The organism is Streptomyces sp. NPDC028928, from assembly GCF_055564915.1.
This window is the reverse complement of sequence record NZ_JBVHVI010000024.1, coordinates 1-57,207: the sequence shown is the minus strand read 5'-3', so window position 1 is coordinate 57,207 and position 57,207 is coordinate 1. Positions and strand designations below refer to the sequence as shown.

Genomic DNA, 57,207 nt, shown 5'->3' with positions numbered 1-57,207 from the left:
CTGCTCCTCATGGCTGCGCTGCACGATCTGCTGTTGCTGTGAGCCGTACACGTCCGTCCCGGCGCCACCCGCCGGGACCGACGTCGCACCGGACGTGCGGGCCCCGTACGACTCAGCCCGCCGCCTCCCTGCGCCGGGCCCGGTAGGCGGCGACATGCAGCCGGTTTCCGCAGGTGCGGCTGTCGCAGTAGCGGCGCGAGCGGTTGCGGGACAGATCCACGAAGGCGCGCCGGCAGTCCGGTGCCTCACAGCGCCGCAGCCGTTCCCGCTCGCCGGCCACCACGAAGAAGGCGAGCGCCATCCCGCAGTCGGCGGCGAGGTGGTCGGCCACCGAGGCGCCGGGGGCGAAGTAGTGCACATGCCAGTCGTAGCCGTCGTGGTCCGTCAGGCGGGGCGTGGTGCCCGCCGCCGCGACCAGCTCGTTGATCATCATGGCGGCGGACCGGGAGTCCGGCGCGGCGAAGATCGCCGCGAACCGCCCCCGGACCCTGCGTACGGCCGAGAGGTCGAACTCCGACAGCACGCCGACGTCGCTCATCTTGTGGTTCCGCACGAAATCCGCGAGTGCCGGGACATCGGGCAGTCCGTCCGCCGCCGCGTCGTCCTCCGGCGCGGTGTTCACCAGATCCACCACGGTGTCGAGGGCACACCGGGTGTCGTGGGTGATCAGCACGTTTCGCTCCCTGGCCTGAGGGTCGGGCGGGCGCCCGCCGATGCTGGCCGATGGTAGCGACAACCGCGCCCACCGCACCCGTCCATGACCGACCTGGCTTGCCCGCCCCGGCTTGCCGGGAGAACGCCGCGGAGCCCTCCGGGGTTCCCGGCCCCGCGGTCCGCACCGACCGCAGCCGGCCGCACACGGTCCGCAGCGGCCGGGCGCAAGCCGACGCCGTCACCGTGAGCACTCACGGTGACGGCGTCGGCCTGTGCCGTATGCGGTTGTCTTGGCCCGAGCCGTCTCCCCGAGTGGACGGCGCCGGGCTGCTTCCAGGGCGGCGACCTAGCTCTCCGCCAGGATGTGCGAGAGCTCCTGATCCAGGTCGAAGTGCCGGTGTTCCGTGCCCGGCGGCACGGCGGCGTCGGTTCGCTTCAGGAAGGACTCCAGGGCCCGCGCCGGGGCCTCGAGCAGTGCCTCCCCCTCCGGGGAGCTGAGGGCGATGCACACGACGCCCTGACCATGACTGCGGGATGGCCAGACGCGGACGTCGCCGGTGCCGGTGGGCCGGTGGAGCCCCTCGGCGAGGAGGTCGCGGGCGAACACCCACTCGACGGTCTCCTCGGCTCCGGTGTGGAAGGTGGCGTGCACGGCGTAGGGGTCGGCCGTGTCGTACCGCAGGCCTGCGGGGACAGGCAGGGAGGACTCGCTCGACACAACGAGGCGCAGGTGCAGCTCGCAGCTGACCGTGGTGTTCATAAGCGCCAGGGCCTTTCGCTCAGTGTGCGCTCGGGGATTCGCACGTCGGCGAAATCGACATGCCACCTACGGTGCCGTTGTAAACCCCTCTGAGGGTTTTGCGTGCCTTTACGTAACTCTTCCGGCCGAGAACTCGTACCAGTCCTGCCGCCATTCCGGTGACCGGATTCACTCCGGTAGGGTTTGTCTGTATGAATACGGGGAGTGACGAGCCAGCCGAGGTCGCCGTGGCAGCAGACAAGGCGAGAGCGGACCGGCCCGAGGCCGGGCAGGAGACCGGGCAGGACGACGAGCGCGGCCTCGGCTCACGGGCGCCGGAATTCATCAAGGCCCGCCGGCTCCTGCACCTGAGCTGGCAGGTCGGCGTCTTCGTGGTCGGCCTCGCGGTGGTCGGCGCGGGCATCGTGATGCTGCCGCTGCCCGGTCCCGGCTGGGTGGTGATCTTCGGCGGCATGGCGATCTGGGCGACCGAGTTCGTCTGGGCCCAGCTCGTGCTCCGCTGGACCAAACGCAAGGTCACCGAGGCGGCCCAGCGGGCCCTCGACCCCAAGGTGCGCCGCCGCAACATCACCCTGACCGTGATCGGGCTGGTGATCATCGGCGTGCTCGTCGGGATCTACCTGTGGAAGTTCGGCCTCGTCATGCCCTGGAAGATCAAGGACCAGTGACGCGGCTTGGGGGCCGGCGGCGTCCGCCGCCCGGCCCCTGGTCGGAAGCACCCCCTGACATGGGGTAATGTTCTTCCTGCGCCCGGGCGATTAGCTCAGTGGGAGAGCGCTTCGTTCACACCGAAGAGGTCACTGGTTCGAACCCAGTATCGCCCACCCGGACCGACGGCCCACCTGCGACAAGCAGGTGGGCCGTCGGCGTATCCGCGTCCAGGACGCCCTCTCCGGCGGCCCCGTCGGCCGCTCGCCGGGCAGCTCCTGCGACGGTCCCGACGGCCACTTCCCGGGCAGCCGCCACGGCGGTCCCCGGCCAAGGCCCGCCACCGCCGTCTTTTGCCGAACCGGCAACTTCCCTCGTGCCCGCCGGCCTGCTCACCCGATCATCGTTTCTGCGGAGCCCCACCCCGACCCCCGGCCACCGCGTGCACGCCCAGGACCACATCTCCTCACCCGCCCCGGCAGTGCGCGCCCATCGGGTCCGTGCGTCGCGCCGGGCCCCAGCCCAGCGGCCATCCAGCAGCCCCCGTCCAGCAGCCCACCCCACCGGAGACCAGCCACCCAGGAGGCCCCATGTCGCCCACCGCCCCGGACCACACCCCAGCCCCCAGCCACCACCTCCTCCCCACCCCCGCCGGCCGCACCCACCTCGTGCGGCAGGGCCCCCACGACGGCCCCCTCGTGCTGCTTCTGCACGGCTTCCCGGAGTCCTGGTACGCCTGGCGGCACCAGTTGCCGGCGCTCGCGGCCGCCGGTTACCGGGCGGTGGCGATCGACGTCAGGGGCTACGGCCGCTCGTCGAAACCGGAGTCCGTGGACGCGTACCGGATGCTCGACCTGGTCGCGGACAACGTTGCCGTGGTGGAGGCGCTGGACGAGCGCTCCGCGGTGGTCGTCGGGCACGACTGGGGCGCGACGATCGCCGCCGTATCCGCCCTGACCAGGCCGGATGTGTTCCGGGCGGTGGGGCTGCTGGGCGTGCCGTACAACCCGCCCGGCGGTCCGCGGCCCAGCGAGGTCTTCGCGGGGATGGCCGGGGCGGGGACGGGGGAGGAGTTCTACGTCTCGTACTTCCAGCGGCCGGGCCGGGCGGAGGCCGAGATCGAGCCCGACGTGCGCGGCTGGCTCGCCGGCTTCTACGCGGCCCTGTCCGCCGACACCATGCCCGCGCCGGGCGCCCCCGACCCGCACTTCGTCGGCGCCGGCGGCACCCTGCGTGAACGTTTCCCCGCCGGTGTGCTGCCGTCCTGGCTGGGGGAGCGGGACCTCGACGTCCTCGCCGGGGAGTTCGAGCGGACCGGGCTGACCGGGGCTCTGAACCGGTACCGGAACATGGACCGGGACTGGGCGGACCTGGCCGGTTACGCGGGTGCCCCCCTCACGCAGCCCTCGCTGTTCGTCGGGGGTGCGCGGGACGCCTCCCTCGCCTGGCTGGACGGCGCCCTCAAGGCGTACCCGGAGACCCTGCCCGGGCTCCGTGGCTCGCACATCCTGGACGGATGCGGGCACTTCGTCCAGCAGGAACGCCCGGAGGACACGAACCGGATCCTGCTCGACTGGCTGGCGTCCCTGCCTGGCTGAGTCTGTCCGACCGTCTGTTCGGCCTGTCGGCCACGCCCTCTCCCACCAGGGCGAACGGCCGTCAGGCCGGCCGACCCGCCCGTGCCGCGGGCGGTCGCCCGCAAGAAAATCCTGTCCGAATCATTGACGCACCCCGGACCCCTCCGTACCTTGTGCCAGCAAGCGCTTACTTGAAACGATTCATGCGGCGCGGCGACGATGCTGCGGGGAGGGGCCCGACTGTGGGAACCAGGAATCTTGACAGGCGTACGATCCTGAAGGCGGCCGGGGCCTCGGCGGCCACGCTGGGGCTCGCCGCGACGACCGGCTGCGGGGGCGAAAGCGGTTCCGGGAACGGGACGGTGACGATCCGTTACTCCTGGTGGGGTGCCGAGGAACGGGCCAAGAAGATCAACCAGTCCATTGCGCTCTTCGAGGAGAAGTACCCGAAGATCAAGGTAAGAACGGACTTCCAGACGTACCAATCGTTCTGGGAGAAGTTCCAGACGCAGGCCGCCGGCGGTAATCCCCCGGACGTTTTCCAAAACGCCGTCACTTTCCTTCGGAAGTACGACAAGCGAGGAATTCTCCTCGACCTGAAGTCGCAGGTGCAGGCCGGAAATCTGAGCCTGGATCACTTCCGTGAGGGCGTCACGAAGGTCGGCGAGGTCGACGGCAAGCAGCTCGGCATTCCCGTCGGCTCCAACACGATGGCACTCGTCGTCGACAAGAAGGTCTTCCGGAAGGCGGGCGTCGAGCCGCAGCCGGGCTGGACCTGGGACGAGTACTTCAAGGCCCTGAAGACCATCCACGACAAGACGAAGGTCCCCGGGGACACCGGCTACTTCACCATCATGTACCTGTACGACCTCTACCTCCGGCAGAACGGCAAGGCGTTCTTCACCGACGACGGACTCGGCTTCGACCAGGCCGATCTGACGGAGTGGTGGACCGACGGATACAACCGCGTCAAGGCCGGGCACGTCACCGACCCGAAGGTCGTCTCCCAGGACCAGCCCAAGTCCTCCATGTCCGCCGGTCACGGCGCCTCGGAGTTCACCTGGGACAACTTCACCGTCCGCTACTCCGCCGAGGGCGACAGCGAGTACGGCCTCGCGCCGATCCCCACCACGGACGGCAAGCACACCGGCCAGTACCTCGCCTCCCTGATGCTCAGCGCCTCCGCCCGCACCTCGCACCCCAAGGAAGTCGCGCAGTTCATCAACTTCATGGTCCACGACCCCCGGGTCGGCAAGATCATGGGCTACGACCGGGGCATCCTCGCGAGCACCGAGCAGTACGAGGCCTACCAGCCGACCGACGCGATCAACAAGGAGATCGCGCGGTACGAGGAGGACACCGCCAAGTCCGGAGTCCTCGGCACGATCACCCCGCACCCCTCCGGTGCCGACACCATCGAGGCCGCCTTCCTGCGCATCGGCGGCGACCTCGGACAGGGCAAGGCGAAGGTCTCGGACGCGGTGAAGCAGTTCTTCACCGAGGCCGAGGCCGCCTTCCAGGCCTGATGGGAACAGCCGTGACGCTCGTCAAGGACTCCGTGCCCGCGACCCGCGCAGCACGCTCGGCCGCCACCGCGAGGACGGGGCGGCCGGGCCGGCGGCGGGAGAACCTCGCCGGCTACCTCTTCATGTCCCCGTGGATCGCCGGCTTCCTGCTGCTGACCGCGGGCCCGATGGTCGCCTCGCTGTACTTCGCGTTCACCGACTACAACCTCTTCAACACCCCGAAGTGGATCGGGTTCGACAACTTCACCAAGATGTTCGACGACCCGCGCTGGCAGAAGTCGGTGGAGGTGACGGCCAAGTACGTCGTCATCGGCACCCCGCTGAAGCTGCTGCTCGCGCTGGGCGTCGCCCTGCTCCTCGCGCAGAGCCGCCGCGGCCAGGCCTTCTACCGGGCCGCCTTCTACGCCCCCTCGCTCATCGGCGCGAGCGTCTCGGTCGGCTTCGTCTGGCGGTCGCTGTTCTCCGACGACGCCGTCGTGGACCGTACGCAGAGCTTCCTCGGCTTCCACGTCGGCGGCTGGGTCGGCAACGCCGACTGGGTGCTGTACTGCCTGGTCGCGCTGACCGTCTGGCAGTTCGGCGCCCCCATGGTCATCTTCCTCGCCGGGCTCAAGCAGGTGCCGAAGGAGCTGTACGAGGCGGCCGAGATGGACGGCGCAGGCCCCTTCCGGAAGTTCTGGAACATCACCCTGCCGATGATTTCCCCCGTTCTCTTCTTCAACGTCCTGCTGGAGACCATCCACTCCTTCCAGATCTTCGGCTCGGCCTACGTCGTCTCCAACACCTACTGCGGACCGGCCGACGCCACCCTCGTCTACACCTGCTACCTCTACCAGCAGGGCTTCAAGAACTCCCAGATGGGATTCGCCTCCGCGATGGCCTGGATGCTGCTGCTCGCCGTGGCCCTGGTGACGGCCGTCCTCTTCTGGTCGCAGAAGAAGTGGGTGCACTACGAGGAGGGCGCCCGATGAGTTCCAGCTCCACGAGTTCCCCGAGTTCCCTCACCGGCCCCGGCCGCAAGCGCACCGGTTCCCTCGTCTGGCATCTCGGCGCCCTGCTGATCCTGGCCGTCATCCTCTACCCGGTCGTCTGGGTGCTCGGCGCCTCCTTCAAGCCGAGCAAGGACATCATCAACAGCCTCACGCTGTTCCCGTCCCACCCGATCCTGTCCAACTTCAAGGGCCTCGCCGACGGCATAGCGGATATCAGCATCTGGACGTTCTTCCAGAACTCCCTCGTCTACGCGGCCGGCGCGGTCGCCGGCGTCCTGATCTCCTGCTCGCTCACCGCGTACGCCTTCGCCCGCATCCGGTTCGCGGGGCGCAACCTGCTGTTCTCCCTCATGATCGGCACGCTCCTGCTGCCGTACCACGTGCTGCTGATCCCGCAGTACGTGATGTTCCAGAAGCTGGAGCTGGTCAACACCTACGTCCCGCTGCTGATCGGCAAGTACCTCGCCACCGAGGCCTTCTTCGTCTTCCTCATGGTGCAGTTCATGCGGAACCTGCCCCGGGAACTGGACGAGGCCGCCCGCCTCGACGGCTGCGGACACCTGCGGATCTACTGGTCGATCGTGCTGCCGCTGTGCCGGCCCGCGCTCATCACCAGCGCCATCTTCACCTTCATCAACGCCTGGAACGACTTCATGGGCCCGCTGATCTATCTGAACGAGCCCGGCAAGTACACCGTCTCGCTGGGCCTGATGATGTTCCGCGACTCCGACGGAGTGGCCGCGAACTACGGCGGCATGATCGCGATGTCGCTCGTCGCGCTGCTGCCCGTGCTGCTGTTCTTCCTCGCCTTCCAGCGCTATCTCATCGACGGCATGGCGACCTCCGGACTGAAGGGCTGAAGCCATGGCCGAAGCACGGGTGAGGCCGCGCAGGGAGTCCCCGTTCGCGGAGAGGTTCGGGATCTTCGCCGAGTGTCTGCTGACCGGGGTGTGGATCGCGGTCGCCTCCCTCGGAGTCGTCACCTGCCCGGCCGCGTTCGCCGCCGGTGCCCGGCACCTGCGCCGGCGCGCGGCCCACCAGGGCGGCGGGTGGCGGGAGTTCACCGCCGACTTCCGCTCCGCGCTGCGCGGGGGCTGGGCGGTCGGTGTCGCCGGGTGGGTCGTCGCGTGGCTCGCCTGGGTGGACGTCCAGGCCGTGCGGGCCGGGCTGCCCGGCGGGCCGCTGGTCGGGGCCGTAGGACTGTTCGCGCTGATCGGGCTCGCCGTGGCCGGGCTGCGGGCGGCGGCGGTCTGGGAGCCGGGGGAGCGTTGGCGGGTGCTGCTCGCCGGTGCGGGCCGCCGTACCGTCCGGGACCCCGCCGGATCCTTCCTGCTCGTCGGCGGAGCCGTGCTGACCTGCTGTTCCGCCCTGCTCATCGCCCCGCTGGCGGTCCCCGTGTCGGGGGCCGTCGCCGCGGCGGCCGTCGCCGTCGAGGAGCGGTACCGGCGCCGCTGAGCCGTGGTGCCCGTCCCTCAGGCCGGCGCCCCGAGCGCCGCGCCTCTTCCTGTCATGCCCCTGATCAGCCCCGCACCCGTACGCAAGGAAGGCCGCACTCCCATGTCTCCCATCCCCCGCAGGTCCCTCCTCAAGGCCGCCGCCGTCGCCGGAGCCGCCGCCCAGTTCAGCTGGGCCCTGGGCGCCAAGGGAGCCGAGGCGGCACCCGGAGCCGCCGCCGACGGCGCCGACCCGGTGACCCTGGACTGGCTGGAGGACGGCGGCCTCGGCGCCGCCCCCGGCGCCACCGTCGGCGTGCCCTGGCCGATGGGCGCCCACCAGGAGGACCAGACCTTCGCCGTCACGGACGCCGACGGCACAAACGTCCCCGTCCAGACCTGGCCGCTCGCCTACTGGCCCGACGGCTCCCTCAAGTGGACCGCCCACGCGGTCAGTTCCGGAACCGGCAAGCTCACCCTCACGGCGGGCACCCCCGCCGAGCCCGCGAAGAAGGTGACCGTCGACGAGAACGGCGGCACCGTCGACGTCTCCACCGGCGTCATCACCGCGAAGATCGGCAAGAACGGCTCCACGATCGTCAAGTCCGTCACCCGCGGCTCCACCGAGATCGCCAGGAACGGCCGGCTCGTCCTCATCCGGCAGCCCGAGATCGAGGACGGGGACCAGGGCACCGTCAAGACCGAGCGGTTCGACGGCCAGATCTCCGAGGTCACCGTGGAACAGGACGGCCCCGTCCGGGCCGTCGTCCGCATCGACGGCAAGCACCGCAAGGGCGACCGCGGCTGGCTGCCGTTCTCCCTCCGCCTCTATTTCTACGCCGGCTCCGACTCCTTCCGCATGGTGCACACGATCACCTACGACGGCACCCAGGAGCCCGGCAAGTCCTCCGGCGACTTCATCCGCGGCCTCGGCGTCCGCTTCACGGTGCCCATGCGCGACGCGGCCTACGACCGGCACATCCGCCTCGGCGGCGAGGGCACCGGCCTGCTCCGCGAGGCCGTCCAGGGCATCACCGGCCTGCGCCGCGACCCCGGCGCCGCCGTGCAGGCCGCCCAGTACGAGGGGAAGAAGCTGCCCGACCCGGCCACCTGGGACCAGCGGGTGACGACACGGCTGCAGTACATCCCGCACTGGGGCGACTACACCCTCTCCCAGCTCTCCGCCGACGGCTTCACCGTCCGCAAGCGCACCAAGAAGGGCCACGGCTGGATCACCGCCGGCGGCGGCCGGCGGGCCTCCGGCTTCGGCTACGTCGGCGGCGCGAGCGGCGGCCTCTCCTTCGGCCTGCGGGACTTCTGGGAGAAGTTCCCCGCCCAGCTCGACGTCCGCGACGCCCAGACCGACGAGGCCACCGTCACCCTCTGGCTCTGGTCACCCGAGGCCCAGCCCATGGACCTGCGCTTCTACCACGACGGCATGGGCCAGGACACCTACGCCGAACAGCTCGAAGGCCTCAACATCACCTACGAGGACTACGAGCCCGGCTTCGGCACCCCCTACGGCATCGCCCGCACCTCCGAACTCCTCTTCTGGGCCAACGACTCCACCCCCGCCGCCGAGACCCTCGCCCGGCAGGCCGAAGCCGTACGGGTCCTGCCCCAGCTGGCCGCCCCACCGAAGCAACTCATCAAGGCCAAGGTCTTCGGCCCCGGCCTGTACTCCGAGCCCGACCGCTCCACCCCGGCCAAGGCGAAGATCGAGGACCACCTCGACTTCCTCTTCACCTACTACAGGGACCAGGTGGAGATGCGCCGCTGGTACGGCTTCTGGGACTACGGCGACATCATGCACACCTACGACTCCGCCCGGCACGTGTGGCGGTACGACATCGGCGGCTACGCCTGGGACAACTCCGAGCTGTCGCCCGACCTGTGGCTCTGGTACGCGTACCTGCGTTCCGGCCGGTCCGACATCTTCCGCTTCGCCGAGGCGATGACCCGGCACACCGGCGAGGTCGACGTCTACCACCTCGGCAAGTGGGCCGGCCTCGGCACCCGGCACGGCGTCCAGCACTACGCCGACAGCGCCAAACAGCAGCGCATCGCCAACACCACGTACCGGCGCTTCTACTACTTCCTCACCGCGGACGAACGCGTCGGCGACCTCATGCACGCCAACGTCGACTCCGACGAGACCTTCCTCGTCCTCGACCCGCAGCGCAAGGTCCGCACCGACCCCTACACCCCCGACCGGCACGCCCTGTCGATCGGCTTCGGCACCGACTGGAGCGGTCTGGTGTCGGCCTGGCTGACGGAGTGGGAACGCAAGGGCCCCAAGTGGGAGAAGGCCAAGGCGCGCGTGCTGTCCACGATGGAGGGCATCGCCGCCCAGCCCAACGGCTTCGTCCAGGGCAGCGGCCTGTACGACCTCGACACCGGGAAGTTCGCCGTCGCCGACAAACCGGTCGTCTCCGTCTCCCACCTCTCGGCCGTCTTCGGGCTGAACGAGCTGTGCGCCGAACTGATCCACCTCGTCGACATGCCGAGGTTCAAGGAGGCCTACCTGGACTACTGCCGCTACTTCAACGCCACCAAGGCCGAACAGGCCGCACGCTACGGCTCCAACTTCGGCACCCTGCTGCTCTTCCAGGGCCACTCCCGACTCGACGCCTACGCCGCCGTACAGACCGGGGACGCCGCCCTCGCCAAGCGCGCCTGGGCCAAGTTCTACAGCTCCGACGGCTACACCGAGTCCTCCCCCTGGAAGACCGAGAAGCTCACCGGACCGGCCACCCTGGTCGCCGGCAGCGAGGCGACGTGGGTGTCCACCAACGACACCGCCCTCTACGGCCTCGCCGCCATCGAGAACCTGGCCCTGCTCGGCGACAGGATGCCGGCCTGACCGGGACTGGGGAGCGCCGCTGCACGGGCGGCGGCGCTCGCGCCCCCAGTGTGACGTGTGCCACGGACCGGCGCATGAGTACGCGTACTCAGATTTATGCACCGGTTCGCGCCACACTCGTCCCATGAACCGGAACCGCTACCGCTTCCGCAGCCTGTGGCCCCTGCCCGCCCCGCCGGCCGCCGTGTACGCGGCACTGGAGCGCGCCGAGGACTACCCCCGCTGGTGGCCACAGGTGCGCGCGGCGACCCGCCTGCGCGGCGGCACCGGCACGATCACCATCCGGTCCGTGCTGCCGTACAGCCTCACCTGCACCGTGCGGGAGACCCGCCGGGACCCGGCCGCCGGCGTCCTGGAGGCCACCCTGTCCGGAGACATCGACGGCTGGGTCCGCTGGACGGTCACCCCCGGCGGCCCCGGCACGCTCGCCCGCTACGACCAGGAGGTCCACGTCCGCAAGCCCCTGCTCAGGCGGCTCGCCCTCCCCGCACGGCCGCTCCTGCGCCTCAACCACCGCCTGATGATGCGGGCCGGACGACGCGGACTGCTGCGACGGCTCCGAGCGGTTTGAAGGAACCGCGCCCGGACCTGTATTGTTCAGTGCGTTCCCGGGCGATTAGCTCAGTGGGAGAGCGCTTCGTTCACACCGAAGAGGTCACTGGTTCGAACCCAGTATCGCCCACCGGGAAAGGCCGGTCCGCCACAGCGGACCGGCCTTCTTGCTGTCGCCGCTCACGCCGCGGCCGGCAGCTCCGGACGCAGCGGCCACTCCGTGCTGACGATCTCCTCCGACCCGCTGCGCGCGAACCACGCCTGCAGCCCCCGCGCCTGCGCCGCGTACCAGTTCGCCTGCAACGTGTGCAGCTCGGCGGGGGACAGCCGCTCCAGCCGGGCCGCGAAACGGCGGCCCACGGCCCGTACGACATCCAGCGCGGCCAGCGCGTCCGCCGCCGCGTCGTGCGCGTCCTGAAGCGTCACGCCGTAGTGCGCGCACAGGTCGGTCAGCGTCCGGCGGCCCTTGCGGTACCGGTCCAGATGCTTGTCCAGCACCCGCGGATCCAGCACCCGCAGCGGCACCGACTGGAACCAGCGGTCCAGCGCCGACGCCCGGTGCCGGCGCAACTCCCGGTCCAGCAGCGTCAGATCGAACGGCGCGTTCATCACCACCAGCGGACGCCCCAGCGCCGCGTGCTCGGCCAGCTGCTCCGCTATCTCGTACATCACCGGAGCCGGCCAGCGCCCGTTGTGCTGCAGGTGCTCCTCCGTCAGCCCGTGCACCGCCGTCGCCGCCTCCGGCACCGGCACACCCGGGTTCACCAGCCAACGGCTGACCCGGGGCCGGGTCCCCGGCGCGTCCTGGACGACGACGGCGGCCGACACGATCCGGTCGGTCTCGACGTCCACGCCCGTCGTCTCCGTGTCGAAGGCGGCCAGCGGCCCCTCGTACCAGGTCGTCATCCCAACCCAACTCCTCGCTCACCCACGGCAGGTGACGTTCCGTCTTCTGCCCGTTTGGTGATACCCGGGCCGTTTGCGCCGTACGCCGGGAGGAGACAACAGGAATACGGGTCTTTGCAGTTCAGCGGCCCGCAGCGGGGAAACCCCTGTCTTGGAAGGCTGTTGGTCATGGCCATAGCGCAGCCCGAGCGGGGCGGGCTGCTGCCCGAAAGTCCGGGCACCCTTCGCGGCACGCTCGCCACCACCGCCTGCATGGAGACACTGCAGGTCGGCTACCTCCACGCGGTCGCCGCCGCGGCCGGCTGCTCGCTGTCCCAGCCCTTCCCGGACAACGGCATCGACTGGCACGTCAGCCACAGCGCGCCCGGCCACACCGTCGACGACGAGGTCACCATCAAGGTGCAGCTCAAGGCCACCTACCAGATCGCCCCCAACCCCCCGGGGCGCTTCTTCTCCTTCACCCTCGACAACGACCACCTGCGCAAGCTCGCCCGCACCCCCGTCTCGGTCCACAAGATCCTCGTCGTGATGCTCGTGCCGCGCTCCCAGGACGACTGGCTGCGCGCCAGCCACGACCGCCTCGACCTCAGGCACTGCTGCTACTGGACCAACCTCGCCGGCCACCCGATCACCGGCCGGCACCGGACCACCGTGCGGATACCGACCTCGCGCATCTTCGACGACCGGGCGCTCTGCGAGATCATGACGCGGGTCGGGACGGGAGGCAGACCATGAGGAACCGTCCCTACGAGGAGCCGGTACGGCAGCTGCGGCCGCACCCCGACGACCTCCCCTGGAACCGGCCCCCGCGCCCCGCCGACGTCGACCCCGCCGTCCTCGGCGCCCTGCTGCACCGGCACGGCTGGCAGCGGCGCGGCGGAGCCCCCGGGCGCTACGGCCGCTGGACCCCGCCCGGCCCCGGCGGCGCCGGAACCAGCCTCCTCGTCCCCGAGAGCCGCGCCTTCCCCGACAGCGACGACCTGCTCGGCGAGGCCCTCGACGCCCTCACCCGCAGCCCCACACCCTCCGCACGTGAGGTGCTGATCTCCCTCGCCGTCCCCAGCGACGAGATCCGCTGGTGGCGCGACACCCCCGGCGGACCCGCCGGCGCCGCCCCCTGGAGCGCCGACGCCCAGCTGCGCGGCGCCGCCCGCCAGACCCTGCTCGCCGCCGCGCTCGCCACCCGCGCGCGTGCCGGCTACTACGGCGCCCGCCACCGCCGTCCCGCCACCGCCCTCCTGGCGGACGTCCTCGTCGGTCCCGCCGCCGAGGGCCACACCCTCACCGCCTTCGCGCCCGTGCCCACCCACCGCCCCCTCGCCGTCCGCCTCCACCAGGCCCTGCACGCCGCCCGCGAGGCCATCGACTACCGGCGCGCCACCGGCGGCATGGACGCCTTCGACGGTGCCGTCGAGGCCGGCGTCAGCCGCGAGCTGACCGAGGCGCTCAGCGCCCTCGTCCGCGGCACCGAGGGCGCACGCGTCGCCGTCGCCTGGGCACCCGGCGCCGGCACACCCGACGGCTGCGCCCCCTCCGCCGAACCCGTCGAGTTCTCACCCGGCGACCTGCCCGTCCTGCGTGAGGCAGCCGCCCGCTACCTGCGCGCGGAACCCTCCGTCCCGGTCCGTGTCACCGGCGCCGTCGTCCGCATGCGCCGCTCCGGACCCGGCGGCGAGGGCACCGTACGCCTGCGCGTCCTCGCCGGCGCCGACGTCCCGCACCTGCGCGTCACCCTGGACGAGGAGGACTACCGCATCGCCGGCCACGCCCACCTCGTCGGACTCCCCGTCCGCGTGCACGGCCGGCTCGAGCGCCGGGGCGGCTTCCGCAGGCTCACCGGCGCCTCCGGAGTCGTACCCGTGCAGGTGGACGAGGGCGAGCGGGACCGGCTGCTGAAGTCCCTGCAGGAGAACCTCGACTTCTTCGAGGAGGCGTGCGGGGAAGCGTGAGCGGCGGGCGACCGAGGGTGACCGTTTCGCGGTCGGTGCCGTCGGGTCGGTACGATCGCCTGTGCGCGCGCTCCTGGTATGGCGCCGCACCCCACCTTCAGTCAGGAGAGACCGGTGTCAGACGTCCGTGTGATCATCCAACGCGATTCCGAGCGGGAAGAACGCGTGGTGACGACGGGCACTACGGCCGCCGAACTCTTCGCGGGCGAGCGCTCGATCATCGCCGCGCGCGTGGGCGGCGAGCTGAAGGACCTCACGTACGCACTGTCCGACGGCGACGAGGTCGAGGGCGTCGAGATCTCGTCCGAGGACGGCCTCAGCATCCTGCGCCACTCCACCGCGCACGTCATGGCGCAGGCCGTGCAGGAACTCTTCCCCGAGGCCAAGCTGGGCATCGGCCCGCCCGTCAAGGACGGCTTCTACTACGACTTCGACGTCGAGAAGCCGTTCACGCCCGAGGATCTCAAGGCCATCGAGAAGAAGATGCAGGAGATCCAGAAGCGCGGGCAGAAGTTCTCCCGCCGCGTCGTCACCGACGAGGCCGCCCGCGAGGAGCTGGCCGACGAGCCGTACAAGCTGGAGCTGATCGGCCTCAAGGGCTCCGCGTCGCACGACGACGGCGCGGACGTCGAGGTCGGCGCCGGCGAGCTGACGATCTACGACAACCTGGACGCCAAGACCGGCGAGCTGTGCTGGAAGGACCTGTGCCGCGGTCCGCACCTGCCCTCGACCCGGCTGATCCCGGCGTTCAAGCTGATGCGCAACGCGGCCGCCTACTGGCGCGGCAGCGAGAAGAACCCGATGCTCCAGCGCATCTACGGCACCGCCTGGCCGTCCAAGGACGAGCTGAAGGCGTACCTGGACTTCCTCGCCGAGGCCGAGAAGCGCGACCACCGCAAGCTCGGCACCGAGCTGGACCTCTTCTCGATCCCCGAGCAGATCGGCTCCGGCCTCGCCGTCTTCCACCCCAAGGGCGGCATCGTCCGCCGGGTCATGGAGGACTACTCGCGCCGCCGCCACGAGGAAGAGGGCTACGAGTTCGTCTACACCCCGCACGCGACGAAGGGGAAGCTCTTCGAGACGTCCGGGCACCTGGACTGGTACGCCGAGGGCATGTACCCGCCCATGCAGCTCGACGAGGGCGTGGACTACTACCTCAAGCCCATGAACTGCCCGATGCACAACCTGATCTTCGACGCGCGCGGGCGTTCGTACCGCGAACTGCCGCTGCGTCTCTTCGAGTTCGGGACCGTGTACCGGTACGAGAAGTCGGGCGTCGTGCACGGCCTGACCCGCGCGCGGGGCTTCACGCAGGACGACGCGCACATCTACTGCACCCGTGAGCAGATGTCCGAGGAGCTGGACAAGACGCTCACCTTCGTCCTGGGCCTGCTGCGGGACTACGGTCTGACCGACTTCTACCTGGAGCTGTCGACCAAGGACCCGGAGAAGTTCGTCGGCTCCGACGAGGTCTGGGAGGAGGCGACCGAGACCCTGCGCCAGGTCGCCGAGAAGCAGGGCCTGCCCCTCGTGCCCGACCCGGGCGGCGCCGCCTTCTACGGCCCCAAGATCTCCGTCCAGGCCAAGGACGCGATCGGCCGGACCTGGCAGATGTCGACCATCCAGCTCGACTTCAACCTGCCCGAGCGGTTCAACCTGGAGTACACGGGTCCGGACGGCTCCAAGCAGCGTCCGGTCATGATCCACCGCGCGCTGTTCGGCTCCATCGAGCGGTTCTTCGCCGTCCTCCTGGAGCACTACGCGGGCGCCTTCCCGGCCTGGCTGGCCCCCGTCCAGGCGCTGGGCATCCCGATCGGCGACGCGCACGTGGAGTACCTGGAGAAGTTCGCGGCGGCGGCCCGGAAGAAGGGCCTGCGCGTCGAGGTGGACTCCTCCTCGGACCGTATGCAGAAGAAGATCCGCAACGCCCAGAAGCAGAAGGTGCCCTTCATGGTCATCGCGGGCGACGAGGACATGTCGAACGGCTCCGTGTCGTTCCGCTACCGCGACGGCTCGCAGGAGAACGGCATTCCGTTCGACGAGGCCATCGCCAAGATCGCGAAGGTCGTGGAGGAGCGGACCCAGGTCTGAACCGCCTGAACCGCGAAGGCCCCCGGGATCACCGTCCCGGGGGCCTTTCCCCGTTCTCGTCCTCCTCCCGGGAGAACCGTCGCAGCAGGAGGGACGAGACCGAGCCCGTCACCGTGCCCAGCAGGGCGAGGCCGCAGGCCATGAGGCCGACGGCGATGGTGCGGCCCCAGGGGGTGACCGGGGCGACGTCGCCGTAGCCGACGGTCGCCAGGGTGGAGCAGGTCCACCACACCGAGTCGCCGAAGGTGCGGATCGTGGCGTGCGGAGCCCCGCGTTCCTGCTGGTACACGGCGAGCGCGCCGGAGAAGCCCAGCAGCAGCGCGGACAGGCCCGCGTAGAGCACCACGCGCGCGTGCAGGGTGAGGCGGGCGCCGCCGCGTCGCCGCTGCACCACGTCGTACAGCCGCACGATGCGCAGCGGCCACAGCAGCGGCAGCAGCATGACCAGCGTGTCCAGCCAGTGGCGGGTGACGAAGCCGGGCCCGCGGCCGCTCAGCCGCCAGTGCACCGCGTAGTCGATGGCGAACACCACCCACGCGGCGCCGGTGATCGCCCGCAGGACGTCGTGTGCGAGCGGGGGCAGGCCCGGCAGCAGCACATGTGCCGCGTAGCCGGCGAGGTAGAGCAGCGACGCGATGGCGAGGGGCAGCACGGCGCGCCCCTCCCAGCGTTCCCAGCGCCCTGTGCGGCTGTCGGCGCGGTTGTCGGCGTCCACCGGCCAAGCTTGGCCGGAGAGTGTCGGCGGGCAGCCCCGGCGACACGCCGGGAAGGGGTGAAGCCATATGCTGCCTAGCATGACGAGTGAGCCGGAGCAGCAGATCGGAGTGGGGACGCAGGACGCGTTCCAGCGCCTGTGGACCCCCCACCGGATGGCGTACATCCAGGGCGAGAACAAGCCGACCGGCCCGGGGGCCGACGACGGCTGCCCGTTCTGCTCGATCCCGGCCAAGTCGGACGAGGACGGGCTGATCGTCCGTCGCGGTGAGCACGTGTACGCCGTGCTCAACCTGTACCCGTACAACGGTGGCCATCTGATGACCGTGCCCTACCGGCACGTGGCCGACTACACGGACCTGACCGGGCCGGAGACCGCCGAGCTGGGGGAGCTGACCAAGCAGGCGATGACCGCGCTGCGGACCGCGTCCGGGGCGCAGGGGTTCAACATCGGCATGAACCAGGGCGCGGTCGCGGGTGCCGGCATCGCGGCCCATCTGCACCAGCACATCGTGCCGCGCTGGGGCGGCGACACGAACTTCATGCCGGTCGTGGGCCACACCCGGGTGCTGCCGCAGCTGCTGGCGGACACCCGCAAGATGCTGGCGGAGGCCTGGCCGGCGTAGGCCCGCGGGTGCCCTCTGCCGAGGGCACCCCTCTCACGCGTCGTACAGATCGGCCTTCTTCGGCATCGGGTCCTGGACGTTGCCGCTGAGGAACGCCGAGCGGGCGCCGAACTTCTCCGTGTTCACACCGTTCTCCTCCAGGACCCTGATCGCGGCGGAGTGCACCACACGCAGCACCGGTGTGGCCGCGCGCAGCGCGTCGTCGGCCATGAAGCGGTGGCGCCACGGCTGGTCGGCCCAGGCGTGCCGCAGGCCGAACGGCTCGGGCAGGCCGAGCGAGCCGCCGAGCCAGTTCAGCAGCGGCGGGTACCAGGTCAGCGGGGCGCGCACGGCGAGCCGTACCACCTCGTCGGTGTTGACCAGCGGCAGCTTGATCGTGCGGTTCTCCCAGGGCTTGAAGGACTTCGCGACCTCCTTGGTCGGCGCCTCCGGCTTGCTGGTGAACAGCGGGTTCACCGGCCCCAGGGCGTGCCCGGTGACCTCGATGCGCAGGGTCTCGTGCAGCACGGTGACGGTGATCAGCATGGTGATGACCAGCTGTCCGTCCCAGAGGGTCCACTGCACGCCCAGGTAGTGCCGGTCGCCGCTGCCGAACTGCTGCTTGTTGCAGATCTCCTGTATGGCGTGCGGTTTGACCTGGAAGGCCTCGACGTCGGTGCCCTCGGGCCGGGACACCGCCGTGGCCTTCTCGCCGATCGGGGTGACGATCCAGTGCCGTATCGACGGCTTGGGGAAGCCGCCGGTGTTGAGCGGGCCGCGCTCCAGGAGAGTGAGCTGGTCGTGGATCGCGCGTATGACGTCCCAGCTGCGGAAGGGGTGGATCTCCCGGCCGGGGTCGGCGGGGACGAGGTCCTCGGCGAGCTGCCAGGCGCCCCAGCGGGTGCCCATGCCGAGTATGCCCTTGGGGCCGGCGTAGAAGACGGAGTTCGACTGCTGCTCGGCGGTCAGCCGGGCCAGGGACTGGCGCAGCGCCTCGGCGGCGGTCTGGTTGGGGCCGCGCGGGACGGCCTCGGGGACCTTGGCCCCGACGCTGGTGCCGGAGAGCAGGCCCTCCCAGCGGGCTCTGAGGTCCTTGGCGGTGCGTTCGCAGATCTGCTTGGCCCAGAACCAGCCGAGCACGGGGACGACGACGGCCGCGCGGGCGTACCACGCCCAGAAGCCGGTGAACGGCATCTTGAGCAGGAACAGCGCGGCGAGGACGCCGACGCCCAGGAGGAGCGCCGTGGCCAGGGCGCCGGCCCGTTTGTCGTCGCGTCGGGCGACGAGGGTGCGCAGCTGGAAGACGAGCAGCCAGCCGAGCATCCCGGGCAGGAAGAGCAGGCCGCAGACGACGGTGATGGCGGTCAGCCGGTTGTCGCGCTCCCGGCGGATGTTGTTGGCGGCCAGGGCGTGCTCGACGACGAACTGCGGTTCGGAGCCGAAGGACTGGATGAGCGGCTTGCGGCCGGGCGCGAGCATCCGGTCGACGAGGGCCCGGGAGAACGCCTCGCCGAGATTGGGCCGGAACAGCTTGATCCGGCCGGCCTTGACGGTCGACTGGTGCCATTCGTTGTCGGCCTTCTTGATCTCCTCGATCGGGCTGTCCCGGTACGCCGCGGAGGCCAGCGCGGAGGTCGCCGCCTGCCCCTCGTCGCCCGAGACGGGTACCTGGGGCCCGTCCCACTCCGTTCCAAACGACATTCCCGCCCCTATCGCCGCCGGTGCCGTTCCTGCGGCCTTCCCGACTTCCCTGCTGCGCACACCTGTTGGACCGGTCGCCGTGCCGGTACCGGCCGGTTCGCCGGACGGTCGCGGCACGACGTGATCTGGTGATCAGCGTATCCGCCGGCACTGACACGCGTGGGCGGACGGCCGAAGCCGCCCGCCTGTGCGCCGAGTTGTGCGCCGGCGCGCTACGCGTCGTCCCCGGCCTGTTCGCGGACGCGTTCGGCGATCTGCGGCGGCATCGGCTCGTGCCGGGCGTAGCTCCGGTCGAAGCGGGCGGTGCCGTGCGAGATCGAACGCAGGTCGACGGCGTACCGGCCGATCTCGAACTCGGGTACCTCGGCGCGGATCAACGTCCGTCCGGTGCCGACCTGTTCGGTGCCGAGCAGCCGGCCGCGGCGGCTGGACAGGTCGCTCATCACGGGGCCCACGTAGTCGTCGCCGACCAGGACGCTCACCTCGGCGACCGGCTCCAGCAGATGGATCCTCGCGTCGGCCGCGGCCTCGCGCAGGGCGAGGGCGCCCGCGGTCTGGAAGGCGGCGTCGGAGGAGTCCACCGAGTGTGCCTTGCCGTCCAGCAGCGTGATCCGCACGTCGACCAGGGGGTAGCCGGCGGCGACGCCCTTGGCGGCCTGGGCCCGTACGCCCTTCTCGACGGACGGGATGAACTGGCGGGGCACCGCGCCGCCGACCACCTTGTCCACGAACTCGATGCCGGAGCCGCCCGGCAGCGGTTCGACCTCGATCTCGCAGATGGCGTACTGGCCGTGGCCGCCGGACTGTTTGACGTGCCGGCCGCGCCCGGTGGCCCTGGTCGCGAACGTCTCCCGGAGGGAGACCTTGTGCGGGACGACGTCGACCTGGACGCCGTAGCGGCTGCGCAGCCGTTCCAGGGCGACGTCGGCGTGGGCCTCGCCCAGGCACCACAGGACGACCTGGTGGGTGTCCTGGTTCTGCTCCAGGCGCATGGTCGGGTCCTCGGCGACCAGCCGGGCGAGGCCCTGGGAGAGTTTGTCCTCGTCGGCCTTGCTGTGTGCCTGGATGGCGAGCGGCAGCAGCGGGTCGGGCATCTGCCAGGGCTCCATCAGGAGCGGGTCGTCCTTGGCGGAGAGGGTGTCGCCGGTCTCGGCGCGGCCGAGCTTGGCCACGCAGACCAGGTCGCCGGCGACGGCGTGGGTGACCGGGCGCTGCTGTTTGCCGAAGGGCATGGACAGGGCGCCGATCTTCTCGTCGACGTCGTGGTCCTCGTGTCCGCGGTCGGCGAGGCCGTGCCCGGAGACGTGCACGGTCTGGTCGGGGCGGAGGGTGCCGGAGAAGACGCGGACCAGGGAGAGCCGGCCGACGTAGGGGTCGGAGGAGGTCTTGACGACCTCGGCGACCAGCGGGCCGGCCGTGTCGCACGGCTTCAGCTCGCGCGGCTTGCCGTTGATGGTGGTGACCCCGGGGAGCGGGTGCTCGAAGGGGGTGGGGAAGCCGCGGGTGATCAGTTCCAGCAGCTCGATGGTGCCGAGGCCCTGCTTGGAGCCCTCGGCGGCGGGGGCGGCGGCCAGCACGGGGAAGAAGGACCCGCGTGCCACGGCCCGTTCCAGGTCCTCGATCAGCGTCTTGACCTCGACCTGCTCGCCGCCCAGGTAGCGGTCCATGAGGGTCTCGTCCTCGCTCTCGGCGATGATCCCCTCGATGAGCCGGTTGCGGGCCTCCTCGATGTCCGGCAGCTGGTCCTCGCCGGGCTCGGACTCCTTGCGCTCCCCGGTCGAGTAGTCGAACAGCTTCTGCGACAGCAGTCCGATCAGCCCGGTCACGGGCGCGTGCCCGTCGGGACCCTCGGGTCCGCGCAGCGGCAGGTACAGGGGCAGGACGGCGTCGGGGTCGTCGCCGCCGAAGGCCTCCGCGCAGGTGCGGGTCATCTCCTCGAAGTCGGCGCGCGCGGCCTCCAGGTGGGTGATCACGATCGCGCGGGGCATGCCGACGGCTGCGCACTCCTCCCACACCATGCGGGTGGAGCCGTCGACGCCGTCCGAGGCCGAGACGACGAACAGGGCCGCGTCGGCGGCGCGCAGACCGGCCCGCAGCTCACCGACGAAGTCGGCGTAGCCGGGGGTGTCCAGGAGGTTGATCTTGATGCCGTCCCATTCGACCGGCACGAGGGAGAGCTGTACGGAGCGCTGCTGCCGGTGCTCGATGTCGTCGTAGTCGGAGACGGTGGCGCCGTCCTCGACGCGGCCCGCCCGGTTCACCGCCCCCGCGGTCAGCGCGAGGGCTTCTACGAGGGTCGTCTTCCCCGATCCGGAGTGGCCGACCAGCACCACATTCCGTACGGACGCGGGTTGGTCGGCCGCCAGAGCCCTGCCGGCGGCCCCGGGGTGGTGTGTCTGTGCCTTGTCGCCCATGATCCTGCCTCCCGTGCACGGTGAGGTCACTGTGGGCGCGGACACGCGGGACCCGCGTGCTCAGGCGGCTCCGGCGACGCCCGCGGTTATTCGAGCTTTCCACTCCCGTCACGTTGCGTCCATACGAAGGACTACGAAGGGTGCGCACCGGACACCGTTCGCGTCACGCCCGCCCCGCGCGCGGGGGCGCGCGCCGGTTCCCGGCGCGGCTGCGGGTGCCCGCCCGTCACGCACGCACGCGCGTGGCTACGATGGGCCAGCCGGAGGCCACCAGGGGCCGCGGCGACACCGACCGTCGGGAAGGCCATGCTGAACAAGTACGCGCGTGCATTCTTCACGCGTGTCCTCACACCGTTCGCCGCGTTTCTCATCCGCCGGGGCGTGAGCCCCGACACGGTCACGCTCATCGGCACGGCCGGTGTGGTCGCGGGCGCGCTGGTCTTCTACCCCCGGGGCGAGTTCTTCTGGGGCACGGTCGTGATCACCCTCTTCGTCTTCTCCGACCTGGTCGACGGCAACATGGCCCGCCAGCTGGGCCGCTCCAGCCGCTGGGGCGCGTTCCTGGACTCCACCCTGGACCGGGTCGCCGACGGCGCGATCTTCGGCGGTTTCGCGCTCTGGTACGCGGGCCGGGGCGACGACAACGTGCTGTGCGCGGTGTCGATCTTCTGCCTGGCCAGCGGGCAGGTGGTGTCGTACACCAAGGCGCGCGGCGAGTCGATCGGGCTGCCGGTCGCCGTGAACGGGCTCGTCGAGCGCGCCGAGCGGCTGGTGATCTCGCTGGTCGCGGCCGGTTTCGCGGGTCTGCACACATTCGGTGTGCCGGGCATCCAGTGGCTGCTGCCGATCGCGCTGTGGATCGTCGCCGTGGGCAGCCTGGTGACGCTGATCCAGCGGGTCGTCACCGTCCGACGCGAGTCCGCCGAGGCGGAGGCGGCGGCGCGGGCGGGCGCGAGCGAGGCGGCACAGTGAGCGCCGCCGACCGCCTCACCGACGCGCTGTACGGCCTCGGCTGGAGCACCGTCAAGAAGCTGCCCGAGCCGGTCGCGGTGCGCCTCGGCCGGACCATCGCCGACCTCGCCTGGAAGCAGCGCGGCAAGGGCGTACAGCGCCTGGAGGCCAACTACGCGCGCGTGGTGCCCGATGCCACTCCCGAGCGGCTCGCCGAGCTGTCCCGCGCCGGCATGCGCTCGTACCTGCGCTACTGGATGGAGTCGTTCCGGCTGCCGGCCTGGAGCGCCGAGCGTGTGCGGACGGGCTTCGACCCCAAGGACGTCCACCATCTGACCGACGGGCTCGCCTCCGGCCGGGGCGTGATCCTCGCGCTGCCGCACCTGGCCAACTGGGACCTGGCCGGCGCCTGGGTCACCACCGAGCTCCAGACGCCGTTCACGACGGTCGCCGAACGCCTGAAGCCGGAGACGCTGTACGACCGCTTCGTCGCCTACCGCGAGGGTCTCGGCATGGAGGTCCTGCCGCACAGCGGTGGTTCCGCCTTCGGCACCCTGGCCCGCAGGCTGCGCGACGGCGGCCTGGTCTGCCTGGTCGCCGACCGCGACCTGTCCGCCTCCGGCGTCGAGGTCGACTTCTTCGGCGAGACGGCCCGGATGCCCGCCGGCCCCGCGCTGCTCGCCCAGCAGACCGGCGCGCTGCTGCTGCCCGTCACCCTCTGGTACGACGAAACGCCGGTCATGAAGGGCCGGGTGCATCCGCCGGTCGACGTCCCCGAGTCAGGTACGCGGGCCGAGAAGACGTCCGTCATGACACAGGCCCTGGCCGACGCCTACGCCTCCGGGATCGCCGAGCACCCGGAGGACTGGCACATGCTCCAGCGGCTGTGGCTCGCCGACCTCGACCCCGCGAAGGGACCCTCGTGAGAATCGGGATCGTCTGCCCGTACTCCTGGGACGTGCCCGGTGGCGTCCAGTTCCACATCCGCGACCTCGCCGAGTACTTCCTCCGGCTCGGCCACGAGGTCTCCGTCCTCGCCCCGGCCGACGACGACACCCCGCTGCCGCCGTACGTCGTCTCGGCCGGCCGCGCGGTCCCGGTGCCGTACAACGGCTCGGTGGCCCGCCTGAACTTCGGCTTCCTGTCGGCCGCGCGGGTGCGGCGCTGGCTGCACGAGGGCAAGTTCGACGTGGTCCACATCCACGAGCCGACGTCACCGTCCCTGGGCCTGCTGACCTGCTGGGCGGCGTCCGGTCCGATCGTGGCGACGTTCCACACCTCCAACCCGCGCTCGCGCGCGATGATCGCCGCGTACGCGATCCTGCAGGCCGCCCTGGAGAAGATCAGCGCGCGGATCGCGGTCAGCGAGTACGCCCGCCGGACGCTGGTCGAGCACCTCGGCGGGGACGCGGTGGTCATCCCCAACGGCGTCGACGTGGACTTCTTCGCCAAGGCCGGCCCCAACCCTGAGTGGCAGGGCGACACCATCGGCTTCATCGGCCGGATCGACGAGCCGCGCAAGGGGCTGCCGGTGCTGATGCAGGCCCTGCCGAAGATCCTCGCCGCCCGGCCGCAGACCCGCCTGCTGGTCGCGGGCCGCGGCGACGAGGAGGCGGCCGTCGAGCAGCTGCCGGCCGAGCTGCGCTCGCGGGTGGAGTTCCTCGGCATGATCAGCGACGAGGACAAGGCGCGCCTGCTGCGCAGCGTCGACCTGTACGTCGCGCCCAACACCGGCGGCGAGAGCTTCGGCATCATCCTGGTCGAGGCGATGTCCGCGGGCGCCCCCGTGCTCGCCTCCGACCTGGACGCGTTCGTGCAGGTCCTCGACCAGGGCGAGGCCGGCGAGGTCTTCGCCAACGAGAACGCCGACGCGCTGGCCGAGGCGGCCGTACGGCTCCTTGAGGACCCCGCCCGCCGTACCCGGCTCCGCGAGCGCGGCAGCACCCATGTACGGCGCTTCGACTGGTCCACGGTCGGCGCGGACATCCTGTCCGTCTACGAGACGGTCACGGCCGGCGCGGCAGCGGTCGCCGCGGACGAACGGACGACGGGCCTGCGGGCGCGGTTCGGGCTGGCACGGGACTGACGCGGGGGCGCCGGCGGGGGGTTGCCGCGGGGGTCGTCCGGGTTCCGCCGAAGCGCTCCGCCGAGTGGGGCTGAGCCGTGGGGCGCCGACACGCAGCCGATAGCCTTCCGCCGTGACCGCAACCCTCATCTGGATCCTTGTCGCACTCGTCGCCATCGGCGTGTACCTCAGCTGGACGGCCGGGCGGCTGGACCGGCTGCACGTGCGGATGGACGCCGCGCGGGCCGCGCTCGACGCGCAGCTGCTGCGGCGGGCCTCCGTGGCGCAGGAACTGGCGACCTCGGGCGTGCTGGACCCGGCCGCGTCGATCGTGCTGTACGAGGCCGCGCACGCGGCCCGGCAGGCCGCGGAGGAGCACCGGGAGGTCGCCGAGAGCGAACTGAGCCAGGCGCTGCGGGCGGTCTTCGGGGACCCGGCCCAGGTGGAGGTCGTGCGCGAGGCCCCGGGCGGCGAGGAGGCGGCCGGTGAGCTGGCCGAGGCGGTCCGCAGGGTGCCGATGGCCCGCCGCTTCCACAATGACGCCGTGGGCGCCGCCCGCAGGCTCCGCGAGCACCGCAAGGTCCGCTGGTTCCGGCTGGCCGGCCACGCCCCCTTCCCGCTGGCGTTCGAGATGGACGACGAGCCGCCGGCCGCGTTGACGGACCGTTCGAGGACCTGAGCCTCGATTTCAAGCCACCCGCACCTCGGCGGAGCGAACGATTCCCCTGGACCCTCCATGATCATTTCCGCAGGCCATCGGCGGTCCTGCCGGTGTCTGTGGTCGAGCTGAGGGACCCCTGTGACGTGAGTGGAAATCGGATTGATCATGCCCTTCGGTCAAATGTACGATTCGAGGAGTAGCTGACCGGCTGCTTTCCGTGACTGAGGAGGGCGTTATGAACGAGAACATCGAGATCTCGAACTCCGAGCCGTACGAGCCGCCGACCGTGGTGGAGGTCGGAGAGTTCAACGAGGACACCCTGGGCTTCATCGGCTGGGGCAAGGACATCTTCGGCCACTACTCGGGCGGCTTCTGATCCTCTTGCCGGTTCTCGGAGAGCTGAGCGAATGAGTAGCACCGGGTTCGTGGTCCTGCCGGACACGGCGGCCGCGGGCGAGGCTCGCGCGGCCGTCCCCTGGCAGGCGCCGCAGGAGTTCTCGCACGCCTCGGGGCGGCCGTGGCTGGTGGGCCGGTGGTCATCCGGTGACATCACCGTGGTCACCGCGGGCCCGGTGCGCCTGGCGGTGATCGGGGTCTGCCCGGTCACCGCCTCCCGGCTCACCGAACTCGCCGCCAAGGTCCGCAGGGTGTCCGACGTGGACGCGCTGGCGGCGGCCCTGCCCGGTTCCTGCCATGTCGTGGCGTCCGTCGACGGACAGGTCCGCTTCCAGGGCAGCGTGACCGGACTGCGCCGGGTCTTCCACGCCCGGCTGCACCAGGTGGACGTGGCCGCCGACCGGGCCGATGTGCTCGCGGCGATGACCGGTGCCGGGATCGACGAAACGGCGCTGGCCCTCCGCGTGGCCACAGGAGGATTCCTGCCGCCCCCGCTGGCCGACCGGCCGTTGTGGTCAGGGATCTCCGCGCCGGCGCCGGACCACTGCCTGGTGTGGGAGCGCGACCGGGTGCGCGAGGTGAGATGGTGGCGGCCGCCGGCTCCGGAACTGTCCCTGGCGGCGGGTGCCGAAGCCGTCCGGGAGGCCCTTGCCGCCGCCCTGGACGAGCGCGCCCCGGACCGTGGCAGGCTCAGCTCGGACCTGTCCGGCGGCATGGACTCGACGTCGCTGTGTTTCCTCGCCGCGCGCCGCGTGCCCGACCTGGTGACCTTCCGGTGGGGTGAGGCCGAGGCCGGCAACGACGACGCCGCCTTCGCCGCCCACGCCATCGGCCTCCTGGACCGCGCCGAGCATCTCGTCGTACCCCCCGGTGAACTCCCGCGGCTGTTCACCGACGCGGACCGCCCGGTGGACCCGGAGGAGGCCTATCCCTTCGTCCGCACCATCGCGCGCACCCGGTACACGGCGCGGCTGCTCGCCGACGCGGGCTCGCGCCGGCACCTCGCCGGACACGGCGGGGACGAGCTGTTCTCACCGTTCCCCGGCTACCTGCACGGACTGCTCCGGCGCCGCCCGCTGACCGCCCTGCGGCACGTGCGGGGCTACGCCGCCCTGAAACGCTGGCCCGTGCTGCCCACCCTCGCCGCGCTGGCGCGCCCCGGTGACGAGGCCGCCTGGTGGCGGGCCCAGGCCGACGGGCTCACCGCCCCGCCCCCGCCACGACGCCGGCCCGTCTTCGGGTGGGGCGTGTGGCCGATGCGGGCGCCGGCGTGGGCCACCGACGCGGCGATCGAGGCGACCCGCGAGGCCCTGCGGCACACCGCGAGCACCGTGCGGCCGCTCTCCACCGATCTGGCCCAGCACCAGCTGCTCCTCGCGATGCGCACCAGTGCCCCCTGGTACCGGTTGCTCGCCCGGGTGTTCGCCGACGCCGGTGTGCAGCTCGACTCGCCGTTCTTCGACGACCGCGTGGTCGAGGCCGTCCTGTCGGTCCGGGTGCACGAACACGCCGGGCCCTGGCGATACAAGCCGCTGCTGGCCGAGGCGATGCGCGGCATCGTGCCGGAGGCCGTGCTGGTCCGCTCCACCAAGGGCGAGTTCAGCGACGAGGCCAACCGGGGACTCCGCCACAACATGGCCCGGATCCTGGAGCTGTTCGAGGACTCGGCCCTGGCCGCCCACGGACTGATCGACCCCGGCGAACTGCGCGCCCGGCTGCTGGCGCCCCAGTCGGACAACGCCACGAGCATCGCGCTGGAACCCCTGATCGGCTGCGAGACCTGGCTGCGCGCCGCCACCCGACCCACCCCTGCTTGGAGGTTCGACTCCCGTGCGTCTTCATCCTGACGTGATCAGCACCGCCACCGACGACGGCACGGTACTGCTCAACGAACGCACCGGACGGTACTGGCAGTTGAACAAAACCGGCGCCTGCGTGCTCCAGGGTCTGCTGGACGGGCAGGAGGCCGCCGGCATCGCCGCCGAACTCGCGGACCGGTACGGCATCGGCCTCCAGCAGGCCGAGCGCGACGTGACCGCCGTGATCGAGCGCCTGAGCGGCGCGAAGCTGGTGATCGCGTGAGCATGTCCGTCGTACTGGCCGAACGGCGCAGGCTCCCCCCTCACCGCCGTGTGGTCCCCCTCCTGGTCGTGGGCGTCGCCCGGCTGCTGGCCAGGGTCAAACCCGCCCGACTGCGCAAGGTCCTGGAATTCGCCCGCCGCGGTGCGGCACCGGCCACGGTCGCCCAGGCGCTCTCGGCCCGCGAGGCGGTCGTGTCCGTCAGCCTGCGCTGTGCCGGACAGGGCTGTCTGCAACGCTCGATCGCCACCGCCCTCCTCTGCCGGGTGCGCGGTGCCTGGCCCACCTGGTGCACCGGCGTGCGCACCCACCCCTTCGCCGCCCACGCCTGGGTCGAGGCCGAGGGTCAGCTCGTCGGCGAGGGCCACCCCAAGGGCCACTTCAAGACCTTGATGTCCATCCCGCCGGTGTCCCACGACGAGGATCGCTGACCCAAAAGGATCCACCGGCTTGCCATTGGCCCTTGCTGTGGCCTGGTCCACTCGCGTTTCCTCGTCGGTGCAGAAACCCTCTTTCCCATCAGTGAGGTCACCCGTGTCCACCATCGAGAACCAGGCTCCCGAGACCGGTACCGCCCGCGTGAAGCGCGGCATGGCCGAGCAGCTCAAGGGCGGCGTGATCATGGACGTCGTCACGCCGGAGCAGGCGAAGATCGCCGAGGACGCGGGCGCCGTCGCCGTCATGGCCCTGGAGCGGGTCCCGGCCGACATCCGCAAGGACGGCGGCGTGGCCCGCATGTCCGACCCGGACATGATCGAGGGCATCATCGACGCCGTCTCGATCCCGGTCATGGCCAAGTCCCGCATCGGCCACTTCGTCGAGGCCCAGGTGCTGCAGTCCCTCGGCGTCGACTACATCGACGAGTCCGAGGTGCTCACCCCGGCCGACGAGGTCAACCACTCCGACAAGTGGGCCTTCACCACCCCCTTCGTCTGTGGTGCGACCAACCTGGGCGAGGCCCTGCGCCGCATCGCCGAGGGCGCCGCGATGATCCGCTCCAAGGGTGAGGCCGGCACCGGCAACGTGGTCGAGGCCGTCCGCCACCTGCGCCAGATCAAGAACGAGATCGCCCGCCTGCGCGGCTACGACAACCACGAGCTGTACGCCGCCGCCAAGGAGCTGCGCGCCCCGTACGAGCTGGTCAAGGAGGTCGCCGAGCTGGGCAAGCTCCCGGTCGTGCTGTTCTCCGCCGGTGGCGTGGCCACCCCGGCCGACGCCGCCCTGATGCGTCAGCTCGGCGCCGAGGGCGTCTTCGTCGGCTCCGGCATCTTCAAGTCCGGCGACCCCGCCAAGCGCGCCGCCGCCATCGTGAAGGCCACCACCTTCTACGACGACCCGAAGATCATCGCGGACGCGTCCCGCAACCTGGGCGAGGCCATGGTCGGCATCAACTGCGACACCCTCCCCGAGTCCGAGCGCTACGCGAACCGCGGCTGGTAACCCACACAGGTAACGACACCCCATGAACACTCCTGTCATAGGCGTCCTGGCCCTCCAGGGCGACGTACGGGAGCACCTCATCGCCCTGGCCGCGGCCGACGCCGTGGCCAGGCCGGTGCGGCGCCCCGAGGAACTCGCCGAGGTCGACGGTCTCGTCCTGCCCGGCGGCGAGTCCACCACCATCTCCAAGCTGGCCGTCCTGTTCGGCCTGATGGAGCCGCTCCGCGCGCGCGTGCGGGACGGCATGCCCGTCTACGGCACCTGCGCCGGCATGATCATGCTCGCCGACAAGATCCTCGACCCGCGCTCGGGCCAGGAGACCGTCGGCGGTATCGACATGATCGTGCGTCGCAACGCCTTCGGGCGGCAGAACGAGTCGTTCGAGGCCGCGGTCGACGTGAAGGGTGTCCCGGGCGATCCTGTGGAGGGCGTCTTCATCCGCGCGCCCTGGGTGGAGTCCGTGGGCGGCGGGGCCGAGGTGCTCGCCGAGCACGACGGCCACATCGTCGCCGTACGCCAGGGCAACGCGCTCGCCACCTCGTTCCACCCGGAACTGACCGGCGACCACCGCGTGCACTCGCTCTTCGTCGACATGGTGCGCGCCGACCGGGCACCGGAGTCCTTGTAGGATCTCCGGGGGTCCCCCCGGCCTCTCGACCAGGGGGCGTTCGTACAGGATGGGTTACGCGAAGGAGACAGGCAGATGTCCGGCCACTCTAAATGGGCCACGACGAAGCACAAGAAGGCCGTGATCGACGCCAAGCGCGGCAAGCTCTTCGCGAAGCTGATCAAGAACATCGAGGTCGCGGCCCGTATGGGCGGTGCCGACCCGGAGGGCAACCCGACGCTGTACGACGCCATCCAGAAGGCGAAGAAGTCGTCGGTCCCGAACAAGAACATCGACTCCGCGGTCAAGCGCGGCGCGGGCCTGGAGGCCGGCGGCGCCGACTACGAGACGATCATGTACGAGGGCTACGGCCCCAACGGTGTCGCGGTGCTCATCGAGTGCCTCACCGACAACCGCAACCGTGCCGCCTCCGAGGTCCGCGTCGCCATGACCCGCAACGGCGGCTCCATGGCCGACCCGGGCTCGGTGTCGTACCTGTTCAACCGCAAGGGCGTGGTGATCGTCCCCAAGGGTGAGCTGACCGAGGACGACGTGCTCGGCGCCGTCCTGGACGCCGGTGCCGAGGAAGTCAACGACCTCGGCGAGACCTTCGAGGTCCTCAGCGAGCCGACCGACCTCGTCGCCGTCCGCACCGCCCTGCAGGACGCCGGCATCGACTACGAGTCGGCCGAGGCCAACTTCGTGCCGACCATGCAGGTCGAGCTGGACGAAGAGGGCGCCAAGAAGATCTTCAAGCTCATCGACGCGCTGGAGGACAGCGACGACGTGCAGAACGTCTTCGCCAACTTCGACGTGAGCGACGAGATCATGGAGAAGGTCGACGCGTAACGCGCACGGCTGACCGACCGGGCCGACGGGACACACCCCGTCGGCCCGTCGCGTTGTCAGTGGCACCCGATAGCCTGCACGAACAGGTCATCGAAGGGAGGGGCGCGTGCGCGTACTGGGGGTGGACCCCGGCCTGACGCGGTGCGGCGTCGGCGTGGTCGAGGGAGTCGCGGGTCGCCCGCTCACCATGCTCGGCGTCGGTGTCGTACGAACCCCGGCGGACGCCGACCTCAGCCACCGGCTGCTCGCCGTGGAGCAGGGCATCGAGCAGTGGCTGGACGACCACCGGCCCGAGTTCGTCGCCGTGGAGCGCGTCTTCAGCCAGCACAACGTCCGTACGGTCATGGGCACCGCCCAGGCCAGCGCCGTAGCCATGCTGTGCGCCGCCCGGCGCGGCATCCCCGTCGCCCTGCACACCCCCAGCGAGGTCAAGGCCGCCGTCACCGGCAGCGGGCGCGCCGACAAGGCGCAGGTCGGGGCCATGGTGACCCGGCTGCTCCGGCTCGCCGCCCCACCCAAGCCGGCCGACGCCGCCGACGCCCTCGCGCTCGCCATCTGCCACATCTGGCGGGCCCCCGCCCAGAACCGACTCCAGCAGGCCGTCGCCCGGCATGCAGTCCACGCAACGAAAGGCCGTACGGCATGATCGCCTTCGTCAGCGGCACGGTCGCCGCGCTCGCCCCCGACGCAGCGGTCGTCGAGGTCGGCGGCGTCGGCATGGCCGTCCAGTGCACGCCCGACACGCTGTCGACGCTCCGCATCGGCCAGCCGGCCAAGCTGCACACCTCCCTCGTCGTCCGCGAGGACTCGCTCACCCTGTACGGCTTCGCGGACGACGACGAACGCCAGGTCTTCGAGCTGCTGCAGACCGCCAGCGGCGTCGGACCGCGCCTGGCGCAGGCGATGCTCGCCGTGCACACGCCGGACGCGCTGCGCCGCGCGGTCGCCACCGGGGACGAGAAGGCCCTCACCGCCGTCCCCGGCATCGGCAAGAAGGGCGCCCAGAAGCTGCTGCTGGAGCTGAAGGACCGGCTCGGCGAGCCGGTCGGCGCCCCCGCCGTCGGCGCGCCGGTCAGCCAGGGCTGGCGCGACCAGCTGCACGCGGCCCTGATCGGCCTCGGCTACGCCACCCGCGAGGCCGACGAGGCGGTGACCGCCGTGGCCCCGCAGGCCGAGGCCGCGGGCGGCACGCCCCAGGTCGGACAGCTGCTCAAGGCCGCCCTGCAGACCCTGAACCGAGCCCGCTGACCTGCGCCACCCCGCTAGGAGATCTTCGTGAACTGGGACGACCCGACCGACACCCCCGCCGCCGAGCGGCTGGTGGACTCTGTCGCCGACCGGGAGGACCAGGCCGTCGAGGCCGCCCTGCGCCCCAAGGACCTCGGCGAGTTCATCGGCCAGGAAAAGGTCCGCGAACAGCTCGACCTCGTCCTGCGCGCCGCCCGCGCGCGCGGGGCCACCGCCGACCATGTGCTGCTCTCCGGCGCGCCCGGCCTCGGCAAGACCACCCTGTCGATGATCATCGCCGCCGAGATGGGCGCTCCCATCCGCATCACCTCGGGCCCCGCCATCCAGCACGCCGGCGACCTCGCCGCGATCCTCTCCTCCCTCCAGGAGGGCGAGGTCCTCTTCCTGGACGAGATCCACCGCATGTCCCGGCCCGCCGAGGAGATGCTGTACATGGCGATGGAGGACTTCCGCGTCGACGTCATCGTCGGCAAGGGCCCCGGTGCCACCGCGATCCCGCTGGAGCTGCCGCCGTTCACCCTGGTCGGCGCCACCACGCGCGCCGGCCTGCTGCCGCCGCCGCTGCGGGACCGCTTCGGCTTCACCGCGCACATGGAGTTCTACGAGCCGCACGAGCTGGAGCGGGTCGTCCACCGCTCGGCACACCTGCTGGACGTCGGGATCGATCCGGACGGCGCCGCCGAGATCGCCGGCCGCTCCCGGGGCACGCCCCGTATCGCCAACCGCCTGCTGCGCCGCGTCCGCGACTACGCGCAGGTCAAGGCGGACGGGGTGATCACCCGCGACATCGCGGCCGCCGCCCTCGCGGTGTACGAGGTCGACGCGCGCGGCCTCGACCGGCTCGACCGCGCGGTCCTGCAGGCCCTGCTGAAGCTGTTCGGCGGCGGACCGGTCGGCCTGTCCACCCTGGCCGTCGCGGTGGGGGAGGAGCGGGAGACCGTGGAGGAGGTCGCCGAACCCTTCCTGGTCCGCGAGGGTCTGCTCGCCCGCACCCCGCGCGGCCGGGTCGCCACACCCGCCGCATGGGCGCATCTCGGCCTCACCCCGCCGCGCTCGCACGCCACGGGAAACGGACAACAGGACCTGTTCGGGGCGTGATGGCAGCCGCCCGGCGAGGGCAATGGCACGGGCAGGAACCCAGGTGCCATGCTGAGCGTTGTTCCATGAGAGCGGACTCGCTTAGACTCCGCCGATGCCGCCCTTGCGGGCGGCGCCGACCACACCCCCATCCAACTGGCCGCTCACCCGCGCGGTCGCGCGAAGGAAATTCCGTCCCGTGAATGCCTATACCCTTCTCCCGTTCATCGTGCTCATCGCGGCGATGTTCCTGATGACGCGTTCGGCCAAGAAGAAGCAGCAGCAGGCCGCCCAGATGCGGAACGAGATGCAGCCCGGCTCCGGTGTCCGCACGATCGGGGGTATGTACGCGACGGTCAAGGAGGTCAACGAGGACACGGTCCTCCTCGACGCCGGACCGGGCGTCGAGCTCCTCTTCGCCAAGAACGCCATCGGCGCCGTCCTCTCCGACGACGAGTACAACCGCATCGTCCACGGCATCGAGCACGACCTGAAGTCCGACGCCGACATCGTCCCGGACGACGCCTCCTCCCTCACCGAGACCGACGAGACCGACGGATCCGCCGCCGCTGCCGCCGCCTCCGACGACAAGATCGACCTCGGTAAGAAGGACGCCGCCGAGGACACCGACGCGGCCGGTGCCGCCGAGGCGAAGGCGGAGGACGAGCCGAAGAAGACCGACGGCGACTCCGACGCGAAGTAGTCACGCCCCGGGAGGCGCGGCGGCGGCATGATGGCGCCCCGCGCATCCCGGGCGCGTCTGTTTCCCGCACGGGAGCCCGATTCCATGTCATGGCCGACCGCGCCGACCGGGCGCGGGGCGGCCCGAGAGGGAGTACGAGAAGGTGGCAGCACCTAAGAGGGGCCGAAGCGCGAGCGCCCAGAGCAAGCCAGGGCGCTCGCTGGCCCTCATCCTGATCGCCATCGTGGCGCTCACCGGAGGGATGTTCCTCTCCGGGCACACCACCCCGCGTCTCGGCATCGACCTCGCCGGTGGCACGAGCATCACGCTCAAGGCGAAGGCCGACCAGGGGTCCGCGATCAACAAGGCCAACATGGACACCGCGGTCGACATCATGAACCGCCGTGTCAATGGCCTGGGCGTCTCCGAGGCGGAGGTGCAGACCCAGGGGAACGACAACATCATCGTCAACATCCCCAAGGGCACCAACTCCAAGGAGGCCCAGGAGCAGGTCGGCACCACCGCAAAGCTGTACTTCCGGCCGGTCCTGGCCAGCGAGCCCAGCGGGGCCGCCACCCAGAGCCCCTCGCCGAGCGCCTCCTCCAGCGGCAGCTCCTCGCCGAAGCCGAGCGGCAGCCCCTCGCCGACCGCCTCCACCGGCGAGAAGGCGTCCTCCACCGGCTCCGCGTCCCCCACGGCCACGGCGACCTCCCAGGGCCGTGCCGTCAGTGACGCGCTGAAGGCCGACTCCACCCCCTCGGCGTCCGCCTCCGGCAGCGGCAAGCCGTCGGCCACCCCGTCGGCCTCGCCCTCCAGCGGCTCGAACGCGAACTCCAAGCTCCAGGCCCAGTACGCCGCCCTGGACTGCACCAAGCCCACCGACCGCGCCAAGGCCGGGAAGAACGCCAAGCCCGGCGACACCACCGTGGCCTGCGGCGAGATCGACGGCGCCTGGTACAAGTACCTGCTCGGCCCGGCCGCCGTGGACGGCACCGAGGTGAAGAAGGCCCAGGCCGTCTTCGACACCCAGGGCGCCGCCGGCTGGCAGGTCCAGATGACCTTCACCGGCAAGGGCGCCAAGAAGTTCGCCGACATCACCGGCGAGCTGGCCCAGAAGACGCAGCCGCAGAACGAGTTCGGCATCGTCCTCGACGGCGAGGTCGTCTCCAGCCCCTTCGTGCAGCAGGCCATCACGGGCGGTCAGGCGGAGATCTCCGGCAGCTTCAAGCAGGAGGAGGCCCAGAGCCTCGCCAACATGCTGTCGTACGGCGCCCTGCCGCTGTCCTTCCAGGAGCAGTCGGTCACCACCGTCACCGCCGCGCTCGGCGGTGAGCAGCTGCGCGCCGGTCTGCTCGCCGGCGCGATCGGCCTCGCCCTCGTCGTGATCTACCTGGTGGTCTACTACCGCGGCCTGTCCCTCGTGGCCATGGCCTCCCTGCTGGTCTCCGCGATCCTCACCTACGTGATCATGTCGCTGCTCGGCCCGGCCATCGGCTTCGCGCTGAACCTGCCGGCCGTCTGCGGTGCCATCGTCGCCATCGGTATCACCGCGGACTCGTTCATCGTGTACTTCGAACGCATCCGGGACGAGATCCGCGAGGGCCGCACGCTGCGCCCCGCCGTCGAGCGGGCCTGGCCGCGTGCCCGGCGCACGGTCCTGGTCTCCGACTTCGTGTCGTTCCTCGCCGCCGCGGTGCTGTTCATCGTGACCGTCGGCAAGGTGCGGGGCTTCGCGTTCACGCTGGGCCTGACCACTCTGCTCGACGTGGTCGTCGTCTTCCTCTTCACCAAGCCGCTGATGACGCTCCTGGCCCGGCGGAAGTTCTTCTCGAACGGCCACAAGTGGTCCGGGCTCGACCCGAAGAGCCTCGGTGCCAAGCCGCCGCTGCGCCGCACCCGCCGTCCCGCCGGTCCCGCCGCCGGCCCCGTCGACCCGAAGGAGGCCTGAGCGATGTCGAAACTCGGCAACCTCGGCGCTCGACTGCACCGCGGCGAGATCTCGTACGACTTCGTCGGCAAGCGCAAGATCTGGTACGGCGTCTCGATCCTGATCACCATCACGGCCATCGTCGGCCTGGCGGTGCGCGGCCTGAACATGGGCATCGAGTTCCAGGGCGGCGCGGTGTTCACCACGCCGACCAAGATGAGCACGTCGGTGGCCAAGGCGGAGGAGTACGCCAACGAGGCCTCCGGCCACCAGTCGGTCGTGCAGAAGCTCGGCAACGGCAGCCTGCGCATCCAGATCGCCGGCATCGACACCGACCAGTCCGACAAGGTCAAGCAGGAGCTGGCCAAGGACCTGAACCTCGACCCCGAGAAGCTCGCCGCCGACCTGGTCGGCCCGAGCTGGGGCGAGCAGATCGCCAACAAGGCCTGGGAGGGCCTGGCGATCTTCATGGTCCTCGTCGTGATCTACCTGGCGATCGCGTTCGAATGGCGCATGGCCATCGCGGCCCTGGTCGCGCTGATCCACGACATCACCATCACGACCGGTATCTACGCCCTGGTCGGCTTCGAGGTCACGCCCGGTACGGTCATCGGTCTGCTGACCATCCTCGGTTACTCGCTCTACGACACGGTCGTCGTCTTCGACAGCCTCAAGGAGCAGACGAAGGACATCACCAAGCAGACCCGGTTCACCTACAGCGACATCGCCAACCGGTCGATCAACGGCACCCTGGTCCGCTCCATCAACACCACGGTCGTCGCCCTGCTGCCGGTCGCCGGTCTGCTCTTCATCGGCGGCGGCTTCCTCGGCGCGGGCACGCTCAACGACATCTCCCTGTCGCTGTTCGTCGGCCTCGCGGCCGGTGCCTACTCGTCGATCTTCATCGCCACGCCGCTCGTCGCCGACCTCAAGGAGCGCGAGCCGGCGATGAAGGCGCTCACCAAGCGGGTTCTGGCCAAGCGTGCCCAGGCCGGTCCGGACGAGGAGTCCGCGGAGGCCCGCGCCGCGGGTGACGACGCCGACGACGCCGCGCCCGCCGTGGTGGGCCCGCGCAGCCAGCCCGCGTCCCGTGGCCGGGGCCGCGGCCGTACCTCGGGGAAGCGCCGATGACCGACATCCAGGAGCTGCTGCTCAGCCGCATCCGTGACGTCGCCGACTACCCGGAGCCGGGGGTGATGTTCAAGGACATCACCCCGCTCCTCGCCGACCCGGCGGCCTTCACCGCGCTCACCGACGAGCTGGCCGAGATCGCCGCCACCACCGGCGCGACCAAGATCGTCGGTCTGGAGGCCCGGGGCTTCATCCTCGGCGCCCCGGTCGCCGTCCGCGCGGGCGTCGGCTTCATCCCGGTCCGCAAGGCGGGCAAGCTGCCCGGAGCCACCCTGCGCCAGGCGTACGACCTGGAGTACGGCTCGGCGGAGATCGAGGTGCACGCGGAGGACCTGACCCACGGCGACCGCGTCCTGATCGTGGACGACGTCCTGGCCACGGGCGGCACCGCCGAGGCCGCGATCCAGCTCATCCACCGCGCGGGCGCCGAGGTCGCCGGCCTCGCGGTCCTGATGGAACTGACCTTCCTGGCAGCCCGCCCCCGCCTGCAACCAGCCCTGAACGGCGCCCCCCTGAAGGCCCTCCTCCAGGTCTGACCTCCCCCGTCCCAGCAAACGGCCGCCCCGACCTCCGGGGCGGCCGTCCGCATTCCAGCCCCCCGGCGACAACAGGCGAAGCGGCCGAAGCCGAGGCCCGCAGGGGCCGACCCGCACAGGGTGACGGGGGAGCCCCCGCCGGGTCGGACAACCACCGAAGCCGCCCGGAATCCCCAGCCGGAATCCCCAGGCCGCGCGCCGTGTTTCATCGATTGACGGTCCTCACAGCCGCCTGCAGGCGATGACCGGGCGCGGGATCGCTACCATTGGGGTTTCCGGAGCCTGACCGGGGGACCCGGATCGCGCACGAGGAGTCCTCTTGCCAGACGAGGCCCAGCCACTGACCGCCGCCAAGCCCGAGCCCGCCTCGGCCCCCGCGGCGAAACCCGCGCCGAACGCTTCCCACGTGAAGAACGACCCCCGCGGGACGGTCGAGCACGCCCAGTCGGCGCCCGTCGAGAAGAGCGCCGAGTCCGCGCGCCCCAAGCCGTCCCCCACCCCCTCGCCGGAGCGCCCGGCGCAGCCCCCGGTGGTGCGCCAGCCGGCCACCCCGCCCACCCGCACCGGCTCCTCCAACCGCGTCCGGGCCCGCCTCGCCCGCCTCGGCGTCCAGCGCGCGAACCCGTACAACCCGGTCCTGGAACCGCTGCTGCGCATAGTGCGCAGCAACGACCCGAAGATCGAGAACTCCACGCTCAGGCAGATCGAGCGCGCCTACCAGGTCGCCGAGCGCTGGCACCGCGGCCAGAAGCGCAAGAGCGGCGACCCGTACATCACGCACCCCCTCGCCGTCACCACCATCCTCGCCGAGCTGGGCATGGACCCGGCCACCCTCATGGCGGGCCTGCTGCACGACACCGTCGAGGACACCGAGTACGGCCTGGACCAGCTCCGCCGCGACTTCGGCGACACCGTCGCCCTGCTCGTCGACGGCGTCACCAAGCTGGACAAGGTCAAGTTCGGCGAGGCCGCGCAGGCCGAGACCGTGCGCAAGATGGTCGTGGCCATGGCCAAGGACCCGCGCGTCCTGGTCATCAAGCTCGCCGACCGCCTGCACAACATGCGCACCATGCGCTACCTCAAGCGCGAGAAGCAGGAGAAGAAGGCGCGCGAGACGCTGGAGATCTACGCGCCGCTCGCCCACCGCCTGGGCATGAACACCATCAAGTGGGAGCTGGAGGACCTCGCCTTCGCGATCCTCTACCCCAAGATGTACGACGAGATCGTACGGCTCGTCGCCGAGCGCGCGCCCAAGCGGGACGAGTACCTCGCCATAGTGACCGACGAGGTCCAGGCCGATCTCCGGGCCGCCCGGATCAAGGCGACCGTCACCGGCCGCCCGAAGCACTACTACAGCGTCTACCAGAAGATGATCGTGCGAGGCCGCGACTTCGCCGAGATCTACGACCTGGTGGGCATCCGTGTCCTGGTCGACACGGTCCGCGACTGCTACGCCGCCCTCGGCACCGTGCACGCGCGATGGAACCCGGTCCCCGGCCGGTTCAAGGACTACATCGCGATGCCCAAGTTCAACATGTACCAGTCGCTGCACACGACGGTCATCGGCCCCAACGGCAAGCCGGTCGAGCTGCAGATCCGCACCTTCGACATGCACCGCCGCGCCGAGTACGGCATCGCCGCGCACTGGAAGTACAAGCAGGAGGCCGTCGCCGGCGCCTCCAAGGTCCGTACCGACGTACCGAAGGCGTCCGGCAAGGACAAGGACGCCATCAACGACATGGCGTGGCTGCGGCAGCTGCTGGACTGGCAGAAGGAGACCGAGGACCCCAGCGAGTTCCTGGAGTCCCTGCGCTTCGACCTGTCCCGCAACGAGGTCTTCGTCTTCACGCCCAAGGGTGATGTCATCGCGCTCCCGGCCGGTGCCACCCCGGTGGACTTCGCCTACGCCGTGCACACGGAGGTCGGCCACCGCACCATAGGAGCGCGGGTCAACGGCCGCCTGGTCCCGCTGGAATCCACCCTGGACAACGGCGACCTGGTGGAGGTCTTCACCTCCAAGGCGGCGGGCGCCGGCCCGTCCCGGGACTGGCTCGGCTTCGTCAAGTCGCCGCGGGCCCGCAACAAGATCCGCGCCTGGTTCTCCAAGGAGCGCCGGGACGAGGCGATCGAGCAGGGCAAGGACGCCATCGTGCGGGCCATGCGCAAGCAGAACCTGCCGATCCAGCGGATCCTCACCGGCGACTCGCTCGTCACGCTCGCCCACGAGATGCGCTACTCGGACATCTCCGCGCTGTACGCGGCGATCGGCGAGGGCCATGTCTCGGCGCAGAACATCGTGCAGAAGCTCGTCCAGGCCCTCGGCGGCGAGGAGGCCGCCACCGAGGAGATCGACGAGACGGTCCCGCCGTCCCGCACCCGTAGCCGCAAGCGCCGCTCCAGCGCCGACCCGGGTGTCGTGGTCAAGGGCGTCGAGGACGTGTGGGTCAAGCTGGCCCGGTGCTGTACGCCGGTGCCCGGCGACCCGATCATCGGCTTCGTCACCCGCGGCAGCGGCGTATCGGTTCACCGCAGCGACTGCGTCAACGTCGAGTCCCTGTCCCGTGAGCCCGAGCGCATCCTCGACGTCGAGTGGGCGCCCACCCAGTCCTCGGTCTTCCTGGTCGCCATCCAGGTCGAGGCGCTGGACCGGTCCCGTCTCCTCTCGGACGTCACCCGGGTCCTGTCGGACCAGCACGTCAACATCCTCTCGGCGGCCGTCCAGACCTCCCGCGAGCGGGTGGCCACCTCCCGGTTCACCTTCGAGATGGGCGACCCGAAGCACCTCGGTCACGTCCTGAAGGCCGTCCGGGGCGTGGAGGGCGTGTACGACGTGTACCGCGTGACCTCGGGACGCAGCCGCTCGTAGACCCGCGCCCAGGAACCGAAGAGGGCCCCGTACGCGCGTACGGGGCCCTTGACATTGCTCGGTGAGGGATTCAGCCGCCGAACTCCTGCAGGCCCTTCAGAGCCTGCTCCAGGAGCGCCTGGCGGCCCTCCAGCTCCCTCTCCAGCTTGTCGGCCTTGGCGTTGTTGCCCTGGGCGCGCGCCTGCTCGATCTGCGCCTTGAGCTTGTCCACGGCGGCCTGGAGCTGACCGGTCAGGCCCTCGGCACGCGCGCGGGCCTCCGGGTTCGTCCGGCGCCACTCGGCCTCCTCGGCCTCCTGGATCGCCCGTTCCACGGCGTGCATCCGGCCCTCGACCTTCGGCCGGGCGTCCCGCGGGACGTGACCGATGGCCTCCCAGCGCTCGTTGATCGAGCGGAAGGCGGCCCGGGCGGCCTTCAGGTCGGTGACCGGCAGGAGCTTCTCGGCCTCTTCGGCCAGCTCCTCCTTCAGCTTGAGGTTCTCCGACTGCTCCGCGTCCCGCTCGGCGAACACCGAGCTGCGGGCGGCGAAGAAGACGTCCTGGGCGCCGCGGAAGCGGTTCCACAGGTCGTCCTCGTGCTCACGCTGGGCGCGGCCCGCAGCCTTCCACTCCGCCATCAGCTCGCGGTAACGGGCGGCCGTCGGACCCCAGTCCGTCGAACCGGACAGCGCCTCGGCCTCGGCGACCAGCCGCTCCTTGATGCGGCGGGCCTCCTCGCGCTGCGCGTCCAGCTGCGCGAAGTGGGCCTTGCGGCGCTTGGAGAACGCCGACCGGGCGTGCGAGAAGCGGTGCCACAGTTCGTCATCCGACTTGCGGTCCAGACGCGGCAGGCCCTTCCAGGTGTCCACCAGGGACCGCAGCCGCTCACCGGCCGCCCGCCACTGGTCGGACTGCGCCAGCTCCTCCGCCTCGGCGACCAGCGCCTCCTTGGCCTTGCGGGCCTCGTCGGACTGCTTGGCCCGCTGCGCCTTGCGCTCCTCGCGGCGCGCCTCGACGGTCTCGACAAGCTTGTCCAGCCGCCGCCGCAGCGCGTCCAGGTCACCGACCGCGTGATGGGCGTCGACCTGCTCGCGCAGGTGGTCGATGGCGGCCTGGGCGTCCTTCGCCGACAGGTCGGTGGTCCGCACTCGCTTCTCGAGGAGGCCGATCTCGACAACCAGGCCCTCGTACTTGCGCTCGAAGTAGGCCAGCGCCTCCTCAGGGGAGCCGGCCTGCCAGGAACCGACGACCTGCTCGCCGTCGGCCGTACGCACGTACACGGTCCCCGTCTCGTCGACGCGGCCCCACGGGTCGCTGCTCACAGCGCCTCCTCCACATGATGCCTGCGGGGGCCTCAGCGCCCCCGGGCATCGTCCACAGTTTCGTCACGGCCAACATAGGCGACCAGCGGGTTGCCTGTCCGCATCCAGCGCGACCGAAATTCGGCAGTCGGCCGTTCCCGAGCCTCCGGTGACGTCAGGACTTGGTGACCGTCGCCTTGTCGATCACGACGGTCGCGTTCGGGGCGCCGTCACCGGCCCCGGTGCTCTCGCCCGCCGCGGCGATCTTGTTCAGCACCTTCATGCCCGCCGCGTCGATCGTGCCGAAGGGCGTGTAGCTCGGCGGCAGCTGGCTGTCCTTGTAGACGAGGAAGAACTGGCTGCCGCCGGTGTGCTTCTGCCCGGTGTTGGCCATCGCCACCGTGCCCGCCGGGTAGGTGTTGTTCTTCAGGCTCTTGTCCTTCAGGTTCTCGTCCGGGAGCGTGTACCCCGGACCGCCCATGCCGGTGCCCTGGGGGTCGCCGCACTGCAGGACGTAGATGCCCCGGGTGGTCAGGCGGTGGCACTTGGTGTGGTCGAAGTAGCCCTTGCCCGCGAGGAAGTCGAACGAGTTCACCGTGTGCGGGGCCGCCGACGTCTTCAGCGCGACGCTGATGTCACCGCACGTCGTCGCGAGCTTCAGCGTGTACTTCGCCGACGTGTCGATCGACATCGCCGGCTCCTTCTTCCAGCTGAGCTTCTCCACCGAGCCGACCGCCGGCTTCTGGCACGGGTCCGGGGCCTTGCTGGTGGGCGTCGCGCTCGGGGTGACCTCGGCGCTCGCGTTCTCCTTCTTGTCGCCGTCGTCCTTCAGCACCCCGGTCGTGTACAGGGCGACGCTGCCGATCACGACCACGCCCAGTACCGACGCGATCACGGAGTTGCGCAGGCGGGCCTTGCGCCGCGCCTCGGTGCGCCGCTGCTGCTGCCGCAAGAACTTCTCCCGGGCGAGCTGACGCCGCCGCTGCTCCTGGCTGACCACCGGGTTCTCTCCTCATGGGTGTCGTGTGTCGGGCGGTACGCGTGCGTCCTCGTGATCCGACCACTGCGTGTAGCCCCGTACCGTATATGGGTTCGCTGAGGAAACGGCAGCGCCGGTAGGCTCTGACAGCAGCGGAAGCCGCCTGTAATCGACACAACGAAGGACGATCGTGCTCATTGCCGGGTTCCCCGCCGGGGCCTGGGGGACGAACTGTTATCTCGTCGCCCCCGCCGCCGGTGAGGAGTGCGTGATCATCGACCCGGGCCACCAGGCCGCCCCAGGCGTCGAGGAAGCACTGAAGAAGCATCGGCTCAAGCCCGTCGCCGTCGTCCTCACCCACGGCCACATCGACCACGTGGCCTCGGTCGTCCCCGTCTGCGGGGCGCACGACGTACCGGCCTGGATCCACCCCGAGGACCGGTACATGATGAGCGACCCCGAGAAGGCGCTCGGCCGGTCCATCGGCATGCCGCTGATGGGCGAGCTGACCGTGGGGGAGCCGGACGACGTCAGGGAGCTGACGGACGGCGCGGCCCTGAAGCTGGCCGGACTGGAGTTCTCCGTCGCGCACGCGCCGGGCCATACCAAGGGGTCGGTGACCTTCCGGATGCCCGAGACCGCCGACATCCCGTCGGTGTTCTTCTCCGGGGATCTGCTGTTCGCCGGCTCCATCGGACGCACCGATCTGCCGGGCGGATCCATGGTGGACATGCTCGACTCGCTGGCCCGCGTGTGCCTGCCGCTCGACGACTCCACTGTGGTCCTGTCCGGCCACGGCCCCCAGACGACCATCGGCCAGGAGCGCGCCACCAACCCCTATCTGCGGGAAGTGGCCGCCGGCCAGGGAGCCGCCGAGGCTCCCCGACGAGGAATGTGACGAGAGACCTTCCGTGAGCACCTTCCAGGCCCCCAAGGGCACCTACGACCTGATTCCGCCGGACTCGGCCACGTACCTGGCGGTCCGCGAGGCGATCGCCGCCCCCCTGCGCAACTCCGGTTACGGCTACATCGAGACCCCGGGCTTCGAGAGCGTCGAACTCTTCGCGCGCGGTGTCGGCGAATCCACCGACATCGTGACCAAGGAGATGTACGCCTTCGAGACCAAGGGCGGCGACAAGCTGGCCCTGCGTCCCGAGGGCACGGCCTCCGTGCTGCGCGCCGCGCTCGAGGCCAACCTGCACAAGGCGGGCAACCTCCCGGTCAAGCTCTGGTACTCGGGTTCGTACTACCGCTACGAGCGCCCCCAGAAGGGCCGCTACCGCCACTTCTCCCAGGTCGGCGCCGAGGCGATCGGTGCCGAGGATCCGGCGCTGGACGCCGAGCTGATCATCCTGGCCGACCAGGCGTACCGCTCGCTGGGGCTGAGGAACTTCCGCATCCTGCTGAACAGCCTCGGCGACAAGGAGTGCCGCCCGGTGTACCGGACGGCGCTGCAGGAGTTCCTGCGCGGCCTGGACCTGGACGAGGACACGCGCCGCCGCGTCGACATCAACCCGCTGCGGGTGCTCGACGACAAGCGCGAGTCGGTGCAGAAGCAGCTGACCGGCGCGCCGCTGCTGCGCGACTACCTGTGCGACGCGTGCAAGGCGTACCACGAGGAGGTCCGCGAGCTGATCACCGCCGCGGGTGTCTCCTTCGAGGACGACCCGAAGCTGGTGCGCGGCCTGGACTACTACACCCGCACCACCTTCGAGTTCGTGCACGACGGTCTCGGCTCGCAGTCCGCTGTGGGCGGCGGCGGCCGGTACGACGGCCTGTCCGAGATGATCGGCGGGCCCGCGCTGCCGTCCGTCGGCTGGGCCCTGGGCGTCGACCGCACGGTCCTCGCGCTGGAGGCCGAGGGCGTGGAACTGGACATCCCGTCCACCACGTCGGTCTACGCCGTCCCGCTCGGCGAGGAGGCCCGCCGGGTGCTGTTCGCGAAGGTCACCGACCTGCGCAAGGTGGGCATCGCGGCGGACTTCGCGTACGGCGGCAAGGGCCTGAAGGGCGCCATGAAGAACGCCAACCGCTCCGGCGCCCGGTACGCGATCGTCGCCGGCGAGCGCGACCTCGCCGAGGGCGTCGTCCAGCTCAAGGACATGGAGTCCGGAGAGCAGACGGCGATCGGCGTCAACGAGATCGTGGCGGAACTGGAAGCCCGGCTCGGCTGAACCCCGCACGCGCGCGCATGGGCGCCGGACGCTCCCTGAGGGGGTGTCCGGCGCCTTTGCCGTAGGCACGCGGCGCTGTCCGGAACCGAGCAGACGCCACTCGTCGTACGTACATCCTTATGGGGAGTGAACGGTGCGCACACAGGCGTGTGCGGCACAATGACCCGTGCCCGAAGATGGTCCAACTCTCAAGTGACGGAATCGGCGTGATGAGCAAGACGACAGTCAAGGACGTCTCCGCGGAGCCCGGTCCGGAGCGCGGCGCCGACGCCCCGCGCATGGTCGGCGGCAGCCGTGCCTTCGCCATCCTGCTGGTGATCACCGGCGCGGCCGGACTGCTGGCCGCCTGGGTCATCACGATCGACAAGTTCAAGCTGCTGGAAGCCAAGGTCGCCGGAAAGACGTTCACCCCCGGGTGCAGCCTCAACCCGGTGGTGTCCTGCGGCAGCGTCATGGAGAGCAAGCAGGCCGCCGCCTTCGGCTTCCCGAACCCGATGCTCGGCCTGGTCGCGTACGGCATCGTCATCTGCGTCGGCATGAGCCTGCTGGCCCGTGCCCGGTTCCCGCGCTGGTACTGGCTGACCTTCAACTTCGGCACCCTCTTCGGCGTGGCCTTCTGCACCTGGCTGCAGTTCCAGTCCCTGTACCGGATCAACGCGCTGTGCCTGTGGTGCTCGCTGGCCTGGGTCGCCACGATCGCGATGTTCTGGTACGTCACCTCGTTCAACATCCGCAACGACTTCCTGCCGTCCCCGCGCTGGCTGAAGTCCTTCTTCGGCGAGTTCACCTGGGTGCTGCCGGTCCTGCACGTCGGCATCATCGGCATGCTGGTCCTCACCCGCTGGTGGGACTTCTGGACCAGCTGACGGTCCTGAGGGGATTGTCAGTGCGGTGTTCTAGGGTTTCAGCGTGGAACCCGACCTCTTCACCGCAGCAGCAGAAGAACGCCAGGAGAAGGACCCGGCGGCCAGCCCCCTGGCGGTGCGCATGCGCCCGCGCACACTCGACGAGGTCGTGGGCCAGCAGCACCTGCTGGGGCCCGGCTCCCCCTTGCGCCGACTGGTCGGCGAGGGCAACGGCGGCCCCGCCGGACCGTCCTCGGTGATCCTCTGGGGCCCGCCCGGCACCGGCAAGACCACCCTGGCGTACGTGGTGTCGAAGGCCACCAACAAGCGGTTCGTGGAGCTGTCCGCGATCACCGCGGGCGTCAAGGAGGTCCGCGCGGTCATCGACGGCGCCCGCCGCGCCACCGGCGGCTTCGGCAAGGAGACCGTCCTCTTCCTGGACGAGATCCACCGCTTCAGCAAGGCCCAGCAGGACTCCCTGCTCCCGGCCGTGGAGAACCGCTGGGTGACCCTGATCGCGGCCACCACGGAGAACCCGTACTTCTCGGTGATCTCCCCGCTGCTCTCCCGCTCCCTCCTGCTCACCCTCGAACCGCTCACCGACGACGACATCCGCGGCCTGCTCCGGCGAGCCCTCAGCGACGAACGCGGTCTGAAGGACGCCGTCGCCCTCCCCGAGGACACCGAGGAGCACCTGCTCCGGATCGCCGGCGGCGACGCCCGCCGCGCCCTGACCGCCCTGGAGGCCGCCGCCGGGGCCGCCCTCGACCAGGGCGAGACCGAGATCAGCCTCCAGACGCTGGAGCAGACCGTCGACCGCGCCGCCGTGAAGTACGACCGCGACGGCGACCAGCACTACGACGTCGCCAGCGCCCTCATCAAGTCCATCCGCGGCTCCGACGTCGACGCGGCCCTGCACTACCTGGCCCGCATGATCGAGGCCGGCGAGGACCCCCGGTTCATCGCCCGCCGCCTGATGATCTCCGCCAGCGAGGACATCGGCCTGGCCGACCCGAACGCGTTGCCGATCGCGGTCGCCGCCGCACAGGCCGTCGCCATGATCGGCTTCCCGGAGGCCGCGCTCACCCTCAGCCACGCCACCATCGCCCTCGCGCTGGCACCCAAGTCCAACTCGGCGACCACCGCGATAGGCGCCGCCATGGAGGACGTACGCAAGGGCCTGGCCGGACCGGTGCCGCCGCATCTGCGCGACGGTCACTACAAGGGCGCCGCCAAGCTCGGCCACGCCCAGGGGTACGTGTACCCGCACGACCTCCCCGAGGGCATCGCCCAGCAGCAGTACGCCCCGGACGCCCTGAAGGACCGCGAGTACTACACGCCGAGCCGGCACGGCGCCGAGGCCAGATACGCGGACGCCGTCGAGTGGACCCGCAAGCACCTCGGTCGCAAGCGGTCGTGAGCACCCTGTAGACTGATCCGAAGTGCTGAGTCCCGTGCTGTCAGAGCGGGACGGACAGCCGGAACCCCCAGAGGGTTCCAGGAGCGTCGCGCACCGTCGAACGGTGTCGCGGGCAGCCCACCACCACCCGGAGTACCGGGACGGTCGGTGGGCCACTCGCGTGCTGCACGTATGTGCCCAGACCAGGGAAACGGCTGCCCGGCAGGCCCCTCGCGGGGTCCGGCGGGTTTTCCCGGCTGCGGATGCGACCTCCGTAACCCTGACAAGCCGACACTACGAAAGAGACGAAAGACAGTGGCGAACCAGTCCCGCCCCAAGGTCAAGAAGTCGCGTGCCCTCGGCATCGCGCTGACCCCGAAGGCCGTCAAGTACTTCGAGGCCCGTCCCTACCCGCCGGGTGAGCACGGCCGCGGCCGCAAGCAGAACTCGGACTACAAGGTCCGTCTGCTCGAGAAGCAGCGCCTGCGCGCTCAGTACGACATCTCCGAGCGCCAGCTGGTCCGCGCCTACGAGCGTGCGTCCAAGGTCCAGGGCAAGACCGGTGAGGCCCTGATCGTGGAGCTGGAGCGCCGCCTCGACGCGCTGGTCCTGCGTTCGGGCATCGCCCGCACGATCTACCAGGCCCGCCAGATGGTCGTCCACGGCCACATCCAGGTCAACGGCCAGAAGGTCGACAAGCCGTCCTTCCGCGTCCGCCCGGACGACGTCGTGCAGGTCCGCGACCGCTCCAAGGACAAGACGCTCTTCCAGATCGCCCGTGAGGGTGGCTTCGCCCCCGACGGCGAGACCCCGCGCTACCTGCAGGTGAACCTCAAGGCCCTGGCGTTCCGCCTGGACCGCGAGCCGAACCGCAAGGAGATCCCGGTGATCTGCGACGAGCAGCTCGTCGTCGAGTACTACGCCCGCTGACCCCAGCCCAGGCGTAGCACCTCAGCCCGCCGTCTCCCCGCCCTTCCGGGTGGGCGAGGCGGCGGGTTCGCGCTGTCCGGCGCGGGTGCGCGGGACCGGCCCCCGAGGTGTCGGCAGCGCCGGCAGCGGCCGCACGTCGTGCCGCAGCGCCCGCTCCACCGCCGTCTCCCGGTCCAGCCGCGCCCCCCGGCGCACCCAGTCCTCGTACCCCTCGTCGCCCAGCGCCTCCCGGGCCGTCGCCTCGCACAGCTCGTGCGGGGCGTTGTAGTACGCCGAACCGAACAGCGGCAGCCCGACCGAGGGCCACATCCGCCCGGCGGCACCCTGGAGCACCGCCGCCTCCACGGCATCGCCCTGCGTCACCGTCACCAGGGCCAGCAGCTCGATCGACAGCACCGTCCCCAGCAGATCGCGGAACGTGTGCGCGTCGTCCAGGCAGTCCGTCAGCAGCTCCCGCGCGCGGGCCGGATCGCCGCCCTGCCAGGCCGCGTACGCCAGCACGTACAGCGCGTACGACCGGGCCCACCGCTCCCCGTGGTCCTCGCACACCCGGCGCACGTCCTCGCACAGCCGTACCGCCTCCGCCAGATCCCCCTGGAACGCCCGCGTCATCGCCAGCTCCACCTGGCCCATCAGCACATTGCTGTTCAGCTCGCCGATCTCCTGGTAGCGCTCCAGCGCCGACCGCAGCAGCGTTTCTGCGCGGGCCATGTCATCCGAGACCAGGGCCAGACAGCCGGTGCGGTGCTCGGCGTACGCCACGGCCGTCGGATCGGCCGACCGTTCCGCCTGCTCCCGGCAGGCCTGGAGCGCCTGCAGCGCCGGTACGGTGTCGCCCTGCAGGATCGCCACATAGCCGAGCACCCACAGCGCCTTCAGCCGGGACTGCTCGTACTCCGAGTCCAGCTCCACGCTGCGCTCCAGCCAGCGCCGCCCCTCGGAGAGCCGGCCGCAGCCCACCCAGCAGAACCACAGCGAACCCGCCAGATGCTGCCCGAGATGCGCCTCCTCCGGCTCGGTCAGACAGAACTCCAGCGCGGTCCGCAGATTCGGCAGCTCGGCCTCGACCCGCGCGGCCACCTCCCGCTGCCGGGGCGAGAACCACTCCAGTTCGCACCAGGTCGCCAGGCCCAAGTACCAGTCCCGGTGCCGTCGGCGCAGCCGGCCGGCGTCCCCGGTCGCCTCCAGCCACTCGGCGCCGTAGGCCCGGACCGTGTCCAGCATCCGGTAGCGGGGGCCCGCCGGGGTCTCCTCGCGGGCGAGGACCGACTGGGCGAGGAGCTCCGACAGCACGTCCAGGACGTCCTCGGCGGCCAGCCCGTCGCCGCTGCACACGTACTCGGCCGCCTCCAGGTCGAAGGTCTGCGCGAACACCGACAGCCGCGCCCACAGCAGCCGTTCGGCCGGCGTGCACAGCTCGTGGCTCCAGCCGATCGCCGTGCGCAGCGTCTGGTGCCGGGGGAGGGCGTCCCGGCCGCCGCCGGTCAGCAGCCGGAACCGGTCGTCCAGGCGCTGCAGCAGCTGCGCCGGGGACAGCGCCCGCAGCCGCCCGGCCGCCAGCTCCAGCGCCAGCGGGATCCCCTCCAGCCGCCGGCACAGCTCCCGCACCTCGACGCCGTCGGCCACCGGCACGCCCTGCGCCCGGGCCCGGTCCGTGAACAGCTCCACCGCCTCGTCCTCGCCGAGCGGTGCCAGCGGGAACAGCCGCTCGCCCGCGAGGCCCAGCGGACGCCGGCCCACGGCCAGCACCCGCAGCTCCGGCAGGCTGCGCAGCAGCTCCGCCGTCAGGTCCGCACAGGCCGCCACCAGATGCTCGAACCCGTCCAGCACCAGCAGCGCCGGGCGGCCGGCCAGATGCTCCAGCAGCGTCTCCCGGGGCAGGCGGGTGGTGTGGTCGGTCAGCCCCAGCGCCTCCACGGCCGCGTACTCCACGAACTGCGGATCGCGCACCGGCGCCAGCTCGACCCGCCCCCAGGCCGGGCCGCCCGCCGGGGCACCGGACGCCCACCGCGCCGCGACCCGCGCGGCCAGCCGGGACTTGCCGACCCCGCCCACCCCGGTGACGGTCACCAGCCGTGCCTGGCCGAGTGCCGCCGTCAGCTCGGCCAGCTCGGCCGAGCGCCCGACGAAAGCGGTGAGTTCGAGGGACGGATCGCCGTCCGCCCGGGAGCCGGGGCTGTGAGGACCTCGCATGGGACACGGAGCGTACTGAACCGTGTTCATTCCGTACAATCCCTTCCCGCAACTCCGCCCGCTCCGCCGGGTAATCGGGTACGGAGCCTCGGCCCCGGCGCGATAGGCTCGGGGCACGACTTTTTCGATGTTCAGGCACGTTTCAGGGAGCGGGTGCGCACAGTGTCCGGTGGAGAGGTGGCCGGGATCCTGGTGGCCGTGTTCTGGGCGATCCTGGTCTCCTTCCTCGCGGTCGCACTGGCGAGGCTGGCCCAGACGCTCAAGGCGACCACCAAGCTCGTCGCGGACGTGACCGACCAGGCGGTGCCGCTGCTCGCCGACGCCTCCCAGGCGGTGCGCTCGGCGCAGACCCAGATCGACCGGGTCGACGCGATCGCCTCCGACGTTCAGGAGGTCACGTCCAACGCCTCCGCGCTGTCCTCCACCGTCGCCTCCACCTTCGGCGGCCCGCTGGTCAAGGTCGCGGCCTTCGGCTACGGCGTGCGCCGAGCGCTCGGCGGCCGCAAGGAGGACGTGCCTGTGAAGTCGCCCCGGCGTACCGTGATCGTGGGCCGGACGGTCCCCGCCGCACGACGCAAGCGGAAGTAAGGACTGAGACCGAGCGATGTTCCGCCGTACGTTCTGGTTCACCACCGGTGTCGCCGCCGGAGTGTGGGCCACCACCAAGGTCAACCGCAAGCTGAAGCAGCTCACCCCGGAGAGCCTGGCCGCCACCGCCGCGAACAAGGCCCTGGAGACCGGTCAGCGGCTGAAGGACCGCGCGGTCGGCTTCGCGCTCGACGTCCGCGACAACATGGCGCAGCGGGAGGCCGAGCTGGAGGAGGCCCTCGGCATCCACGAGAGCCCCGAACTCCCGGAGCCCCGGCGGTACGCCGCCATCGAGAACAACCGCAGCAACCCGAAGTACATCGAGAACCCGACGTACTCGTACAACCGGAATGAGGACCACTGATGGAGTCGGCTGAGATCCGCCGCCGCTGGCTGAGCTTCTTCGAGGAGCGCGGGCACACCGTCGTCCCTTCGGCGTCGCTCATCGCGGACGACCCGACTCTGCTCCTCGTCCCCGCCGGCATGGTGCCCTTCAAGCCCTACTTCCTGGGTGAGGTCAAGCCGCCGTTCCCGCGCGCCACCAGCGTGCAGAAGTGCGTGCGCACGCCCGACATCGAAGAGGTCGGCAAGACCACGCGGCACGGCACGTTCTTCCAGATGTGCGGCAACTTCTCCTTCGGCGACTACTTCAAGGAAGGCGCCATCAAGCTCGCCTGGGAGCTGCTCACCAGCCCCCAGGACAAGGGCGGCTACGGCCTCGACCCCGAGCGCCTGTGGATCACCGTCTACAAGGACGACGACGAGGCCGAGCGCATCTGGCACGAGGTCGTCGGCGTGCCGAAGGAGCGCATCCAGCGCCTGGGCATGAAGGACAACTACTGGTCCATGGGCGTGCCCGGCCCCTGCGGCCCCTGCTCCGAGATCAACTACGACCGCGGCCCCGAGTTCGGCGTCGAGGGCGGCCCCGCCGTCAACGACGAGCGGTACGTGGAGATCTGGAACCTCGTCTTCATGCAGTACGAGCGCGGCGAGGGCATCGGCAAGGACAACTTCGAGATCCTCGGGGACCTGCCGAGCAAGAACATCGACACGGGCCTCGGCCTGGAGCGGCTCGCCATGATTCTGCAGGGCGTGCAGAACATGTACGAGATCGACACCTCCATGGCCGTCATCGACAAGGCCACCGAGCTGACCGGCGTCCGCTACGGCGAGGCCCACGACTCGGACGTGTCCCTCCGCGTGGTCACGGACCACATGCGCACGGCCACCATGCTCATCGGCGACGGCGTCACCCCGGGCAACGAGGGCCGTGGCTACGTCCTGCGCCGCATCATGCGCCGCGCCATCCGCAACATGCGCCTGCTCGGCGCCACCGGTCCGGTCGTCAAGGACCTGATCGACACCGTGATCGGCATGATGGGCCAGCAGTACCCCGAGCTGATCACCGACCGCGAGCGCATCGAGAAGGTCGCCCTCGCCGAGGAGAACGCCTTCCTCAAGACGCTCAAGGCCGGCACCAACATCCTCGACACCGCCGTCACCGAGACCAAGGCCGCGGGCTCCACGGTCCTCCCCGGCGACAAGGCCTTCCTGCTCCACGACACCTGGGGCTTCCCGATCGACCTCACCCTGGAGATGGCCGCCGAGCAGGGCCTGTCCGTGGACGAGGACGGCTTCCGCCGCCTGATGAAGGAGCAGCGGGAGCGCGCCAAGGCCGACGCCCAGGCCAAGAAGACCGGCCACGCCGACATGGGCGCCTACCGCGAGATCGCCGACGCCGCCGGCGAGACCGACTTCATCGGCTACACCGACACCGAGGGCGAGTCCACCATCGTCGGCATCCTGGTCGACGGCGCCTCCTCCCCGGCCGCCACCGAGGGCGACGAGGTCGAGATCGTCCTCGACCGCACCCCCTTCTACGCCGAGGGCGGCGGCCAGATCGGCGACACCGGCAAGATCAAGGTCGACTCCGGTGCCGTCATCGAGGTCCGCGACTGCCAGAAGCCGGTGCCGGGCGTGTACGTCCACAAGGGCGTCGTCCAGGTCGGCGAGGTGACCGTCGGCGCCAAGGCCCACGCCTCGATCGACGCCCGCCGCCGCACGGCCATCGCCCGCGCCCACTCGGCCACCCACCTGACCCACCAGGCCCTGCGGGACGCCCTCGGCCCGACGGCCGCCCAGGCCGGCTCCGAGAACCAGCCGGGCCGCTTCCGCTTCGACTTCGGCTCCCCCTCCGCCGTCCCGACGGCCGTGATGACCGACGTCGAGCAGAAGATCAACGAGGTGCTCGCCCGCGACCTCGACGTGCACGCCGAGGTCATGGGCATCGACGAGGCCAAGAAGCAGGGCGCCATCGCCGAGTTCGGCGAGAAGTACGGCGAGCGGGTCCGTGTCGTCACCATCGGCGACTTCTCCAAGGAGCTGTGCGGCGGCACGCACGTGCACAACACCGCCCAGCTGGGCCTGGTGAAGCTGCTCGGCGAGTCCTCCATCGGCTCGGGTGTGCGCCGTATCGAGGCCCTCGTCGGCGTGGACGCCTACAACTTCCTCGCCCGTGAGCACACGGTCGTCAACCAGCTGACCGAGCTGCTCAAGGGCCGCCCGGAGGAGCTGCCGGAGAAGGTCTCCGCCATGCTCGGCAAGCTGAAGGACGCCGAGAAGGAGATCGAGAAGTTCCGGGCCGAGAAGGTGCTCCAGGCCGCCGCCGGCCTCGCCGAGTCCGCCAAGGACGTGCGCGGTGTGGCCCTGGTGACCGGCCAGGTCCCGGACGGCACCACCCCGGACGACCTGCGCAAGCTGGTCCTGGACGTGCGCGGCCGGATCCAGGGCGGACGCGCCGCCGTGGTGGCCCTCTTCACGGTGAACAACGGCAAGCCGCTCACGGTCATCGCCACCAACGACGCCGCTCGCGAGCGCGGCCTCAAGGCCGGTGACCTGGTCCGCACGGCCGCCAAGACGCTCGGCGGCGGCGGTGGCGGCAAGCCGGACGTCGCCCAGGGCGGCGGCCAGAACCCGGCCGCGATCGGCGAGGCCGTCGAGGCCGTCGAACGGCTTGTGACGGAAACCGCGAAGTGACGATGCGCAGAGGACGCCGGCTCGCGATCGACGTCGGGGACGCCCGGATCGGGGTCGCCTCGTGCGACCCCGACGGGATCCTCGCCACCCCGGTGGAGACCGTCCCCGGACGGGACATCCCCGCCGCCCACCGCCGGTTGCGCCAACTGGTGGAGGAGTACGAACCGATCGAGGTCGTCGTCGGTCTCCCTCGCTCCCTCAAGGGGGGCGAGGGCCCGGCCGCGGTCAAGGTCCGCGCCTTCGCCCAGGAGCTGGCCAAGGGCATCAAGCCGGTGCCGGTGCGGCTGGTGGACGAGCGGATGACGACGGTGACGGCCAGTCAGGGGCTGCGCGCCTCGGGCGTGAGGTCGAAGAAGGGCCGCGCGGTCATCGACCAGGCCGCCGCCGTCATCATTTTGCAGCAGGCCCTGGAATCCGAACGGGTGTCAGGTAATCCACCCGGCGAAGGCGTCGAAGTGGTCATCTGATCGCGATACGGTAACGTTCCGCGCGATGCGCCGGTGTTCGAACAGCCGGTGCACAGCAAGAGGCGGAACGGAAGCCGGCCCACCGGCCGCGCGACCGATCGGCCTCGCGGCTCTAGGGGATCGATGACTGAGTATGGCCGGGGCCCAGGCTCCGAACCGTGGCATCCGGAGGACCCGTTGTACGGGGACGGCGGATGGGGAGGACAGCAGACCCAGGCGGGCCGGCAGTCCGCCTACGACGGCCGGCCGCAGCAGCACCATCCCCAGACGCCGCAGTACGGCGACTGGAACCAGGAGCAGCAGCCCGGGTACGACGGGCAGCAGCACCCGTACCACGACGGTTCCGGCCAGCAGCAGTACGACCAGCGGTTCGCCGCTCACACCCAGCACCAGTTCCACCAGGGCGGCTGGGACGCGACCGGCACCCACGGCCATGTGCCGTACGCCGCCGACCCCGGCGACCCGTACGGCCAGCACCCCGTGGCCTACGGCGCCGAGCAGCCCGACTTCTACGGCACCGAGGACGCCTACCCGCCGCCGGAGCCCCCCGGCCGCAGGCGCCCCGAGCCGGAACCCGAGCCCGAGCCGGAGCCGGCGGGCGAGGAGGAGCACGCCTTCTTCGCGGGAGGCGGCGGCGAGGACGACGAGGAGCACGAACTCCAGAGCCGGCGGGAGCGGCGCGGCAAGGGCGGGAAGGGCGGGAAGAAGCCCGTCAAGAGCAAGAAGCGGCGCACCGGCTGCGCCTGCATGGTCGTCGTCCTGGTCTTCGGCGGCGGCCTCGGCGGCGTCGGGTACTTCGGGTACCAGTTCTACCAAAATCGTTTCGGCACGGCTCCGGACTACGCGGGCGACGGCACCGACCAGACGGTGACCGTCGAGATCCCGAAGGGCGCGGGCGGCTGGGAGATCGGCCGCCGCCTGAAGGAGGCCGGCGTCGTCAAGAGCGCCGAGGCTTTCGTCAGCGCCCAGACCAACACACCGGGTGCCGACGGCATCCAGGCCGGCGCCTACCTCCTGAAGAAGGAGATGTCCGCGGCCAGCGCCGTCCGGCTGATGCTGGACCCGCGCAGCCAGAACAACGTCGTCGTCACCCCGGGCGAGCGGAACACGGGCGTCTACGCGGCCATCGACAAGAAGCTGGAACTGTCCGCGGGCACGACCAAGAAGGTCGCCGACAAGCAGTACAAGAGCCTCGGCCTGCCCGCCTGGGCGCAGAACGGCAGCGCCGTCATGGACCCGCTGGAGGGCTTCCTCTTCCCGGGCACCTATCCGGCCGCCAAGGGCATGAAGCCCGAGGCCATCCTGAAGCAGATGGTCACCCAGGCCAAGCAGAAGTACGCCGCCTACGGCCTGACCGAGAAGGCCAAGGCGCTCGGCCTGAACAACGCCTTCCAGCTCGTCACCGTCGCCAGCCTGGTCCAGGCCGAGGGCAAGACGCACGACGACTTCCGCAAGATGGCCGAGGTGGTCTACAACCGCCTCAAGCCCACCAACACCGAGACGAACCGCAAGCTGCAGTTCGACTCGACGTACAACTACGCCAAGGGCACGAGCAACATCCACATCTCCGAGAAGGAGATCAACAGCGACCCGAGCCCGTACAACACGTACCGGTACCCGGGCCTTCCGCCCGGCCCGATCGGCAACCCCGGCGAGGACGCGCTGAAGGCCACGCTGAACCCGACGCACGACGGCTGGGTCTACTTCGTGGCGACCGACGGTATGAGCAACACCGAGTTCGCCAAGACATACGCGGAATTCCTAGAGCTCAGGGACAAGTTCAATGCCAACACGGGCAACTGACGGCCGCCGCGCCGCCGTGCTCGGATCGCCGATCGCCCACTCCCTCTCCCCGGTGCTGCACCGGGCGGCGTACGAGGCGGCCGGCCTCACCGACTGGTCGTACGACAGCTTCGACGTCGACGAGGCCGCGCTGCCCGGCTTCCTGGACCGGCTCGGGCCGGAGTGGGCCGGGCTGTCGCTGACCATGCCGCTGAAGCGGGCGGTCATCCCGCTGCTGGACGAGATCAGCGACACCGCCGCCTCGGTCGACGCGGTCAACACGCTCGTCTTCACCGAGGACGGACGCCGGCTCGGCGACAACACCGACATCCCGGGCATGGTCGCCGCCCTGCGCGAGCACGGCATCGAACAGGTGGAGTCCGCCGCCATCCTCGGCGCCGGCGCCACCGCCTCCTCCGCGCTCGCCGCGCTGGCCCGGATCTGCACCGGGGAGGTCGTCGCCTACGTCCGCAGCGAGGCCCGCGCCGCCGAGATGCGGCAGTGGGGCGAACGCCTCGACGTGGAGGTCCGTACGGCGGACTGGGCGGACGCGGCCGAGGCGCTGCGCGCCCCGCTGGTGATCGCCACCACGCCCGCCGGTACGACCGACGCCCTCGCCACCGCCGTACCGGAACGCCCCGCCACCCTCTTCGACGTGCTCTACGACCCCTGGCCCACCGAGCTGGCGGCCCGCTGGTCCATGTTCGGCGGTGCCGTGGTCAGCGGCCTCGACCTGCTGGTCCACCAGGCCGTGCTCCAGTTCGAGCAGATGACCGGGCACATCCCCGGCCCGGTGGAGGCCATGCGGCACGCCGGGGAGAAGGCGCTCGCGGCCCGCTGACGCCCCCGTCCCGTCCGCTTGCTGGACCGGCGGCCTGTTTCCGCCCCCGGACGTGGGAGGATCGGAGGTGGCGCACCGGGGTCGCGCACCCGGTGGCGCCGTCGCCGTGCGCGAGGACGCGCGTACGCAGGGCAGTACCGGGCGCGAACACTGAGGAGCACCGTTGAGCAGGCTGCGTTGGCTGACCGCGGGGGAGTCCCACGGTCCCGCACTTGTCGCGACGCTGGAGGGTCTTCCCGCCGGCGTGCCGATCACCACGGAGATGGTGGCGGATCACCTGGCGCGGCGGCGGCTCGGCTATGGCCGCGGTGCGCGGATGAAGTTCGAGCGGGACGAGGTCACGTTCCTGGGTGGTGTCCGGCACGGGCTGACCCTGGGTTCCCCGGTGGCGATCATGGTGGGCAACACCGAGTGGCCGAAGTGGGAGCAGGTGATGGCGGCCGATCCGGTCGACCCCGAGATCCTCGCCGGGCTGGCCCGTAACGCGCCGTTGACCCGGCCGCGTCCGGGTCACGCGGATCTGGCGGGCATGCAGAAGTACGGCTTCGACGAGGCCCGGCCGGTCCTGGAGCGTGCCTCGGCCCGGGAGACGGCGGCCCGTGTCGCGCTGGGTGCGGTGGCCCGTTCCTACCTGAAGGAGACGGCCGGTATCGAGATCGTCTCGCATGTGGTGGAGCTGTGTTCGGTGAGGGCGCCGCTGGGGGTGTATCCGACCCCGGCGGATGTGGAGAAGCTGGACGCGGACCCGCTGCGCTGCCTGGACGCGGACGCCTCGAAGGCGATGGTCGCGGAGG

The 57,207-nt window shown here is 70.9% G+C and carries 53 protein-coding genes and 2 tRNA genes (1 of these 55 only partly in view); 46 read left to right on the top strand and 9 right to left on the bottom strand.

Annotation, left to right across the window (positions count from 1 at the left end):
- Window positions 1-42, top strand: partial view of a hypothetical protein gene (locus ACZ4U1_RS38315; protein ID WP_167345734.1) — the end only. 111 nt of this gene lie to the left of the window's left edge; 42 of the gene's 153 nt are visible here — the last part of the coding sequence; its start codon lies beyond the left edge, outside the window; the stop codon is at window positions 40-42.
- A 70-nt stretch (window positions 43-112) separates the two neighbouring features.
- Here ACZ4U1_RS38315 and ACZ4U1_RS38310 read toward each other — a convergent pair whose 3' ends face one another.
- Complete coding sequence (locus ACZ4U1_RS38310) at window positions 113-673, bottom strand: CGNR zinc finger domain-containing protein (RefSeq protein WP_467908796.1); 561 nt, start codon at window positions 671-673, stop codon at window positions 113-115.
- 327 nt (window positions 674-1,000) lie between these two features.
- Complete coding sequence (locus ACZ4U1_RS38305) at window positions 1,001-1,414, bottom strand: SsgA family sporulation/cell division regulator (protein ID WP_004002642.1); 414 nt, start codon at window positions 1,412-1,414, stop codon at window positions 1,001-1,003.
- A 191-nt stretch (window positions 1,415-1,605) separates the two neighbouring features.
- Here ACZ4U1_RS38305 and ACZ4U1_RS38300 point away from each other — a divergent pair, with 191 nt between their 5' ends.
- The 10 genes from ACZ4U1_RS38300 to ACZ4U1_RS38255 all read left to right on the top strand — a co-directional run bounded on the left by ACZ4U1_RS38300 (window position 1,606) and on the right by ACZ4U1_RS38255 (window position 11,135).
- Complete coding sequence (locus tag ACZ4U1_RS38300) at window positions 1,606-2,082, top strand: TIGR02611 family protein (protein WP_467908795.1); 477 nt, start codon at window positions 1,606-1,608, stop codon at window positions 2,080-2,082.
- A gap of 84 nt (window positions 2,083-2,166) precedes the next feature.
- Window positions 2,167-2,238, top strand: a tRNA-Val gene (locus tag ACZ4U1_RS38295).
- Between the two features lie 414 nt (window positions 2,239-2,652).
- On the top strand, window positions 2,653-3,660 hold the full coding sequence (locus tag ACZ4U1_RS38290; protein WP_467908794.1) for an alpha/beta fold hydrolase: 1,008 nt from the start codon (window positions 2,653-2,655) through the stop codon (window positions 3,658-3,660).
- Window positions 3,661-3,881: 221 nt separating this feature from the next.
- Window positions 3,882-5,165 (top strand): ABC transporter substrate-binding protein, encoded by a 1,284-nt coding sequence (locus ACZ4U1_RS38285; protein ID WP_467908793.1) that lies wholly within the window; start codon window positions 3,882-3,884, stop codon window positions 5,163-5,165.
- Window positions 5,165-6,136, top strand: a complete 972-nt coding sequence (locus tag ACZ4U1_RS38280) for a carbohydrate ABC transporter permease (protein ID WP_467908792.1) — start codon at window positions 5,165-5,167, stop codon at window positions 6,134-6,136. The genes ACZ4U1_RS38285 and ACZ4U1_RS38280 overlap by 1 nt, the downstream gene beginning before the upstream one ends.
- Window positions 6,133-7,017, top strand: a complete 885-nt coding sequence (locus tag ACZ4U1_RS38275; RefSeq protein ID WP_467908791.1) for a carbohydrate ABC transporter permease — start codon at window positions 6,133-6,135, stop codon at window positions 7,015-7,017. The genes ACZ4U1_RS38280 and ACZ4U1_RS38275 overlap by 4 nt, the downstream gene beginning before the upstream one ends.
- Window positions 7,018-7,021: 4 nt before the next feature.
- Window positions 7,022-7,612: a hypothetical protein gene (locus ACZ4U1_RS38270; protein ID WP_467908790.1), complete on the top strand. Its 591-nt coding sequence runs from the start codon at window positions 7,022-7,024 to the stop codon at window positions 7,610-7,612.
- 102 nt (window positions 7,613-7,714) lie between these two features.
- Window positions 7,715-10,453 (top strand): exo-rhamnogalacturonan lyase family protein, encoded by a 2,739-nt coding sequence (locus tag ACZ4U1_RS38265; RefSeq protein ID WP_467908789.1) that lies wholly within the window; start codon window positions 7,715-7,717, stop codon window positions 10,451-10,453.
- A 124-nt stretch (window positions 10,454-10,577) separates the two neighbouring features.
- Complete coding sequence (locus ACZ4U1_RS38260) at window positions 10,578-11,024, top strand: SRPBCC family protein (protein ID WP_467908788.1); 447 nt, start codon at window positions 10,578-10,580, stop codon at window positions 11,022-11,024.
- 39 nt (window positions 11,025-11,063) lie between these two features.
- Window positions 11,064-11,135: transfer RNA gene (locus tag ACZ4U1_RS38255), tRNA-Val, on the top strand.
- Window positions 11,136-11,185: 50 nt separating this feature from the next.
- Here ACZ4U1_RS38255 and ACZ4U1_RS38250 read toward each other — a convergent pair.
- Window positions 11,186-11,911: an exonuclease domain-containing protein gene (locus ACZ4U1_RS38250; RefSeq protein WP_467908787.1), complete on the bottom strand. Its 726-nt coding sequence runs from the start codon at window positions 11,909-11,911 to the stop codon at window positions 11,186-11,188.
- Between the two features lie 168 nt (window positions 11,912-12,079).
- Here ACZ4U1_RS38250 and ACZ4U1_RS38245 point away from each other — a divergent pair, with 168 nt between their 5' ends.
- From ACZ4U1_RS38245 to thrS, 3 genes are all read left to right on the top strand, one after another.
- Window positions 12,080-12,646 carry a DUF4365 domain-containing protein gene (locus tag ACZ4U1_RS38245; RefSeq protein ID WP_467908786.1) on the top strand — a complete coding sequence of 189 codons (567 nt, stop codon included), beginning with the start codon at window positions 12,080-12,082 and terminating at the stop codon, window positions 12,644-12,646.
- Complete coding sequence (locus ACZ4U1_RS38240; RefSeq protein WP_467908785.1) at window positions 12,643-13,860, top strand: hypothetical protein; 1,218 nt, start codon at window positions 12,643-12,645, stop codon at window positions 13,858-13,860. The genes ACZ4U1_RS38245 and ACZ4U1_RS38240 overlap by 4 nt, the downstream gene beginning before the upstream one ends.
- Before the next feature lie 114 nt (window positions 13,861-13,974).
- Window positions 13,975-15,951, top strand: coding sequence for a threonine--tRNA ligase (gene thrS / locus ACZ4U1_RS38235; RefSeq protein ID WP_467908784.1), 1,977 nt, complete (start codon window positions 13,975-13,977; stop codon window positions 15,949-15,951).
- Window positions 15,952-15,979: 28 nt separating this feature from the next.
- Here the strand turns inward: thrS and ACZ4U1_RS38230 are convergent, their stop codons facing one another.
- Window positions 15,980-16,666 (bottom strand): potassium channel family protein, encoded by a 687-nt coding sequence (locus ACZ4U1_RS38230; RefSeq protein WP_467908783.1) that lies wholly within the window; start codon window positions 16,664-16,666, stop codon window positions 15,980-15,982.
- A 67-nt stretch (window positions 16,667-16,733) separates the two neighbouring features.
- Here ACZ4U1_RS38230 and ACZ4U1_RS38225 point away from each other — a divergent pair, with 67 nt between their 5' ends.
- Window positions 16,734-17,291 (top strand): HIT family protein, encoded by a 558-nt coding sequence (locus ACZ4U1_RS38225; protein ID WP_189300454.1) that lies wholly within the window; start codon window positions 16,734-16,736, stop codon window positions 17,289-17,291.
- A 33-nt stretch (window positions 17,292-17,324) separates the two neighbouring features.
- Here the strand turns inward: ACZ4U1_RS38225 and ACZ4U1_RS38220 are convergent, their stop codons facing one another.
- Window positions 17,325-18,971: a hypothetical protein gene (locus ACZ4U1_RS38220; protein ID WP_467908782.1), complete on the bottom strand. Its 1,647-nt coding sequence runs from the start codon at window positions 18,969-18,971 to the stop codon at window positions 17,325-17,327.
- A 212-nt stretch (window positions 18,972-19,183) separates the two neighbouring features.
- Window positions 19,184-21,385, bottom strand: coding sequence for an elongation factor G-like protein EF-G2 (locus ACZ4U1_RS38215; protein ID WP_467908781.1), 2,202 nt, complete (start codon window positions 21,383-21,385; stop codon window positions 19,184-19,186).
- 306 nt (window positions 21,386-21,691) lie between these two features.
- On the opposite strand from ACZ4U1_RS38215, the gene pgsA reads away from it, so the two are divergent.
- The 19 genes from pgsA (at window position 21,692) to ACZ4U1_RS38120 (ending at window position 39,900) form a co-directional block, all read left to right on the top strand.
- Window positions 21,692-22,357: a phosphatidylinositol phosphate synthase gene (gene pgsA / locus ACZ4U1_RS38210; protein ID WP_467908780.1), complete on the top strand. Its 666-nt coding sequence runs from the start codon at window positions 21,692-21,694 to the stop codon at window positions 22,355-22,357.
- Window positions 22,354-23,262, top strand: a complete 909-nt coding sequence (locus ACZ4U1_RS38205; protein ID WP_467908779.1) for a phosphatidylinositol mannoside acyltransferase — start codon at window positions 22,354-22,356, stop codon at window positions 23,260-23,262. Before pgsA ends, ACZ4U1_RS38205 begins: the two co-directional genes overlap by 4 nt.
- Window positions 23,259-24,422 carry a glycosyltransferase family 4 protein gene (locus ACZ4U1_RS38200; protein ID WP_467908778.1) on the top strand — a complete coding sequence of 388 codons (1,164 nt, stop codon included), beginning with the start codon at window positions 23,259-23,261 and terminating at the stop codon, window positions 24,420-24,422. Before ACZ4U1_RS38205 ends, ACZ4U1_RS38200 begins: the two co-directional genes overlap by 4 nt.
- A gap of 112 nt (window positions 24,423-24,534) precedes the next feature.
- Complete coding sequence (locus ACZ4U1_RS38195; RefSeq protein ID WP_467908777.1) at window positions 24,535-25,080, top strand: hypothetical protein; 546 nt, start codon at window positions 24,535-24,537, stop codon at window positions 25,078-25,080.
- A gap of 217 nt (window positions 25,081-25,297) precedes the next feature.
- Window positions 25,298-25,438: a lasso RiPP family leader peptide-containing protein gene (locus tag ACZ4U1_RS38190; RefSeq protein ID WP_107117974.1), complete on the top strand. Its 141-nt coding sequence runs from the start codon at window positions 25,298-25,300 to the stop codon at window positions 25,436-25,438.
- 31 nt (window positions 25,439-25,469) lie between these two features.
- On the top strand, window positions 25,470-27,305 hold the full coding sequence (locus ACZ4U1_RS38185) for a lasso peptide isopeptide bond-forming cyclase (protein ID WP_467908776.1): 1,836 nt from the start codon (window positions 25,470-25,472) through the stop codon (window positions 27,303-27,305).
- 1 nt (window position 27,306) lies between these two features.
- On the top strand, window positions 27,307-27,540 hold the full coding sequence (locus tag ACZ4U1_RS38180) for a lasso peptide biosynthesis PqqD family chaperone (protein WP_467908775.1): 234 nt from the start codon (window positions 27,307-27,309) through the stop codon (window positions 27,538-27,540).
- Window positions 27,537-27,968, top strand: a complete 432-nt coding sequence (locus tag ACZ4U1_RS38175) for a lasso peptide biosynthesis B2 protein (protein WP_467908774.1) — start codon at window positions 27,537-27,539, stop codon at window positions 27,966-27,968. The genes ACZ4U1_RS38180 and ACZ4U1_RS38175 overlap by 4 nt, the downstream gene beginning before the upstream one ends.
- A 103-nt stretch (window positions 27,969-28,071) precedes the next feature.
- Window positions 28,072-28,977, top strand: a complete 906-nt coding sequence (gene pdxS / locus ACZ4U1_RS38170; RefSeq protein ID WP_467908773.1) for a pyridoxal 5'-phosphate synthase lyase subunit PdxS — start codon at window positions 28,072-28,074, stop codon at window positions 28,975-28,977.
- A gap of 22 nt (window positions 28,978-28,999) precedes the next feature.
- Window positions 29,000-29,605, top strand: coding sequence for a pyridoxal 5'-phosphate synthase glutaminase subunit PdxT (gene pdxT, locus ACZ4U1_RS38165; protein ID WP_467908772.1), 606 nt, complete (start codon window positions 29,000-29,002; stop codon window positions 29,603-29,605).
- A gap of 75 nt (window positions 29,606-29,680) precedes the next feature.
- Window positions 29,681-30,433, top strand: a complete 753-nt coding sequence (locus tag ACZ4U1_RS38160) for a YebC/PmpR family DNA-binding transcriptional regulator (protein ID WP_189996273.1) — start codon at window positions 29,681-29,683, stop codon at window positions 30,431-30,433.
- Window positions 30,434-30,539: 106 nt separating this feature from the next.
- The gene (ruvC, locus tag ACZ4U1_RS38155; protein ID WP_467908771.1) at window positions 30,540-31,079 is read left to right on the top strand and encodes a crossover junction endodeoxyribonuclease RuvC; all 540 of its coding nucleotides are present in this window, start codon (window positions 30,540-30,542) and stop codon (window positions 31,077-31,079) included.
- The gene (gene ruvA / locus ACZ4U1_RS38150) at window positions 31,076-31,681 is read left to right on the top strand and encodes a Holliday junction branch migration protein RuvA (protein WP_467908770.1); all 606 of its coding nucleotides are present in this window, start codon (window positions 31,076-31,078) and stop codon (window positions 31,679-31,681) included. The genes ruvC and ruvA overlap by 4 nt, the downstream gene beginning before the upstream one ends.
- A gap of 27 nt (window positions 31,682-31,708) precedes the next feature.
- Entirely contained in the window at window positions 31,709-32,779 is a 1,071-nt protein-coding gene (ruvB, locus tag ACZ4U1_RS38145) for a Holliday junction branch migration DNA helicase RuvB (protein ID WP_467908769.1), read from the top strand.
- Between the two features lie 178 nt (window positions 32,780-32,957).
- Window positions 32,958-33,461, top strand: a complete 504-nt coding sequence (gene yajC / locus ACZ4U1_RS38140) for a preprotein translocase subunit YajC (RefSeq protein WP_467908768.1) — start codon at window positions 32,958-32,960, stop codon at window positions 33,459-33,461.
- 142 nt (window positions 33,462-33,603) lie between these two features.
- Window positions 33,604-35,388 carry a protein translocase subunit SecD gene (secD, locus tag ACZ4U1_RS38135; protein ID WP_467908767.1) on the top strand — a complete coding sequence of 595 codons (1,785 nt, stop codon included), beginning with the start codon at window positions 33,604-33,606 and terminating at the stop codon, window positions 35,386-35,388.
- 3 nt (window positions 35,389-35,391) lie between these two features.
- Window positions 35,392-36,498, top strand: a complete 1,107-nt coding sequence (secF, locus tag ACZ4U1_RS38130; RefSeq protein ID WP_467908766.1) for a protein translocase subunit SecF — start codon at window positions 35,392-35,394, stop codon at window positions 36,496-36,498.
- Window positions 36,495-37,034, top strand: a complete 540-nt coding sequence (locus ACZ4U1_RS38125) for an adenine phosphoribosyltransferase (RefSeq protein WP_467908765.1) — start codon at window positions 36,495-36,497, stop codon at window positions 37,032-37,034. The genes secF and ACZ4U1_RS38125 overlap by 4 nt, the downstream gene beginning before the upstream one ends.
- Before the next feature lie 319 nt (window positions 37,035-37,353).
- Window positions 37,354-39,900, top strand: coding sequence for a RelA/SpoT family protein (locus tag ACZ4U1_RS38120; RefSeq protein ID WP_467908764.1), 2,547 nt, complete (start codon window positions 37,354-37,356; stop codon window positions 39,898-39,900).
- Window positions 39,901-39,970: 70 nt separating this feature from the next.
- Here ACZ4U1_RS38120 and ACZ4U1_RS38115 read toward each other — a convergent pair whose 3' ends face one another.
- Complete coding sequence (locus tag ACZ4U1_RS38115; RefSeq protein WP_467908763.1) at window positions 39,971-41,200, bottom strand: DUF349 domain-containing protein; 1,230 nt, start codon at window positions 41,198-41,200, stop codon at window positions 39,971-39,973.
- Between the two features lie 154 nt (window positions 41,201-41,354).
- On the bottom strand, window positions 41,355-42,179 hold the full coding sequence (locus ACZ4U1_RS38110) for a peptidylprolyl isomerase (RefSeq protein ID WP_467908762.1): 825 nt from the start codon (window positions 42,177-42,179) through the stop codon (window positions 41,355-41,357).
- A 169-nt stretch (window positions 42,180-42,348) separates the two neighbouring features.
- Between ACZ4U1_RS38110 and ACZ4U1_RS38105 the strand changes: the two genes are divergently transcribed.
- The 5 genes from ACZ4U1_RS38105 (at window position 42,349) to rpsD (ending at window position 47,506) form a co-directional block, all read left to right on the top strand.
- Complete coding sequence (locus tag ACZ4U1_RS38105; protein ID WP_467908761.1) at window positions 42,349-43,056, top strand: MBL fold metallo-hydrolase; 708 nt, start codon at window positions 42,349-42,351, stop codon at window positions 43,054-43,056.
- 13 nt (window positions 43,057-43,069) lie between these two features.
- A complete protein-coding gene (gene hisS / locus ACZ4U1_RS38100; RefSeq protein WP_467908760.1) occupies window positions 43,070-44,332 on the top strand; it encodes a histidine--tRNA ligase in 1,263 nt (420 codons plus the stop codon).
- A 209-nt stretch (window positions 44,333-44,541) separates the two neighbouring features.
- On the top strand, window positions 44,542-45,198 hold the full coding sequence (locus ACZ4U1_RS38095) for a vitamin K epoxide reductase family protein (RefSeq protein ID WP_467908759.1): 657 nt from the start codon (window positions 44,542-44,544) through the stop codon (window positions 45,196-45,198).
- Between the two features lie 43 nt (window positions 45,199-45,241).
- Window positions 45,242-46,597: a replication-associated recombination protein A gene (locus ACZ4U1_RS38090; protein ID WP_467908758.1), complete on the top strand. Its 1,356-nt coding sequence runs from the start codon at window positions 45,242-45,244 to the stop codon at window positions 46,595-46,597.
- 294 nt (window positions 46,598-46,891) lie between these two features.
- A complete protein-coding gene (gene rpsD, locus ACZ4U1_RS38085) occupies window positions 46,892-47,506 on the top strand; it encodes a 30S ribosomal protein S4 (protein WP_020938857.1) in 615 nt (204 codons plus the stop codon).
- Between the two features lie 21 nt (window positions 47,507-47,527).
- On the opposite strand, the gene ACZ4U1_RS38080 is transcribed toward rpsD, so the two are convergent.
- Window positions 47,528-49,699 (bottom strand): ATP-binding protein, encoded by a 2,172-nt coding sequence (locus tag ACZ4U1_RS38080; RefSeq protein WP_467908757.1) that lies wholly within the window; start codon window positions 49,697-49,699, stop codon window positions 47,528-47,530.
- Between the two features lie 153 nt (window positions 49,700-49,852).
- On the opposite strand from ACZ4U1_RS38080, the gene ACZ4U1_RS38075 reads away from it, so the two are divergent.
- The 7 genes from ACZ4U1_RS38075 to aroC all read left to right on the top strand — a co-directional run.
- The gene (locus ACZ4U1_RS38075) at window positions 49,853-50,287 is read left to right on the top strand and encodes a DUF948 domain-containing protein (RefSeq protein WP_189397304.1); all 435 of its coding nucleotides are present in this window, start codon (window positions 49,853-49,855) and stop codon (window positions 50,285-50,287) included.
- 16 nt (window positions 50,288-50,303) lie between these two features.
- Window positions 50,304-50,651, top strand: coding sequence for a hypothetical protein (locus ACZ4U1_RS38070; protein WP_467908756.1), 348 nt, complete (start codon window positions 50,304-50,306; stop codon window positions 50,649-50,651).
- Window positions 50,651-53,323, top strand: a complete 2,673-nt coding sequence (gene alaS, locus ACZ4U1_RS38065) for an alanine--tRNA ligase (protein ID WP_467908755.1) — start codon at window positions 50,651-50,653, stop codon at window positions 53,321-53,323. Before ACZ4U1_RS38070 ends, alaS begins: the two co-directional genes overlap by 1 nt.
- 2 nt (window positions 53,324-53,325) lie before the next feature.
- Window positions 53,326-53,790 carry a Holliday junction resolvase RuvX gene (gene ruvX / locus ACZ4U1_RS38060; protein WP_467908824.1) on the top strand — a complete coding sequence of 155 codons (465 nt, stop codon included), beginning with the start codon at window positions 53,326-53,328 and terminating at the stop codon, window positions 53,788-53,790.
- Between the two features lie 123 nt (window positions 53,791-53,913).
- Window positions 53,914-55,593: an endolytic transglycosylase MltG gene (gene mltG, locus ACZ4U1_RS38055; protein ID WP_467908754.1), complete on the top strand. Its 1,680-nt coding sequence runs from the start codon at window positions 53,914-53,916 to the stop codon at window positions 55,591-55,593.
- Window positions 55,574-56,413, top strand: a complete 840-nt coding sequence (locus tag ACZ4U1_RS38050; protein ID WP_467908753.1) for a shikimate dehydrogenase — start codon at window positions 55,574-55,576, stop codon at window positions 56,411-56,413. Before mltG ends, ACZ4U1_RS38050 begins: the two co-directional genes overlap by 20 nt.
- A gap of 163 nt (window positions 56,414-56,576) precedes the next feature.
- Window positions 56,577-57,207 (top strand): chorismate synthase (aroC, locus tag ACZ4U1_RS38045; RefSeq protein WP_467908752.1); only part of this gene is annotated, 631 nt, incomplete at its 3' end.

What these genes read in the sequence shown, in the direction of transcription:
- pgsA (WP_467908780.1), top strand. Translation starts at nt 21,692, where the DNA reads ATGCTGAACAAGTACGCGCGTGCATTCTTCACGCGTGTCCTCACACCG.
- mltG (WP_467908754.1), top strand. Translation starts at nt 53,914, where the DNA reads ATGACTGAGTATGGCCGGGGCCCAGGCTCCGAACCGTGGCATCCGGAG.
- ACZ4U1_RS38050 (WP_467908753.1), top strand. Translation starts at nt 55,574, where the DNA reads ATGCCAACACGGGCAACTGACGGCCGCCGCGCCGCCGTGCTCGGATCG.
- ACZ4U1_RS38125 (WP_467908765.1), top strand. Translation starts at nt 36,495, where the DNA reads ATGACCGACATCCAGGAGCTGCTGCTCAGCCGCATCCGTGACGTCGCC.
- ACZ4U1_RS38225 (WP_189300454.1), top strand. Translation starts at nt 16,734, where the DNA reads ATGCTGCCTAGCATGACGAGTGAGCCGGAGCAGCAGATCGGAGTGGGG.
- ACZ4U1_RS38275 (WP_467908791.1), top strand. Translation starts at nt 6,133, where the DNA reads ATGAGTTCCAGCTCCACGAGTTCCCCGAGTTCCCTCACCGGCCCCGGC.
- ACZ4U1_RS38260 (WP_467908788.1), top strand. Translation starts at nt 10,578, where the DNA reads ATGAACCGGAACCGCTACCGCTTCCGCAGCCTGTGGCCCCTGCCCGCC.
- ACZ4U1_RS38190 (WP_107117974.1), top strand. Translation starts at nt 25,298, where the DNA reads ATGAACGAGAACATCGAGATCTCGAACTCCGAGCCGTACGAGCCGCCG.
- ACZ4U1_RS38290 (WP_467908794.1), top strand. Translation starts at nt 2,653, where the DNA reads ATGTCGCCCACCGCCCCGGACCACACCCCAGCCCCCAGCCACCACCTC.
- ACZ4U1_RS38220 (WP_467908782.1), bottom strand. Translation starts at nt 18,971, where the DNA reads ATGTCGTTTGGAACGGAGTGGGACGGGCCCCAGGTACCCGTCTCGGGC.
- ACZ4U1_RS38095 (WP_467908759.1), top strand. Translation starts at nt 44,542, where the DNA reads ATGAGCAAGACGACAGTCAAGGACGTCTCCGCGGAGCCCGGTCCGGAG.
- ACZ4U1_RS38080 (WP_467908757.1), bottom strand. Translation starts at nt 49,699, where the DNA reads ATGCGAGGTCCTCACAGCCCCGGCTCCCGGGCGGACGGCGATCCGTCC.
- alaS (WP_467908755.1), top strand. Translation starts at nt 50,651, where the DNA reads ATGGAGTCGGCTGAGATCCGCCGCCGCTGGCTGAGCTTCTTCGAGGAG.
- ACZ4U1_RS38250 (WP_467908787.1), bottom strand. Translation starts at nt 11,911, where the DNA reads ATGACGACCTGGTACGAGGGGCCGCTGGCCGCCTTCGACACGGAGACG.
- ACZ4U1_RS38215 (WP_467908781.1), bottom strand. Translation starts at nt 21,385, where the DNA reads ATGGGCGACAAGGCACAGACACACCACCCCGGGGCCGCCGGCAGGGCT.
- ACZ4U1_RS38270 (WP_467908790.1), top strand. Translation starts at nt 7,022, where the DNA reads ATGGCCGAAGCACGGGTGAGGCCGCGCAGGGAGTCCCCGTTCGCGGAG.
- ACZ4U1_RS38265 (WP_467908789.1), top strand. Translation starts at nt 7,715, where the DNA reads ATGTCTCCCATCCCCCGCAGGTCCCTCCTCAAGGCCGCCGCCGTCGCC.
- ACZ4U1_RS38160 (WP_189996273.1), top strand. Translation starts at nt 29,681, where the DNA reads ATGTCCGGCCACTCTAAATGGGCCACGACGAAGCACAAGAAGGCCGTG.
- ACZ4U1_RS38185 (WP_467908776.1), top strand. Translation starts at nt 25,470, where the DNA reads ATGAGTAGCACCGGGTTCGTGGTCCTGCCGGACACGGCGGCCGCGGGC.
- pdxT (WP_467908772.1), top strand. Translation starts at nt 29,000, where the DNA reads ATGAACACTCCTGTCATAGGCGTCCTGGCCCTCCAGGGCGACGTACGG.
- ACZ4U1_RS38240 (WP_467908785.1), top strand. Translation starts at nt 12,643, where the DNA reads ATGAGGAACCGTCCCTACGAGGAGCCGGTACGGCAGCTGCGGCCGCAC.
- ACZ4U1_RS38305 (WP_004002642.1), bottom strand. Translation starts at nt 1,414, where the DNA reads ATGAACACCACGGTCAGCTGCGAGCTGCACCTGCGCCTCGTTGTGTCG.
- ruvX (WP_467908824.1), top strand. Translation starts at nt 53,326, where the DNA reads ATGCGCAGAGGACGCCGGCTCGCGATCGACGTCGGGGACGCCCGGATC.
- ACZ4U1_RS38300 (WP_467908795.1), top strand. Translation starts at nt 1,606, where the DNA reads ATGAATACGGGGAGTGACGAGCCAGCCGAGGTCGCCGTGGCAGCAGAC.
- ruvA (WP_467908770.1), top strand. Translation starts at nt 31,076, where the DNA reads ATGATCGCCTTCGTCAGCGGCACGGTCGCCGCGCTCGCCCCCGACGCA.
- ACZ4U1_RS38245 (WP_467908786.1), top strand. Translation starts at nt 12,080, where the DNA reads ATGGCCATAGCGCAGCCCGAGCGGGGCGGGCTGCTGCCCGAAAGTCCG.
- ACZ4U1_RS38280 (WP_467908792.1), top strand. Translation starts at nt 5,165, where the DNA reads ATGGGAACAGCCGTGACGCTCGTCAAGGACTCCGTGCCCGCGACCCGC.
- ACZ4U1_RS38070 (WP_467908756.1), top strand. Translation starts at nt 50,304, where the DNA reads ATGTTCCGCCGTACGTTCTGGTTCACCACCGGTGTCGCCGCCGGAGTG.
- secF (WP_467908766.1), top strand. Translation starts at nt 35,392, where the DNA reads ATGTCGAAACTCGGCAACCTCGGCGCTCGACTGCACCGCGGCGAGATC.